The following is a 57,671-nucleotide window of genomic DNA, read 5'->3' on the forward strand; positions in this document are numbered from 1 at the left end:
AGCACCGGGACCTGGTCCGGCACCTGCTCGTCCAGCTCCCCGAGCGCGAGCAGCGCATCCTCCTGCTGCGCTACTACAACAACCTGACGCAGTCCCAGATCAGCGCCGAACTGGGCGTCTCCCAGATGCATGTGTCAAGGCTTCTGGCCAGAAGTTTCGCCCGACTCAGGTCCGCAAACAGGATCGAGGCGTAACCAGAACGGGTAGACCCCTGGAGGACAGGATCCCGGGGCGCAAAAGCCGCACACCCCCAGTTTCCTGCGCAGTTCTCACGCTTACTTGTCGACATGTCACTACAGCGTGTTGCCGACATGTGACATTCTGCTGGAACCGCGTTTGCCGCAGCCCTACCTCCGGTATTCAGGTGGAGGCTGCGTTCCTCCGATGGTCGTGGCCACCGCGACCGTCCGCGACCTCAAGGGGGTGGCATGTCCACAGAACAGGGCAGCTCGAAGGTGCTCACGCTCACGAAGAGCGTGCCGGCACCCGCCGTGCTCACCAGCTCGCCGGAAGCCATCGACACCCGCACCCTGTCCCGCTCCCTGTTCCTGCGGCTCGCCGCCCTGGGTCCCGCATCGGGCCCCGACGGAACGGACAGCCCGGAGCGGGCCTATGTGCGGGACACACTCATCGAGCTCAACCTCCCGCTCGTGCGGTACGCGGCGGCGCGGTTCCGGAGCCGTAACGAACCCATGGAGGACATCGTCCAGGTCGGGACGATCGGCCTGATCAAGGCGATCGACCGCTTCGACTGCGAACGGGGCGTCGAGTTCCCCACGTTCGCGATGCCGACCGTCGTCGGGGAGATCAAGCGCTTCTTCCGCGACACCTCCTGGTCGGTGCGGGTGCCGCGCCGCCTCCAGGAGCTGCGGCTCGCCCTCACCAAGACCAGTGACGAGCTCGCCCAGAAGCTCGACCGCTCGCCGACGGTGCCGGAGCTGGCCAAGGCGCTCGGGGTCTCCGAGGAGGACGTGGTCGACGGCCTGGCCGTGGGCAACGCCTACACGGCGTCCTCCCTGGACTCGCCCTCCCCCGAGGACGACGGCGGCGAGGGCTCGCTGGCGGACCGCCTCGGGTACGAGGACTCCGCGCTGGAAGGCGTCGAGTACCGCGAGTCCCTGAAGCCGCTGCTGGCCAAGCTCGCTCCGCGCGAGCGGCAGATCATCATGCTGCGCTTCTTCGCCAACATGACGCAGTCGCAGATCGGCGAGGAGGTCGGCATCTCGCAGATGCACGTCTCGCGCCTGCTGACGCGCACGCTCACCCAGCTCAGGGAAGGGCTCATCGCCGACTGACCCCTGCGGGTCCGTCCGGAAAGGCTCACGGAGCCGCCGGGGCACGATCGCCGCACCGGCGGCTCCGCCGTGTCCGGACCCCGCACGGCCGGCGTGGACTCCCGGCGGGGGAACGCAGACGCTCCCGCGCCGACGTGCGGAGCGGGAGCGGTACGGAACTGCGGCGCGCACGCTCACGTGGGCGCCCGGAGGACCCTGAGCCCCCGGTGAGGGGCGGTGGGCCGACCGTGGAAGGGGACGGGGGGCCGGTCAGCCGAGCGCGAGCCAGGCGACCGCACCGAGGACGACGATGACCGCGACGACGGCCACGATCACCCCGGTCCTCGGGCCGGACGAGGTCGCGGCGGGCTGCGGCCTGCGCTGCGGCTCGCCCTCGTCGACAAACGCGCGGAACATCTGCGTGCTGCCCGCCGGGTCGTGAGTGCCCTCGGGGCCCGGCTGCGGGGCGTGGGGGTTGTGTGCCATGGCCCAGGACCCTAGCGAACGCGGGCCTTCCGCCCAACCCCCGGGTCCCCGGGGGCCGATGCCCGTCCCTCGCACACACGACCTCTTCACCCGCCCGTCCCGGCGCTCCGCGCCGCCTCCACGGGCCCCACCAGGGGCTCCGCGTGTGGCGAGAGACACATCCGGCGCGGACCGCCCCCCTGTGCGCTGCACGCTTGACCCGGCCCCTACGCAGGCTTTTGCGTTCCTTTACTTCTGCAAGCCCGCTTTCGTTTGCCTGTGGCAACCAACTGCTTCTATCGTTGCCCTAAGCAACAAGATGACCTCGCGAGACGTCTGGAGGGCCGGTGGCAGCACGGAGCCAGTACGAAGAACTGGCCCGGCAGCTCAGCGCCGTCGGAGCCGTCAAGCGGGGCCTCACCCGCATCCTGCCCGCCGAGTGTCCCGGTGGCTCGGCCACCGTGCTGACGCTGCTGGCCAAGTACGGGGAGATGCGGATCTCCCGCCTCGCCGAGCTCCTGTCCGTGAACATGTCCGTGACCAGCAGACATGTGACCCACGCGGTGGAGAACGGCTGGATCGAACGGTCCTCGGACCCGGCGGACAAGCGGTCCCGCATCCTGCGGCTGACCCCCGCCGGCGCCGACATGATCGACGAGCTGAGCCGCCGGACGACGGAGATGTTCGCCGATCACCTCGACGACTGGTCCGACGAAGAAGTCGGACAGCTCAACTCGCTGTTGTCCCGGCTGCGCGACAGCTTCTCCTGCCGCGGCCCCGGAGGGTGCGCCCCCGGACGGCACAGCGGCGACTGCCGCGCCGGGCAATCCGACGATTCGCACACCCGTACACCTGTGTAACAGAAGCAAAGAGAAGGAATTCAATGGCTACGACCACACCATCCGGTGTGCGGGGCGGCCACGCCAAGCACGGGGCTGCAGAAGCCTCCGCCGGCACGCCGATGACACACCGGCAGATCATGGAAGCGCTGACCGGGCTGCTGCTCGGCATGTTCGTCGCGATCCTGTCGTCGACGGTCGTCTCCAACGCCCTGCCCGAGATCATCTCCGACCTCGGTGGCGGCCAGAGCGCCTACACCTGGGTCGTGACGGCCTCACTGCTGGCCATGACCGCCACCACCCCGCTGTGGGGCAAGCTCGCCGACCTGTTCAGCAAGAAGCTGCTGGTCCAGATCGCGCTGGTCATCTACGTGGGCGGCTCCATAGTCGCCGGACTGTCGACCAGCAGCGGCATGCTCATCGCCTGCCGCGTGGTCCAGGGCATCGGCGTCGGCGGCCTCTCCGCCCTCGCCCAGATCGTGATGGCCGCGATGATCGCCCCGCGCGAGCGCGGACGCTACAGCGGCTACCTCGGCGCGGTCTTCGCCGTCGCCACGGTCGGCGGCCCGCTCCTCGGCGGAGTCATCACCGACACCAGCTGGATGGGCTGGCGCTGGTGCTTCTACGTGGGTGTGCCGTTCGCGGTCATCGCCCTCATCGTGCTCCAGAAGACCCTCAAGCTCCCCGTGGTCAAGCGCGAGGGCGTCAAGGTCGACTGGTCCGGCGCCTTCCTCATCAGCGCCGCGGTCTCGCTGCTGCTGCTCTGGGTCACCTTCGCGGGCGACAAGTACGACTGGATCTCCTGGCAGACCTGGACGATGCTCGGCGGAACCGTCGTCCTCGCAGCGCTGTTCCTCTTCGTCGAGACGAAGGCCCGCGAGCCGATCATCCCGCTGCGCCTCTTCCGCAACCGCACCATCACGCTGGCCTCCGCGGCCTCGCTGTTCGTCGGTATCGGCATGTTCGCGGGCACCGTCTTCTTCAGCCAGTACTTCCAGCTGGCGCGGGACAAGTCGCCGACGATGTCCGGCGTCATGACCATCCCGATGATCGCCGGTCTCTTCCTGTCCTCGACCGTGTCGGGCCAGATCATCACCAAGACGGGCCGCTGGAAGGCCTGGCTCGTCACCGGTGGCTTCCTGCTCACCGCGGGCCTCGGCCTGCTGGGCACCATCAGGTACGACACCGAGTACTGGCACATCGCGATCTTCATGTTCGTCATGGGTCTCGGCATCGGCATGATGATGCAGAACCTGGTGCTCGCCACGCAGAACCAGGTGGCTCCCGCCGACCTCGGCGCGGCCAGCTCCGTCGTCACGTTCTTCCGTTCCCTCGGTGGTGCGATCGGCGTCTCGGCGCTGGGTGCCGTCCTGGGCAACCGCGTCACCCACTACGTCAAGGACGGCCTCGCCGACCTCGGCCCGCAGGGTGCGGCGTTCGGCCACGGCGGAACCGGCGGCGGGGGCATCCCCGACCTGGACGCGCTCCCCGCCCCGTTCCGTACGGTCATGGAGGTCGCCTACGGCCACGGTGTCGCCGACGTCTTCCTGTTCGCCGCGCCCGCCGCGCTGGTCGCCTTCCTCCTGACGCTCTTCATCAAGGAGGTCGCGCTGAAGACCAGGTCGGGCAACGAGACCGCACCGGCCGAGGCCGCCGCCACGGAGTCCGTCGAGGCCGCCACCGGCACCGCGCCGATCGCCGAGGGAGCGGCCGGGGTCACCTCGGTCGCCACCCTGGAGGAGACGGCTGCCACCAAGGAGCTGACCATTCAGGGAACGCCCGTACGCGGTGTGGTGCGGGGCGCCGAGGGCGCACCCGTCGCCCGCGCCGCCGTCACGCTGATCTCGCTGGGCGGCCGGCAGCTGGGGCGCTCCGTCGCCCAGGCCGACGGCGGCTACGTGCTGGACGCCCCCAGCTCCGGCAGCTACGTCCTGATCGCGTCCGCCGACGGCTTCCAGCCGCAGGCGTCCACCGTGGTCGTCGGCGACGAGCCGCTGGCCTACGACATCCTGCTCGCCGGTACGAGCGGTCTCTCCGGGACCGTGCGGACCTCCGAGGGCGGCACCCCCGTCCAGGGCGCCATGGTCGTGGTGACCGATGTGCGCGGCGACGTACTGGCCACCGGCGTGTCGAGCGACGCGGGCGAGTTCACCTTCGGTGAACTCATCCCCGGCTCGGTGACCGTCGCCGTCACGGCCGCGGGCTTCCGTCCGCTGGCCCTGCCGGTGGAGGTCGGCGGCCAGGGTGTCACCCGGGTCGACGTGGCCCTGCGCTCCGGCGCGCTGGTACGGGGCGTCGTCAGGGCCGGCTCCGGCCGGGCCCCGCTGCACGACGCCCGCGTCACGCTGATCGACGCGGCCGGCAACGTGGTCGCCACGTCGACCACCGGTGACGACGGTGTCTACGCCTTCACCGACCTGGACGCCGGTGAGTACTCCGTGATCGCGACCGGCTACCCGCCGGTGGCCGGTTCGCTGACGGTGAGCGGCAGCGGAGTCGACGGTCACGACATCGAGCTCGCCCACCCGGGCGAGTAGGAACTCCGGAAGTTCCACAAAGACCCCTGGCGGAACAGCACTTCGAGCGGAGAGGCTGTGGCGCCGGCGGAAATGGGCCCCGTGGCGGGAACGGCAGGCAGGGGACGGCCTGCCGATCCCGCCCGGGGCCCGACTCATTGAGTCGCTGCTTCACGAGTGATTTGAGCAAGGAGAGAACACGGGATGGGACTTCGCGCACAGGTACGGACGCGGGACGGCTGGGCGGTCCAGCACGCGGTCGTGACGGTGACCGACATGACGGGCACCCAGGTGCTCCGCGCCGCCGCCGACGAGAACGGGGCCGTCCGCACCGACGATCTCCTGCAGGCCGGCGCCTACACGGTGATCGTCACCGCGGTGGGTTACGCCCCCGCCGCGTCCACCGCGCTCGTCACGGCCAGCGGCCGGGTCGAGGCCGGGACCGTGGTGCTGGCCCGCCAGGGAGGCGTGGAACTGCCGCCTCCGGGCACCTGGTCGCTGGACCCGGTGCACTCCTCCGTGGCCGCGGTCGCGCAGCACCTGGGGATCTCCAGCGTCCACGGCCGGTTCACCGAGTTCGGCGGCCGGATCGAGATCGCCGAGAACGTCCAGCACTCCCGGGTGGAGGCCTACATCTCCTCCGGCAGCATCGACACGGGCAACGCCATGCGCGACAAGCACCTGCGCTCGGCGGACTTCCTGGACGTGGAGACGTACCCGGAGCTCACCTACCGTTCCCGCGCGCTGACCCCGGCCGGGCCCGACCGCTGGACGGTCCACGGCGTGCTCACGATGCACGGCATCGCGCGCGACGTCGATCTGGACCTCAGCTACCTGGGCACCGGACCCGACCCGTGGGGCGGGGTGCGGGCGGCCTTCAACGCCACCGCCGAGCTGCGCCGCGACGACTTCGCCATGAACTACAACCAGGTGCTGCAGGCGGGCATCTCCGCGATCGGCACGACCCTGCGCGTGGAACTCGACATCCAGGCGGTCCAGGGCGACTCCCTCCCGACGGGCTAGCACCGGCCGCGGCTTCCCGCCCGGCACGCACCTGCTGCGTGCGTACGGCGGGACGTCGCGGACACGGCCTAGGGTGGGCCGCATGGCACCCAACATCGCGACCAACACCACCGTGGAACTCGGGGAACTGCTGGACTTCGTGCGGCCGAGGCACCGGGCGATCCTGCTGACCACCCGGTCCGACGGCCGCCCCCAGGGCTCCCCGCTCACCTGCGGCGTCGACGACGCGGGGCGGATCGTCGTCTCGACCTACCCCGAACGGGCCAAGACCCGTAACGCCAAGCGCGACGAGCGGGTGAGCGTGATCGTCCTGTCGGACGACTGGAACGGCCCGTGGGTCCAGGTCGACGGCTCGGCCGAGGTGATCGACTCGCCGGACTCGGTGGAGCCCCTCGTCGAGTACTTCCGCACCATCTCCGGGGAGCACCCGGACTGGGACGAGTACCGGGCGGCGATGGTCAAGCAGGGGAAGTCCATCATCCGCATCACCCCGGAGCGCTGGAGCCCCATCGCGACCGGTGGCTTCCCCGCCCACCTGGCCGGCGGCAGCTGACCGCACCGATGACACCGCCCCGCCAGGACCCGCTCGCGACGGCCCGGCTGCTGACCTCCCCCTCCCTGGGCCCGGCCGTGGTGCGTGAGCTGGAACGGATCACCGGACGACCGGCCGGACCCGCCCATGTCACCGCCCCCGACGGCCCGTTCGTGTACGTGGGGGACGTGCTGCCCGAAGCGCTGCGGAGCCCGCGGCTGCTGTGGTTCCACAGCGTCAACGCCGGAACGGACGCGCTGCTCTCCGCCGGCCCCTGGCCCGAAGGGGCCCTGCTGACGCGGACCGTGGGGCGGATGGGCGAGCGCATCGCCCAGTACACGCTGGCCTGGGTGCTCGCCGAGTGCCAGTCCGTCCCGGAGCACACCGCCCAGCACGCCAGGGCGGAGTGGCGGCGGCTCCCGTCCGAACTCGTCGCCGGCCGGACCGCCGTCGTCCACGGCACGGGGCGCATCGGCTCCGCCGTCGCCGGTCTGCTGCGCGCCTGTTCCGTGCGCACCGTGGGCGTGGGGCGCACGCACCGCGAGGCGCTCGAGGGCTTCGACCGGGTGGTCGTCGCCGGCTCCGAGGACGAGGCGTCCGCGCTGGCGGACGCCCGGTGGGTGGTCTCCGCCCTGCCGCTGACCGGCGCCACGGAGCACTTCTTCGGCGGTTCCCGGTTCGCTGCGATGCGGGGCGCCACCTTCATCAACGTGGGCCGTGGGGCGACGGTGGACATGGCGGCCCTGGAGGCGGCGCTGCGCGGCGGGTCCGTGCGCCGGGCCGTGCTCGACGTCCTTCCGGACGAGCCCGCCGGGCCCGACGCCCCCGCCTGGCGGCTGCCGCGCACGGTGATCACCTCGCACTCGGCCGGAATCACGGCCGGCGAGGACGTCGTCGCCGACTTCGAGGCCTGCTGGGGGGCGGTGGCCGAGGGGCGTACGCCCGCGCTGGCCGTGGACACCCGGCGCGGTTACTGACGCCCGGCGGCCGGCCGCGCGGAGGGACCCGCCTACGCGCGGTGCGCCGCCCGCGCACGGGTCGCCTCGATGCCGGCGATCAGCAGGTCGAGCGCGAACGTGAAGTCGCGTTCGCGCATCTCCTCCACCGTGCCCCCGCCACGCGCCTCCATCAGCTCCTCCGAGGGCCGCATGACCTGCCTGAGCTGGGGGTCCGCGCGGATCGTGCCCATCGCACGCTCGACGTACTCGTCCTGGGTGAGGCCGGCCTCCTGCGTGCGCTGCACGAAGTGGCCCTCGGTGGTGCCGAATCCGTAGACGAACTGGAAGACGGCCGCCGTCGCGCCTGTCTGCCGCTCCAGGGGCAGCCCGGTGGCCCGTACGACGTCCTGGACGGCGTACGAGAACAGCATCGAGTGCGGGCCGATGTTCAGGAAACTGCCGATCAGGGCCGACACCCAGGGGTGACGCACCAGCATCGTGCGGTAGCTGGTGGCCAGTTCGCGCAGCCGGTCCCGCCAGTCGGCGTCCTCGGACGCCGCCGGGATCTCGCCGAAGACCGTGTCCAGGGCGAGCTCCAGGAGATCGTCCTTGGTGTCGACGTACCAGTAGAGGGACATCGCCGTGACGTCGAGCTCGGCGGCGAGGCGGCGCATGGAGAACTTCGCCAGGCCGTCGGCGTCCAGCAGCCGCAGGCTCGCCGCCGTGATCCTGTCCCGGTCGAGGCCGGTCGGCTGCTCCGCCTTGCGCGTGCGTGAGGGCGTCCGCCGGTCCAGCCAGACGCTGACCCGCGAAGGGCTGTTCCCACGGTCTGCCGCGGATCCCATGGCGCACGCTCCTTGTCTTGCTGTGGCACTCCTGCGTGCCGGCACCCCTGCCACGATGCTATGCCCGCAGCCCGCGGCACTCAGTCCGCTTCCGCGCGCTCCGCCCGCCGCAGCAGGGCCGCGGCCAGCAGTCCGCCGGCCAGGACCGCCGCGGCCCCGACGAGTTGGCTGGTCTCCAGGCCGGAGGCGAAGGCGTCCGTGACGCGCTCCCGCTCCGCCGGTCCGTCCGCCGAGGCCAGCACGGTGGGGAGCGAGGCCGCCCCGACCGCACCCGGTACGAGTGCGGCGAACCGCGAGTTGAGCACGGCGCCGAGCACGGCCACCCCGAGACCGTTGCCGAACTCGGCGAGGGTGCCGTTCACTCCGGCGCCCACTCCCGCCTTCTCGCGCGGGATGGAACTCATGATCGCGTTGGCCATGGCGGGCATGGCGAGCGCGACGCCCGCCCCCATGACGACCAGGCCGAGCAGCATGCCGCCGTACTCCCGGCCGCCCAGCAGCGCGATCGCCGTGAGCCCGCCGGCCAGCAGGGACATCCCGGCGCCGATCACGGCCGGCGTCCCGAGCTTCCCGACGAGCCGGGCGCCGAGCCCGGTGAGGTTGAGCGCGACGACGGTGAGGGCGAGCGGGGCGGTGCGCAGCCCGGCCTCCAGCGGCTCGTAGCCCAGCACGAACTGCAGGTGCTGGGTGAGCAGGAAGAGCGAGCCCGTCATCCCGAAGGCGACGAGGATCGCGCCGGCCACCGCGCCGGTGAACCGCTGGTTGCGGAAGAAGTGCATGTCCAGCATCGGGTACGGGACACGGAGCTCCCACAGGACGAATCCGGTGAGGACGGCGACCCCGGCGAAGGCGGTCAGCAGGACCGGGCCGGATCCCCAGCCGTGCTCGGGGCCGGAGATGATGGCGTACACGACGCCCGCCATGCCCAGGGTCGAGAGCAGCGCCCCGATCAGGTCGGGCCGGTCACCGCTCGGGTTCTTGGACTCCGGTACGAGCCGGACGACCGCGACGAGGCCGACGACCGCCACGGGGATGTTGATCAGGAAGATCGCGCCCCACCAGAAGTGGTCGAGCATGGCCCCGCCGAGCAGCGGGCCCGCCGCGAAGCCCAGGGAGTTGACGGTGGACCAGATCCCGATCGCCTTGACGCGCTCGGTGTCGTCGAAGATCTGGACGACGACGGAGAGGGTGGTCGTGATCAGCAACGCGCCTCCGACGCCCATCCCCGCGCGGGCGGCGATCAGCTGCCCGGAGGACTGCGCGAGCCCGGCCGCCAGCGAACCGATGCCGAAGACCAGAAGTCCCGCCACCAGCATCTTCTTGCGGCCGTAGCGGTCGGAGGCGCTTCCGGCGGTGAGCAGGAGTCCGGACTGGACGAGCGAGTAGGCGTTGATCATCCACTGCACATCGGCCGTGGAGGCGTTCAGCTCGGTGGTGAGGGAGGGGATCGCGACGTTCAGGACGGTGTTGTCGAGCAGCACCGTGAGCTGGGCGAGGCAGATGACCCCGAGGATCAGCCAGCGTCGGGCGTGGCCGTTCCGGGGGGTGAGGTCGTTCTGCTCGGCGGCGGTCGCCGTCATGCGGGCTCCTGGTTCCGGTGCAGTTGTACGGTGTATGGCTGCATGGCTGTACACCGTAAGGCACTTCCTGTACGCCGTACAACTCACTTACGGAAGTCGCCGGACCCACCTGCCGCACGCGGCAGGGCGGTGGCTCCGGAACCTCTGCCCGGGGCCACCGCCCTGCCGTCACCGCGTCGTCGTCACGGCGTCGTCGTCACCGCCTTCGCCTCACTGCCTCCGCCTCACTGCCTCCGTGTCACTGCCTCCGTGTCACCGCCTCCGTGTCACCGCCTTCGTGTCACCGTCCTGGGTTCGGTTGCGCGGCTGGGGGCGTCAGCTCGCCGGCCGGGTGAGGTCGTAGAAGGTCGCACTGCCCACAGTGACCTCCGTGAAGTTCTCCTCCACCCAGGCCGAGATCCGGGACGAGGTGCCTTCGCCACCGGCGCCGCCGCCCGTGCCACCCATGCCGCCCGAGATGAAGTAGTGGATCCTTCCGTCCTCCACGTACTTCTTGAACTGGGCGAGCGTCGGGGACGGGTCGCTGCCGTTGAATCCGCCGATCGCCATCACCGGATCACCGGTGGCGAGCTGGTAACTCGCGGCGTTCTGCGAACCGATGGCAGCGGCGGACCAGGTGTAGGCGTCGGCGTTCTGCTTCAGGAGCGTCTTGGCCTCCGAGTCGACGGAGGCGCCGTTGAGCAGGCCGCCCATGCCGCCGCCGCCCGTACCGCCGCCGGGCATGCCGCCCTGCATGCCGCCCGGAGCCTGGCCCTGCTGACCGCCCTGCCGCCCGCCGGGCGCCTGGCCCGGGGTGCCGCCGCCCGGGAAACCGCCGCCCTGAGCTCTGTTGCCCGGTGCCTGGCCACCGCCCTGCTGGGCCCCCTGCTGCTGGCTGCCCTGCTGGGTGCCCTGGCCGGGAGGCTGCATGCCGCCGCCGCGACCCCCACCGCCACCGGGGCCACCGCCGGGTCCGCCCGTGCTCGCGCCCGAGGGGCCCGCGGTGACGATCGAACCCTGGTGCCCGGTGTTCAGCGTGCTGACCGTGTACGCCGTCGGCCCGGCCAGCGACGCGGCGAGGCCCAGTCCCACCACACCCAGCGCGAGCGGCCGGCCCAGCCGCGCCGCGAGCAGCAGTCCCACCGCGGCCACGAGTCCGCCGATCAGGACGGCCCAGCGCAGCCAGGGGAAGTAGTCCGGGGTGCGCCCCAGCAGGACGTACGACCAGACGGCCGTCACGGTGACGGTCACTCCGAGCGCGGTGCCCGCCCACCACCTGGCCCGCTCCTCCCAGAGGACCGTGGCGCCCATGCCGACCAGCGCCGCGATGTAGGGGGCCAGGGCCACCGTGTAGTACTGGTGGAAGATGCCGGCCATGAAGCTGAAGACGAGGGCCGTCATCAGCAACGAGCCGCCCCAGGCGAGGAACGCCGCCCGGCCCGTGTCCGTACGCTTCGCCCGCCAGGTCAGCCACACCCCCACGACCAGCAGGATCAGCGCGGCAGGCAGCAGCCACGAGATCTGGCTGCCGATCTCGGAGTTGAACATCCGGCCGATGCCGGTCTCGCCCCAGCCGCCACCCTGGCCGCCCCCGCCACCACCGACGCTGCCGGTCTCCTCGCCGTTGATCCGGCCGAGCCCGTTGTAGCCGAAGGTCAGCTCCAGGAAGGAGTTGTTCTGCGAGCCGCCGACGTACGGGCGGGAGGAGGCGGGCCACAGCTCGACGATCGCCACCCACCAGCCACCGGACACGATCATCGCCAGGGCCGCCAGGCCCAGCTGACCGCATCGCTTCCGCACGGGGACCGGCGCGAACACCGCGTACAGCACGGCGAGCGGCGGGAGGATCAGGAAGGCCTGCAGCGTCTTCGACAGGAAGGCGAGGCCCACCGCGACGCCCGCCCAGACCAGCCACTTCGTCCGGCCGCCCTCGAACGCGCGCAGCACGCAGTAGACGGTGACGGTCATCAGGAGCGCGAGCAGCGCGTCCGGGTTGTTGAAGCGGAACATCAGCGCGGCCACCGGCGTCAGCGCGAAGACCGCCATCGTGATCAGCCCGGCGGCGGCCGTGAAGCGCCGGCGTACGGCCGCGTACAGGACTCCCGCCGTCGCGACACCCATCAGCACCTGCGGTGCGAGGATCGCCCAGGAGCTCAGGCCGAAGATCCGGACCGACAGGGCCATCGGCCAGAGCGTGGCCGGGGGCTTGTCGACGGTGATCGCGTTCGCGGAGTCCAGCGAGCCGAAGAAGAAGGCCTTCCAGCTCTGGCTGCCGGCCTGCACGGCCGCGGAGTAGAAGGAGTTCGCGTAGCCGGAGGCGCTGAGGTTCCACAGGTACGCGAGCGCGATGACCAGGAGCATCCCGCAGAAGGCGGGCCTCACCCAGTGCGGGTCCTCGGGCCTGCCCCGGCGGATGCGCCGCGACAGGGGTTCCCGGCCGCCCGCGGCGTGCGCGGGCACCCCCGGGGTGCCGGGCGGCGCCTGGACGTGGTCGGAGTGCGTGGCCGCGGTCATCGGACGTTCCTCAGTTCGTGTGCGGCACCCTTGCGGGCGTCCTGGTGGTCGGTGCGCCGGTCGGGGAAGACCCAGGCACGGAAGAGCAGAAACCGCAGCACCGTCGCCGCGAGGTTGGCCGCGATCAGCACGGCGAGTTCCGTGCCGTGCGACGCCGAGCCGGACGCCGTGCCCAGCGCGGCGAGCGAACCGCTGGTCAGGGCGAGTCCGATCGCGAAGACGACGAGGCCCTGCGCCTGGTGGCGCACGGCGCCTCCCCGGCCGCGTACGCCGAAGGTGAGTCTCCGGTTGGCCGCCGTGTTGGCGACGGCGGAGACCAGGAGGGCCGCCGCGTTGGCGAACTGCGGGCCGGCACCGAGCCGGAAGAGGGAGTACAGGGCGAGGTAGACCAGGGTCGAGAGCGCGCCCACGACGCAGAAGCCGGCCAGCTGCCGGGCGAGTCCGCGCGGCACCCCGGGCACGGTCCGGTCGCGCGGGTCGTCCCCGAAGGGCCGCGCCAGGCGGTCCAGCGGGAGCGCCCCGGTGGCCAGGGCCCGGCCGACCCGCCAGACGCCCTTCAGGTCGTCGGTCGCCGTCCTCACGATGTGCACCGTGGAGTCGGGGTCGTCGACCCAGTCGACCGGCACCTCGTGGATGCGCAGACCGGCCCGCTCGGCGAGTACCAGCATCTCCGTGTCGAAGAACCATCCGGTGTCCTCGACCATCGGCAGCAGCCGCTGCGCGACCTCGCGCCGTATGGCCTTGAAGCCGCACTGGGCGTCGCTGAAGCGTGCGGCCAGCGAGGACCGCAGGATCAGGTTGTAGGCCCGCGAGATGAACTCCCGCTTCGAACCCCGCACCACCCGCGAACTACGGGCCAGACGGGAACCGATGGCCAGGTCGGAGTGACCGGATATCAGCGGGGCCACCAGGGGCAGCAGCGCGTTCAGGTCCGTCGAGAGGTCGACGTCCATGTAGGCGAGGACCGGGGAGTCAGAGTGGGACCAGACCGTCCGCAGCGCACGCCCCCGGCCCTTCTCCTCCAGCCGGTACGACCGCACCTCGGGGATCAGGTCCGCGAGCCGCACCGCCACCTGGGGCGTCCGGTCGGTGCTGGCGTTGTCCGCCACGGTGATCCGGAAACCGTAGGGGAACGTCCGCGCCAGGTGGTCGTGCAGGCGCAGCACACACGTTTCGAGGTCCTTCTCCTCGTTGTATACGGGGATCACCACGTCGAGTACGGGTACGGGAGCGCCGGCAGCGCCGACCGCTGCGGCCAGGAGGTGTTCCCGGGCCGGCAGGGTGCTCCAAGGAGTGTCGGTTCGCATGACACCGACACTCGCCAACCGCGCTGTCACATCCGTGTGCTGCGCCTGTGGTCGGCCTGTGAGTGCGCCGGGGAGGCGTCGGAGGAGCCGTTCCGGGCCTCCACGGGGGCGCACGGGACGGGGTTCTGTCGCTCCGAGGGCGCGTACGGGGAGGGTTCCGGCCGCCCCGAGGGCACGGACAGGAAGGGGTCCCGCGGAGGCGCGTACGAGGTGCCGCCCGGGCCCGCGGGAGGCGCGTACGGGGCACCGCCCGGGCCCGCCGGAGAGACGTCTCCGGGGTGCGCCGGGGCGGCCGGGAAGGGGGCAGGGGGTGCGGCCGGGAAGGGGGCCGGGGAGGGGACCGGGGGTGCGCCCGTGGTGCCGTCCGGTCCGTGGCCCTCGTGGACCGCCTCCGCCGGCAGATGCGCCGCGAAGACCGTGTTCCCCGGCACGGAACGCACCTCGGCCACCCCTCCGTGGGCGGCGACGACGGCCTGCACGATGGCGAGGCCGAGCCCCGTCGATCCGGCATGGCGGGAGCGCGAGGCGTCGCCGCGCGCGAACCGTTCGAAGACGCGTGGCTGCAACTCGGCGGGGATGCCGGGCCCGTCGTCCTGGACCTCGAGGGTCACCCAGGGAAGGTCCCTGCGCGCCGCGCGCACCCGTACGGTCACGGTGGTCCCCGGCGGTGTGTGCGTACGGGCGTTCGCCAGCAGGTTGACCAGCACCTGCTGGATCCTCGTCGGCTCGGCGAGCACGGTCGTGGGCACCTCCGGCAGCTCCAGCCGCCAGTGGTGACCGGCTCCGGCGGCACCGTCCGAGGCCCGGTCCGTGACCCTGGCATCGCTGACCGCGTCGATGACGAGCGGCGAGAGATCGGTGCTCTCGTACGAGAGCGGCCGTCCCGCGTCGAGGCGCGCCAGAAGCAGCAGGTCCTCGACCATGCCCGTCATCCGCTCCGCCTCGGACTCGATCCGCCCCAGAGCGTGCCGGGTGTCGGGGCCTGCGTCCTCCCGTCCCCGCCGGGTCAGTTCGGCGTACCCGCGGATCGAGGCGAGCGGAGTCCGCAGCTCATGGCTGGCGTCCGCGACGAACTGCCGGACCCGTGTCTCGCTCTTCTGCCGGGCGTCCAGGGCCGAACCGACATGGCCCAGCATCCTGTTGAGAGCGGCGCCGACCTGCCCCACCTCGGTGCGCGGATCGGCCTCCGCCTCCGGGACCCGTTCGAGGAGGGCGACCTCACCGCTGTGCAGAGGGAGTTCGGAGACCCGGGTCGCGGTGGCGGCCACCCTGCGCAGCGGGCGCAGGGCGACACCGACCATGGCGGTACCGGCGATCCCCGCGGCGATGAGCCCGGCTCCGGTGACACAGACCTCGACGAGGATCAGGGTGTTGACGGCCGTGTCCACCTCGGCGGTGGGGATGCCGACCAGGACGGAGGTCCCGGCGCCCGACGGGACGACCTGCACGCGGTAGCCGCCGAGGCCGGGAAGCTCGACGTCATGCGCTTCGCCGTCCGGGGACACGTCGGCGGCCTCCAGGGCATCCTTCTGGGCGCCCGTCAGCTCCTCGGCGTCCTCCCGGGCGTCCGGCCCCTTGATCACCTTCGACGAGGTGACGGAACCGTCGGAGACCACGGCGCCGAAGGAGTCGGGCGTGCCCCTGCCGATGAAGGCGAGCGGCTCCTCGCCGTCGCTCTCCGGTCCCCCTCGGGGACTCTTGCCGCTGCCCGGCGGGGGCGCCTTGGCCACCATGGCGATGTCGTGCAGCTGGCCGTCCAGCTTCCCGTACATGTACTCGTGGAAGGCGATGGCGGTGACCGAGCCGATCACCGCCGCGACGACCGCGATGAGGGTGACCGCGTACACGACGAGCCGGGTCCGCAGCGTCCAGGGGCGGCCCGTGTTCCTCCTGCTCACCGGGTTACTCACCGGGCTTGATGAGGTATCCCGCCCCGCGCCGGGTGTGGATCATCGGGGTACGCCCCGCGTCGATCTTCTTGCGCAGGTAGGAGATGTACAGCTCGACGACGTTCGCCTGGCCGCCGAAGTCGTAGTTCCAGACCCGGTCCAGGATCTGCGCCTTGCTCAGCACCCGGCGCGGGTTGCGCATCAGGAAGCGGAGCAGCTCGAACTCGGTCGCCGTGAGGTGGATCGAGTCGTCGCCCCGGCTCACCTCGTGGCTGTCCTCGTCGAGCACGAGGTCACCGACGACGAGCGTCGACTCGCTGCGCACGGATGCGGTGCCGGAGCGGCGGATCAGCCCGCGCAGCCGTGCCACGACCTCCTCCAGGCTGAACGGCTTGGTGACGTAGTCGTCACCGCCCGCCGTGAGCCCGGCGATCCGGTCCTCCACCGCGTCCCGCGCGGTCAGGAACAGCACGGGCACGTCGGAGAGCTCGCGCCGCAGCCGGCCGAGCACGGCGATCCCGTCCATGTCGGGCAGCATCACATCGAGGATCACCGCGTCCGGACGGAAGTCGCGCGCCGTGCGGAGCGCGTTCGCGCCGTCCCCGGCGCTGCGCACCTCCCACCCCTCGTAGCGCAGGGCCATGGAGAGCAGCTCGGCGAGCGGGGCCTCGTCGTCCACGACCAGCACCCGGACGGGACTGCGGTCGGGCCTGAGCAGTTCTGTACGCCCCTGGGGCGAGGTCGTCGTCATGGCTCAAGCCTGTGAGACGGCCGTGAGAGCGAGCTTTCGCCCACCTGTGAATTTGCTGAGAAACGCCCGCCCGGACGGCTTCCCCTCAGCGGAACAGTTCGGCCGCGTTCCCGTGGCAGACCGCGCGCAGCCAGGCGTCGCCCAGCTCCAGCCGCTCCAGGGCATACAGCTGGTGGACGTACGGGTACGGGATGTTCGGGAAGTCCGTGCCCAGCAGGATCCGGTCCCCCAGGTCCGCCAGGCGCCCGCGCTCCGCGACGGGGAACGGCATGAAGTCCTCGGTGAATCCGGTGAACGCCATGGTCGTGTCGAGCCGCACCCCGGGGTACGCCGCCGCCAGCTCCAGGAACTCCGCGTACTCCGGCATTCCCATGTGCGCCACCACCAGCTTCAGCCGGGGGTGGCGGGAGAGCAGCCGGCCGATCGGCCCCGGGCCGGTGAACGCGCCGGGTGCCGGGCCGGAACCGCAGTGGGTCACCACCGGGATCCCCGCCTCCGCCAGCAGCCCCCACACGGGCTCCAGCAGCGGATCGTTCGGGTCGTACCCACCCACCTGGAGGTGCGACTTGAAGACCCGCGCGCCCGCCTCGACCGCCTCGCGCACATAGGTCCGCGCGCTCTCCTCGGGGAAGAAGGTCGCGGTGTGCAGACAGTCCGGCACCCGGGCGGCGAACCCGGCCGCCCAGCCGTTCAGCCAGGCCGCCATGCCCGCCTTGTGCGGGTAGACCATCGAGGTGAACCGGAGGACACCGAACGACCGCAGCAGCGCGAGGCGTTCGTCCTCGTCCTGGCGGTAGGTGATGGGCCACTCCAGACCGGTCAGCGGGCCCACCGAGTCGAAGTACGCCCACACCTTGCTCAGCACCCGCTCCGGCATGAAGTGCGTGTGGACGTCGATGATCCCGGGCAGCCCCAGCCGCTTCCAGAACCGCAGCACGTCCTCGCGGTCGCGTTCGTCGGTGCCCATCTGCCCCACCCGCCCCATCCACCTCGTACGTCTCCCGGAACGATCCCGGCGACGATCTCAGAACAGCCCGTCCTGGACGCCACCGCCCCCCACGGCCACGGTCGGCACGCTCGTCCCCGCCCGCGCGTCGGCGCCCTCCAGGTCCCAGCCGGTGACGAGCCGCGTGTCCAGGACGACGATCCCGTCGGCCGCGGTCTCCAGGTGGAGATCGGGTCCGGCGGCCGACACCAGCCGCCCCGCCACCACCCCGCCGTCCGCGAGCCCGGTCACCACGCGCGCGGCCGGCCCCGCGGCGGCCAGCCCGAACACCCCCGCGTGATCGACCGCCTCGAACGGCAGCCGCTCCAGCGCCGCAGGCCATCCGGCCCCCTCCAGCGCGGCGGCCTTCCGGTACAGCCCTTCGATCTCGGCGGCCCGCTCCGCCGGCCCCGGCAACTCGCCGCGCACCGCCCGCTTGCGCGCGTACGGGATCCGGTCGGGCACCCCGAGCGCCGTGCGCAGCAGCTCCTCCGTCCGCCGGGCGGCCATCAACGGCCCGCGTCCCAGCCAGCTGAACACCACGGCCCCCTGCTCGCGCAGCCGCGCGGCCTCCCGCGCCTCCCCGGTGATGCCGACCTTGACCATGCCCGGCCCGAACCAGGCCAGGTAGACGCGGTACGGACGCGGGTCGTCGGCGATCGTGTCGGCGGCCACGGAATGGGCCCGGTCCAGGCGCGCGCACACCTCGCACCGCGCCCCCGTACTCCGCGCGGGCACCACGGCCCCGACCGGACACGGGTTGTCGCGCGCCCCTACACAGTGCCGCTCCCCGCCGGCCCGGAAGCCGAGCTCCTTGCCGTACGCCAGGACGCTCACCCGCCCCGGCCCGGCCCGGTCGCTCCGCGCCCAGCCGAGCACGGGCCCGCCGTGGCCGGGCCAGCGCAGCCCCGTGCACCTCCAGCCGCTCATGCCCGGCCCGTGCGGAGGGTGCGGAGGTGTGGGCGCATGGGTCGGGTCTCCTCGGGGGCGGTCGGCCTCGGACGGTCCGGCCAGGGTTGGTACCCCACGACCGCGAGCCGCAGAAACCCTAACGAAGGGGCGGCACCGGCCGACGCCCCGTCCGGACGGGAAGACGGGGAACGGCCTCGCCCCGGCGCGCGTATGTCCAGAGCATTCTTTCTGGACAGTCCCTCCAGTCGAGCACCGGACGGTCCACACTCACCCTCGTGTCCTCACCGGAGATTCCGCTCCCGCTCTCGCCCCGGCAGGCCGCCGAAGGCGCGCGCCACGGGCCACGGTTCATGCCTGAAGTACTCAGACGCGATCGAGTACATGCGCTCCGGCACGCCGCGCCGCGAGCCGGGAAGCTCGACCCATGCGAACACCTCTTCGGAACGCCTCCCACCAGCTGTGGACGGCCCTCGTGCCCTTCCTCGCCACGCTCGCGCTGTGGGCCGCCTGGCTGGGCTGGGACCAGCACCGCGACGTGCACCCCGACGGCTCGACCTCAGGGCCCTACGAAGCGTGGCAGGTGATCGGGCTGGTGCTGACCCTGCTGGCGCCCCTGTACTGGGCGGCGTCCCGGCAGAACATCGCGGGCGCGGTGCTCGGCATCACGGGCGGCCTGGGAGTCGCCGCCTTCTACGACTGGTCGGACGACTCCAGCGGCCTCTTCGTCGTCGGCGTGGGCATGATCGTGGTGGGAAGCCTCCTCACGACGAGCGGCCTCGCCCTCGGTATCGCCGCCCTGACACGCAAGGGCAGAGGCCCCGGCGCGGGCGGGGGAGCCGGCTGAGGCGCCCGTCCCCCGGCCTGCCCCTGCCCCCCCCCGGCGGGGGCAGGGGGGACCGGTCGCGATCCGGGCCTCCGGCGCGCGGTGAGGGCTAGGATCCGTGCATGGCTCCGACCATGAACGACACGGACCGGTTCGAGGCCGCCATGCCGCGCCTGGAGGCCATCGCCTACCGCCTCCTCGGCTCGGCGAGCGACGCCGAGGACGCCGTGCAGGACACGTTCCTGCGCTGGCAGGCCGCAGACACCGGACGTATCGAGGTCCCCGAGGCCTGGCTGACGAAGGTCCTCACCAACCTGTGCCTCAACCAGCTCACCTCGGCCCGCGCCCGGCGCGAGACCTACGTGGGCCAGTGGCTGCCGGAACCGCTGCTCGCCGGGGACCCGATGCTCGGCCCCGCCGACACCGCCGAGCAGCGCGAATCCGTCTCGTACGCGGTCCTCACCCTCATGGAGCGCCTCTCCCCCAACGAGCGGGCGGTGTACGTGCTGCGGGAGGCCTTCGACTACCCGCACCGTCAGATCGCCGAGATCCTCGACATCACCGAGGCCGCCAGCCAGCAGATCCTCCACCGCGCGAAGAAGCACGTCGCGGACGGGAAGGCACGCACCGGGATCGACGAGGCCGCCGCCCGGCGGATCGTCGAGGAGTTCCTGGCAGCCGCCACCAGCGGCCGGACCGAGCCGCTCGTCCGGCTGCTCACCGACGACGCCATCGCGATCGGCGACGGCGGAGGAAGGGTCCCGGCCCGCGCCAGGGCGGTCGAGGGGGCCCTCGCGGTCGCGAAGTTCATGCGCGGCCTCTTCAAGCCGAGCAAGGCCAAGCGCGCCTACGTCGGCGATTCCCCCGAGGTCCACGCCGCGACCGCCAACGGCGCCCCCGCCCTGGTGGCCGTCTCCGACGGCGTCGTCGTCGGCATCATCTGCCTGGAGATCACCGCGGACGGCATCCTCGCGTTCCGCAGCCAGGTCAATCCCGACAAGCTGGAGCGCGCGACCAGGCGATGGGCGGCCACGGACCACGGAGAACCCCTGCGCACCATCTTCTGACGGCGGTGTGAGCTGCTTCACATCACGTTCCTGTCAGGAATCGGCGGGCTGCCCGGTTCAAGGGGCAGAAACCGCGCGAGACAGGAGCAGGGAAATGTCGCACCGAATCATCGTCCTCGGAGCCGGATACACCGGAGCCAGCGCTGCCGGCCGCCTCGCCAGGCGACTGCACCGCGACGACGTCTCCATCACCCTCGTCGACGCCGAACCCGACTTCGTCGAGCGGGTCCGCATGCACCAGCTGGCGGCCGGCCAGGACCTCCGGCCCCGGCCCTTCGCCGAGATGTTCGAGGGCACCGGCGTCGCCCTGCGGCTCGCGAAGGTCACCGCTGTCGACGTCGACCGCAGGACGGTCGCCGTCACCGGCGCGGAGGGGGCCGAGGAACTGCCGTACGACAGCCTCTTCTACGCCCTCGGCAGCGGCTGGAACACCCAGGGCGTACCCGGCATCACCGAGCACGCCCACGACATCTCCGGCCGTCCCGGAGCACTCCGGCTGCGTGAGCGCCTGGCAGCCCTGGAGGCAGGCCGGCCCGTTCTGGTCGTCGGCGGCGGCCTCACCGGCCTGGAGGCCGCCACCGAGATCGCCGAGGCCCGCCCCGACCTCGACGTCGCCCTCGCTGCCCGCGGCGAGCTCGGCGACTGGCTCTCCCCCAAGGGCCGTGCGCACGTGCGGAAGGTCTGCGGCAAGCTCGGCATCACCGTGCACGAACACACCACCGTCACCGGCGTGGAGGCCGACCGCGTCACCACCGCGGACGCCACGGAGGTGCCGTCCGCGGCCACCGTCTGGACCACCGGCTTCGCGGTCCACCCGATCGCGGGGGCCACCACCCTGGAGCTCACCGACACGGGCCAGATCGTGGTCGACCGGACCATGCGCTCGGTCTCGCACCCGGACGTGTACGCCGTCGGCGACGCGGCCATGGCCATCGGCCCCGCCGACAAGCCGCTGCGGATGTCGTGCGCCACGGGCACCCCCATGGCGTGGCAGGCCGTCGACGCACTCGCCGCGCGCCTGACGGGCGGAAAGATCCCCACCACACCTCTGCGCTACTTCAACCAGTGCATCTCACTGGGCCGCCGCGAAGGCCTGATCCAGTACGTGACCGCCGACGACCGCTCCGTCCGGGCGGCCCTGACCGGCCGGCTCGCCGCCGTCTACAAGGAACTGGTCTGCAAGGGCGCGGCCTGGGCCGTCGCCAACCCCACGCTCGGAACACCGGCCCGCCACCGCCGCGTCCTCCGCACCCCGGCCCCCGAGAGCCCGGCCGCGGAGGCGACGGCCTGAGCACCCGGGACACCGCCCCGCGCTTCCGGCACCCGGCCTACCGCCCTCGCGCGGAGAACCGCCTGACGGCAATCAGGACGACACCCACGCCGACAGCGAGCGTGACCAGCACTCCGAACACTCCACCCAGACCCGACATCGCGATCATGTCTGTCTCCTCCGCATCCTGATGGCTCCGTGCCACGCGGCACTCGACCGAGTGCCGCGTGGCACACCATGGCACGCCGGTCCCGCACGCGGCACGCGGAAGACCAAAGCCTGAGGATCATCTGAGCTTGCCTCACCTCAGGGCCGCCGGCCGCACAGCCATCGAGGGCCCACAGCCCGGAGGAGAGCAGGCCGCGACGCGGCCGACCTGCCGTTTGCGGCCCCCTGCCGGAGCCGCCACGACGGCGCCACGGCGATCCACGTTCCGTAGCGTCCCAGGATCAGGCGTGGGCGGGCCGCGAACGCACGGACTCGCAGAACAATCGTGTTGAGTCGTCCTGTTGGGTGTGACCGATCTGATGATTCGGCCGCTCGTGATGGTGTGCGTCCTCGGCCGTGGATCGTGGACGATGACCTGTGGGCACTGATCGAACCGCTGCTGCCGCGGTGCCGGAACAGTCGCAGGGACCACGGCCGGTGTCGGACAGGCTCTGCCTCCAAGGCATCTTGTTCGTTCTCCACACCGACATGGCGCGGCAACTCCTGCCCCTGGAGCTGATGTTCGACTCCGCCCAGACCTGCTGGCGTCGCCTGGACCGGTGGCAGAAGGCAGGAGTCTTCGGCCAACTGCCCAAGTCCTGCTCGCGGAGATGAACGCGGCCGGCGAACTCGACTGGCCGCGCGTGCGTGGACGGCTCCCACATCCGCGCGAAAAATGAGGGCCCGACACCGGTCCGTCGCCGGTCGACCGGCCGAAGACGGGCAGCAGGCACCACCTGATCCGTGACGGACGCGGGACCCCGCTCAAGGTCATCACCACTGCCGCGAACATGAACGACGTCACCCAGGCGCTCGCCCTGGTCGACGGGATGCCGCCCGTCGCGGGCCGCCCGGGCCGGGCCCGCCGCCGGCCCGATGCCCTGTTCGGCCACAAGGTCTACGACTCCGCCCCGAACCGCGACGCGCTACGCGAACGCGGATCCTGCCTGTCATCTCACGCAAGGGCTGCCCGAACATCAAAGGGATGGGCAAGCTCCGCCACGTCGTCGAGCAGATCTTCGCGCCGTCTGCCGGGAGCGCCGCACCGGACTCCACGACTTCAGGAAGACCCGCACATGATGGGCATGCGCATTCTCAGGGCATTCTCACGCCACCACCGGGCACCGATCTCACGAAGTAGCTGCCCCGCAGGCCGATGATCCAGCCGTAGGCGTCGGAGGGAGCGGGCACGTACAGGTGCCATCCGTTGGCGAAGCGGACGCGCAGGCTACCTGAATCGGCTGCGTGGACCTCGGCGATCACCTGATCGAGCAGCTGTGTCAGCCGGTCGAGGTTGGTCCGTGAGGCTGCGTGGACGGGCACGGCTTCATGGTCGGTCCTCAGTTCGGCGGGACTGTGAACTTCGAGGCGGTTCGCACCGGCGTGAAGCCGCAGCGCGTTGCCGATGAACACCTCTCCGATACCGATCCCGCGCATCGAGCTGATGTTCCAGCCATCGCCCGCACGGTTGATGCCGATGTCCATGCGCCAAGACTACGAGCCCCGCCGGCCATGCCGCGGCACAAGATCGTGTGAAGAGTTCTACGGGCCCGTCGCCTCCAGGGCAGCCCGATCGGCCTCGATGCGCGCAGCGAGGTCGGCCAGCGCGCACACGAATCGGGCCCCGGCGATCGGGTCGAAGTCCGTCACGGCAGGCGCTGTGGCGAGGTAGTCGGAGGGGCGGATCCCCCAGGCTCCGATCAGGCTCCACCCGGCCTGGACCTCGGCGGTCCGCCCGTCCGTGGACGTCACCCGCAGCCAGGCCGTGCACTGGTCGGAGAAGTCGTACGGCAGGTGGACGGTGCCCTCCCCGCCCCCGAGGCCCGCGACCTGCGAGCCCCACTGCTCCAGGAGGCGCGAAAGCCTGGGACCGAGCCCGGCCGGCGCCGTCGGCGAGTCGTCCAGAGCGAGGTAGTAGGAATCGCAACGGTGGCGACAGGACCCGATGCGCAGACGGAGGTCGCCATGGGCCCCCTTCATGCGCACGCGGTCGAAGTGCAGAGCGACGTCCGCCGACATGGGCGTCCTTTCAGCGGGAGCTCGTTCATGGAGAGGGCTCGCCCTCCTGACCCCTCGTACGAGCGCCGTGCCGTGTCCAGGACTCCCGGAACACCACCCGAAGGACGCTCGACGGATCCTTCGGGTGGCCGCAGACCGCCATGACGGGGGAAGCCGGCACCGAGGCGAGCGAGAACACGTCCACGCCGGGCGGTGCCGGCTGACACGGTTGCTGCACTTCGCTGCTGTACGGCCAACGCGAGAGGCCCCCAGGATTTCTCCTGGGGGCCTCTCGCCTGCTGTGCACTCGGCAGGATTCGAACCTGCAACCTTCTGATCCGTAGTCAGATGCTCTATCCGTTAAGCTACGAGTGCGTGTCCTCGGCCTGAGCCTTGGTCCCGCCCCCCGGGGTTTTTCTCCCCGGTCGGCGTTGCGAGAACAACATTACATGACCTGCGCCGTGACGCGAAATCCATTAGCCACACCACGCCTGAGCTGCGAAAACACCGTTCAGCACGAGGTTCCCGGGGCCGGAAACGACCGAAGCCCCGTGCCTGGGGCACGGGGCTTCGGGTTCCTGCGGAGGCGGAGGGATTTGAACCCTCGATGGGCTTTAAGACCCAAACCGCATTAGCAGTGCGGCGCCATAGACCGGACTAGGCGACGCCTCCAGCACACCCCGCGCGAGCGCGAGTGGTGCGTGCAGATGATGACACATTCGAGCGCGCTGTCACCAATCGCCGCCCACGGTACTAGCCAGGTGGGCGGCGAGGCAAAGCGCTTCCGGAGGTGTCGGGGCCGGCCGGCCGAGGACGCGCGGGCAAGAGGCCGTACGGACGGTTGTTCCGGTCGGCCCCCCATGAGTTGCGCAACGTGCGGACGTAAGGAGCGTTAGAGAGGACGAGGGCTCCGCCCTCCGTCCGTCACCCCCGTGTGTGCCCGTGCGCGCCCCTACCGGCGGCGCGCACGAGGCAGGCCGGCGCGCTCCTGGGCGCGCCAGAACAATCAGGAGCCCCGCATGCTGCGCCGTCTCACCCTCGCCGCTGTCGCGTCCCTCGCCGCGCTGTCCGCCGCGGCCCCCGCCGCCACCGCCGTGTCCCCTCTTGTACCGCTGCCCCCGCTCCCCGTGCTCCAGGGGGACTGGCCGGTGGAGCAGGACATGCGGACCCACCTCACCGTGACGGTCTCCGAGTCCGGCAACCCGTCGGCCGACGGGGTCTTCGAGCTGGAGTGCGACCCGGCGGGCGGCAGCCATCCCGCCGCCCAGCGGGCCTGCGACCTGTTGGACGAGGCGGCGGAGTCGGGGGACAACCCCTTCGTGGCGACCGACCGCAACGCCATGTGCACCCTGCAGGCCGGCGGTCCGGCCGCCGCGCGGGTCCAGGGCACCTGGCAGGGGGAGGACGTCGACGCGCGGTTCAGCCGCGCCAACGGCTGCGAGATCTCGCGCTGGAACAACCTCGTGCCGGTTCTGCCGTCCGCCAGGTAGCCGGTTCGGCGGGGCGCACGCCGGGAGACTCCGGGCGGCGGAGCGGCGCGCACCGGGGCGCGCAGCAGTCGGCCGAAACGCTTCCAGGCCCTGTTCCAGGGGCATTTCGGGCCGGCTCCCGGTGTACCCGGAAACCATCGGCGCACGTCAGAGGGGGCGCTCGCGGTTACGTCATAGGCCACCGGCGTACACCGTGTGCACAGAACCTTGGTGAGAGCTCCCCCTCATCCGCCGCCCGCCATGCGCTCCCTGCCTTTAGACTCCTCCAGTGACAGCCTGAGGCCCGAGGGGCAGGATGGGGCCCGCTGTCGGCAAGGTGCGGTATTCAGGGAGGAAGCGTCTCGTGAGCAGCAGGCCATCCCGAGGCGCTGCTCGCCTCGCAGCCATACTCGACGCCCTCCCGGACGGGCTCCTGCTCGTCAACTGCAACGGCACGGTCGTCAACGCCAACACCATCGCCCTCGAGATGTTCGAGACCCCGGGCACCGCGCTCGTGGGCCGCGGGCTGCTCGATCTGCTTCCGGAGTTCGACTCCAGGCTGATCCCGGGGTCGATGCGCAGGCCGGAGACTGCGGACGAGCAGGGCCGGACGAAGCCGACGCGCATGATCGCGCGCCGGACCGACGGCACCGACTACCCCGTCGAGGTCACCAGTGCCTCGCTGGACAGCGGCCAGGCCGGGTACAACGACATCCACTCCAGCTACACGGGCGACGAACTGCTCATGCTCGTCGTGCGGGACCTCTCGGGCACCGTCGACACCGAGGCCGAGCTGGCCCGTTCGCAGCGCCAGACGGAGATGATCCTGCGCGCCGCATCCGAGGGGGTCGTCGGCACCGACACGGACGGCCGGGTCGTCCTGGTCAACCCCGCCGCCGCCCAGATCCTCGGCTTCCGCGCCAGTGACCTCGGCGGCAAGGAGCTCCACCCGCTGATCCTGCACTCACGGGCGGAGGGCGGGGACTTCCCGTACGAGGAGTCGCCGCTCGCCGACACCCTGCGGTCCGGCCGCAAGCACCGGGTGCGGGGGCAGGTCCTCTGGTCCAAGAGCGGTGCGCAGGTGCCGGTCGACCTGACCACCGCGCCGGTGCGGGACGGCGACCAGCTGGTCGGCGCCGTCATGACGTTCACCGACCGCCGGCCCTACGAGGAGCTGACGGAGCAGCACGCCGAGGAGGTCTCCGGGCTGACCGAACGGCACGCGGCGGAGATCGCCGAGCTCGCCGAGAGCCACCGTGCCGAGGTCGCCGCGCTCACCGAGGCCCACCGTGCCGAGGTCGCGGCACTCACCGAACAGCACACGGCCGATTCGGCGGACCGGACCGAGCGGTACGCCTCCGAGCTGGAGGAGCAGGCCGAGCGCCTCACGGGTCTCGGCGCCCAGCACACGCAGCTGACCGCCGTACTGGGTGAGTCCCTGCGCGGGCCGCTGGAGGAGCTGCGGGGCGAGCTCTCGGGCCTCGCCGCCGACCCGGCCGGCCAGCTCTGGCCCGAGGCCAACCAGATCCTGCACCACCTCGCCGCGGGCTACGCGCGCATGACGACACTCGTCGACAACGTACTGAGCTACCAGCGCCTGGACTCCGGCGCCGAGGAACTCGTCAAGCATCCGGTGCTGCTCGACGCGGTGGTGACCGCGGGCATCGACGGGGCGGTCGAGCTGATCGGTCCGGGACGGGCGCAGTTCGCGGTCCACGCGCCCCCGATCGAGGCCGAGGTCGACGCGGGCCGGCTGATCACGGCGCTCGCCCACCTCGTCGCCGACGTGGCCGGTGTCGATTCGACCGGCAAGGCACGTCCGGTGCCGGGCGGCGGCTACGTGGACTCCACGGTCGTCGTGGCCGCGGCGCAGCGCGGTGACGTCGTACGGATCGAGGTGCGCGGCCCGTTCGCCGGTGGCGACCCGGTGCACGTGCCGATCGTGCGCGGCATCGTGAGGGCGCACGGCGGCGTGCTCCAGACGCACGAGATGCCCGGGATGAGCGGCAGCGCGTACGTCCTGGAGGTGCCGCTCGGGACGGGCGCCGGGGCTGTCGCACCCGAACCGCTCCCCGTCCCCGAGGAAGCCGTCGCACCGGAGCCGGAGCCCCAGGGCGGCCGGCGCCGTGCGCGCAGGGCGTCGACGGACGCCTTCCTGGACAGCCCCGTCGATGGCGGGCCGGCCGGTCCGGAGGCCGGTGACACCGCGGCCGCGGAGCCGACGGGTCGGCGCAGGGCGCGCCGTGAGTCCACCGGCCCGCAGGACCAGCAGCAGGTACAGGAGATGACCCCGCCTCAGCGGAGCGAGGGTTCGGGCCGCAGGCGCGGCCGGCCCAGTCCGGCGGAGGCGGGTGCGGAGGCATCGGCGGACCAGCCCCGGCAGGCTCTGGCGCTCCCCGCGGCGGCTCCCTCGGAGGGCGCCGTCGTGACGGCGGCCGAAGGTGCGCAGGGAGGTGGCGGCCGCCCGCAGCGCGGGCAGACGGTGCCGCCCCAAGGTGTGCCGCAGAACGCAGCCGGGCGCCAGGGCCAGGGAGGCGGCCGTCCGGCTCTGCCCGCCCTCGCATCGGCCGAGTCCGCTCCGCAGCAGGCTCCTTCTCCGCAGGCACCCTCGCCGCAGGAGCAGGCGCAGCCGTCGGGACAGCAGCCCGGAGGGCGGCGCGCGCGGCGGGCTCTCGCCGCGGCCCAGGAGCGCGCAGCCGCGGCCGAGCCCTCGGGCCCCCGTACGGCTTTCGCGCTGCCCCCGGCCGCGGCGGACCGGATCCCGCCGATGGCTCCGGGCTCGCCCGTCGTGGCCCCGCAGTCCGTCGTCCCCCCGGCCTCCCCCGCGCCGCAGCAGGTCCCGGCGGCCCCTCAGCCGGTCCCCACCGAGGACGGCCCGCTGCCCGAGCGCCACGACGCCGTACGCACCGTGCCGGAGGCGGACCACACCCCGCCGCAGCCGCACCCCGTGCCGTCCGGGCGCCGCAGGGCGCGGCCCTCGGAGGCCCCGGAGCCGCCGGCGCGGCCCGGCCATCCGGTTCCCGGACAGCCGCTGCCCGCCGTACCGCCGCAGCCCGACTGGGCACAGAGCGGCAACACCGGCCAGGTTCCCGCCGCGCAGGCGCCCGACGACGACATGGCACCGGCCGGCGACGCGTCCTGGACGGGCCCCGGCGCCACCACGCACACCACGGGCGACGCCGCCCCTGCCGGTCCCGCGTCCGCGCCGGAAGCCGCGTCCGCGCCCGCAGCTGAACAGCACCCTGCCGACGGCGACGCTCCGGCCCCCGTCCCGGACGCGCGGCGCCAGCCGCTGCCCGCGGAGGCGCCGATGGCGGCGTCGTCGGACTCCACCCAGGGCCGTGCGTTCAGCGTGAGGACCCTGGGGCAGGGCGTGCCCTTCGCACAGCACCTCGCGCACCAGCAGAACCAGACGCTCGGCGGCGCCGGGCGGCGCCGTAAGCTCGCCGCCCCGCCGGAGGCCGAGCGCCCTGCTCCGCCTGTCACGGCGCCCGTGCCGCCGCAGCCCGTCCCGGTCCCGTCGCAGCCCGGGGGTACCCAGGGCGGCACCGTGCAGGGCGCCGGATCGGGCCGGCTGATGTCCTCGCCGGCTTCGGGAGGGCGCGCGTACGCGATAGGGGCGCCCGACGAGGGCGCCGAGGGCCCGGAGCCGCTGGACGGCCCCGGTGGCGCCGTCGAGGTGGCCAACCAGCCTCAGCCGCGGCCCGTCGACGACGAGCTGCCCCCGGAGCCGCTGGACAACCCGCGCCGGCTGCTGGTCTGGCCCGCCCCGGACGTGTCCACGCAGCAGGCGCTCAGCGACCGCGGCTACCGGCCGGTGATCGTGCACTCCCGCGAGGAGGTCGACGCCCAGATCGCGGCGTTCCCGGCAGCGCTCTTCGTGGATCCGCTGACCGGGCCGATCACCCGTACGGCGCTTCAGTCGCTCCGTCAGGCGGCCGTGGCGGCGGAGGTCCCGGTGCTGGTGACGGCCGGTCTGGGACAGGCGACCAGGGAAGCGGCGTACGGCGCCGACCCGGCCGTGCTCCTCAAGGCGCTCGCCCCGCGCGACAGCGACCAGCACCCCCCGAGGGTCCTGGTGATCGAGGAGCACGAGGAGATCGCGCTGGCGCTGACGGAGACGCTGGAACGGCGCGGCATGCAGGTTGCCCGTGCCTCCGGCGACAGCGAGGCGGTCGACCTCGCCACCCGGATACGGCCGAACCTGGTGGTGATGGACCTGATGCAGGTACGCCGCCGACGCGCCGGGATCATCGACTGGCTCCGCGCGAACGGCTCGCTCAACCACACACCGCTGGTCGTCTACACCTCGGCCGGCATGGAGGAGGCGGACCTGCCCCGGCTCGCCGCCGGTGAGACGGTGCTCTTCCTCGCCGAGCGCTCGACGAGCGACGAGGTGCAGTCCCGGATCGTGGATCTGCTGGCGAAGATAGGGACGAACTGACGGCCGGAGGCCGGTGGACGTGTACGACGAGGGCGGTACGGAGACCCGTACCGCCCTCGTCGTACGCCGTGGCCCTGCCCGTAGTGCCAGGGCCGTCGCGGCTCAGAGCGTCGTGATGTCCAGCTCCCCGTCGGCGTACTGCCGGCGGATCACCTTCTTGTCGAACTTGCCCACGCTCGTCTTCGGCACGGCCGGGACGATCGTCCACCGCTCGGGCAGCTGCCACTTGGCGACGGACTGGGCGAGGAAGGTCCTGAGCGCCGCGTGGTCGGCGGTCGCGCCGTCCTTGAGGACGACGGTCGCCAGGGGGCGCTCGCCCCACTTCTCGTCGGGGACGGCGACGACCGCGGCCTCGGCCACGTCGGGGTGCGCCATGATCGCGTTCTCCAGGTCCACGCTGGAGATCCACTCGCCGCCGGACTTGATGACGTCCTTGGCCCGGTCGGTCAGCGTGAGGTAGCCCTCGCCACTGATCACACCGACGTCGCCGGTCTTCAGCCAGCCGTCCTCGCTGAACTTGTCGCCGGGGCGCAGGCCCTCCCCGTCGGCACCGCCGTAGTACGCGCCCGCGATCCAGGGGCCGCGGACCTCCAGCTCGCCCGCGGACTCCCCGTCCCACGGCAGGATTTCGCCTCCGGGACCAGCGAGACGCGCCTCGACACCGGCCGGGAACCTGCCCTGGGTGATGCGGTACGGCCACTCCTGCTCGTCGGTGAGTCCGGCGGGCGGGTTGGACATGGTGCCGAGCGGCGAGGTCTCCGTCATGCCCCAGGCGTGGCAGAGGCGGACACCGAGCTTGTCGTAGGCCTCCATCAGGGAGGGCGGACAGGCGGCGCCGCCGATGGTGACGCTGGCCATGGAGGAGAGGTCGCGCGGCTTGGCGGTGACCTCGGCGAGCAGCCCCTGCCAGATGGTGGGGACGGCCGCCGCGTGGGAGGGCCGCTCCCGCTCGATCATCTCGGCGAGCGGCGCGGGCTGCAGGAAGCGGTCGGGCATCAGCATGTTGACGCCGGTCATGAACGTCGCGTGCGGCAGCCCCCAGGCGTTCACATGGAACTGGGGGACGACGACGAGGGTCGTGTCCTTGTCGGTCAGCCCCATCGACTCGGCCATGTTGACCTGCATGGAGTGCAGGTAGATGGAGCGGTGGGAGTAGACGACGCCCTTGGGGTCGCCCGTGGTCCCGGAGGTGTAGCACATGGCGGCGGCCTGGCGTTCGTCCAGCTCGGGCCAGGCGTAGGAGGTGGGACGGCCGGCGATCAGCTCCTCGTACTCGTGCACCCGGGGCGCGACACCGTCGAGCGCCGCGCGGTCACCGGGTCCGGACACCACCACGTGCTCGACGGACGGCAGGTGGGGGAGCAGCGGTGCAAGCAGCGGCAGCAGCGAACCGTTGACGAGGACGACCTTGTCGTCGGCGTGGTTGACGATCCAGACCAGCTGCTCGGCGGGGAGCCGCAGGTTGAGCGTGTGCAGGACGGCGCCCATCGAGGGGATCGCCAGGTACGCCTCGACGTGCTCGGCGTTGTTCCACATGAGGGTGGCGACGCGCTGGTCGCCCTCGATGCCCAGTTCGTCGCGCAGGGCGTGCGCCAGTTGCGAGGCGCGCCTGCCGATCTCGGCGAAACTGCGCCGGTGCGGCTCCGGCTCGCCGGTCCAGGTCGTCACCTGCGACTTCCCGTGGATGGTCATCCCATGGGTCAGGATGCGGGTCACAGTCAGCGGTACGTCCTGCATGGTGCTCAGCACGGCGTCCTCCCGGTGGGCGCTACGCGGCAGTAAGGGTGCGCTGATTCTGCTCACATACCAAGTGGTATGTCACTAGTTCCGGGAGTACGAATCGGTGTCGGCCGGAAGAACGGGTCTGCGGTACGGGCCAGGAGGAGGCCCTGACGAGCCCGGATCACGCCCACGAGCCCGGATCACGCCCACGAGCCCGGATCGCGCCCACGCGGATGGCGGCGTCGCCGTCGGCCGCGGCCCCAGCCGGCAGGGAGGGCCCGCGTCAGCGGACCGGGCCGAGTTCCGGATCCTCACGGAGCTTGCCCAGGGCACGGGACACGGCGCTCTTGACCGTGCCGACGGAGACCCCCATCACCTCGGCCGTCTGCGTCTCGCTGAGGTCCTCGTAGTACCTCAGGACGACCATGGCCCGCTGCCGGTCCGGGAGCTTGAGCACGGCGCGCCACATCGCGTCGTGCAGCGACTGCTGCTCGGCCGGGTCCGGCGCGGGCGCCTCCTCCTTCTCGGGAAGCTCCTCGCAGGCGAACTCGTCCACCTTGCGCTTGCGCCACTGCGAGGTACGGGTGTTCACGAGGGCGCGACGGACGTACCCGTCGAGCGCCCGGTGGTCCTCGATCCGCTCCCAGGCGACGTACGTCTTGGTGAGGGCGGTCTGCAGCAGGTCCTCGGCGTCGCTGGGGTTCGCGGTGAGGGAACGCGCGGTGCGCAGCAGCACGGGGCCCCGGGCCCGCACATACGACGAGAACGACGGATAGCGGCGGTGGCCGGCGGTGGCAGCGGCCGCCCTGGAGGCGCCGGTGCAGACTGGCGTGGTCATCACTCCACGCTAGGAGCGGGCACCGGCCAGGGGATCGGCCCCAGGTCCCGAAGCCACGTCCGCCTCAGGTTGTAGGGGTCGGGCGCCCTCCACCTCCTGAAGGTGGAGGGCGCCAACCCCCGCCCTCAGGGTCCTCACCCCCGGAACAGGACCCCGCCCCCCTGCGGCGCGGGCGGCCCGTACGGCGGCGGCGACACCGCACGGGCCGCCAGGGCTCAGTTCACCCAGAGCGGCGGGAAGATCACATAGAAGTTGTACGTGGACTGGTCGATGTAGGTGAAGGGCGATCCACTCACCTGGACCGTGTTGCTGTGGTTGGAGGCACCGGCGCCCACGGCCTGCTGCTGCGAGGTGGACGAGTTGCCCGAGTTGTCACCGCCGACACCGCCCGACCCGATGGTGGCCACGCCCGCGTTCGATCCGTCGCTCGCGAACGCTCCGTTGTCGGCCGCGGCTACCCCTCCGAACAGGGCGACGGCAAGAGGCAGGGCGGCGACGGCGGCGAGGGCGCGAGCAGTGCGGATACGTGCCATGTCAATTTCCTCCAAAAAACCGAAAAGGCGGCTGTTCGAAGCGGCCGGCCGACCACCCCGACGCTGTTCACGACGTCGCGGAGCAGAACTGCCCACCGCGCCCCCGGCGAACCGCCCCCGGTCCGCGATTCCCCCGCAGGTATGAGGCACGCCCGGTAAACCTGCCGCACTCGCACACATGTTCACTCGGGGCGCGCTCCCCTCTTCCTTTCTTCGAACACATGTACGACCATGGTTCCATGGCCACCACCGACCGGCAGACCGCCACCCTGGCCCTGGCCCACGCGCTCTCCGCCGCCGAGCGTGGGCTCCCCGTCTTCCCGCTGTCCGCCACCAAGCTCCCGGCCCTGCGCTCACCCCACCGTGACGACGACCCGCCCGTGCACTGCCGGGGCGCGTGCGGGCTGCCCGGCCACGGCGTCCACGACGCCACCACCGACCCGGCCGCCGTCCGCGCGCTCTTCGCCGCCGCCCCCAGGGCCACCGGCTACGGCATCGCCTGCGGGCGTCCGCCGCACCGCCTCATAGGCATCGACCTCGACGTCGACACCGCCCACGGCAACGACTCCGTCGCCGCCCTCCAGCACCTGGCCCTCCAGCACCTGTTCACCATCCCGCCCACCGTCACGGTCCTCACGCCCAGCGGCGGCCGTCACCTCTGGCTGACGGGCCCGCCCGGCGTCTCCGTGCCCAACTCCGCCGGCCGCCTCGCACCCGGCATCGACGTACGCGGAGCGGGCGGATACCTGGTCGGCCCCGGCTCGGTCACCACCCACGGCCGGTACCGGCTCGCCCCCGGCACCGCCCACCTCGCACCGGCCCCCTGCCCCCGCGCGCTCCTGCGCCTGCTCACGCCTCCGCCGCGCCCCCACCACTCCACCGGCCGGGTCTCGCCCGCGCGGCAGGGCCAGGGGCTGGTGCACTTCGTCCGCGCGGCACACGAGGGCCAGCGCAACACCCGCCTGTTCTGGGCGGCCTGCCGCGCCTACGAGCACGGCTTCGGCGACGAGCTCGCGGACGCCCTCACCGACGCGGCGATCGGCACGGGCCTCACCGAACAGGAGGCCCGAGCCGCGATCGCCTCGGCCGCCCGCCTGACCACCCCGCGGCACAACTCCTGACGCTGCCAACCCACCTGCAGCGCAGGCGAAGCCGAGCGGCGGTCCGTGGTCGAAGGCGGACGGGATGGGAGCCGGGGTGAGTGGTGTCCTCAGGCGGGGTGGCCGTCGAGTACCAGGAGGATGTGCTCATGCTCGCCGTACCGGACCGTCTCGGTACGCCGGAAGCCGTGCTTCTCCAGCAGCCGCACGGAGCCGGTGTTCCCGACGAAGGGATCGGCGTGCAGGGGACGGGCCCTCTCCTGCTCCAAGAACAAGGCCAGCGCCCGCGTACCGATCCCCCGCCCCCAGTACTGCTTGCCGAGCCAGTACCCGATGAACCGCCGCCCCTCGTCCCACCACGCCACCACGTTGCCCGCCACTTCTCCGTCGACGGTGACGGCCTGCACGAAGTTGGTGGGATCCCCAAGAACCTTCGTCGTCCAGTGAGTCATGAAGGCTTCCCGCTCCCGGGGCGGAAACTTCGACCGTCGCACGGCCTCAGGGTCGTGCTCCTGCGCGAAGAACTCCTCCAGATCGACCGGTTCGACGTCTCTCAAGCGCACCTGATCACTCATGCGGACGGAGTCTGCCACCCGCCACTGACAACCCCGGGGCCGATGGGCGCCCGCCTGCCGCGCAGCAGCCGTGCTCGTGCCCGAGGAAGCAGGGGAGCACCGGGAATCGGCGGTGACTGGCGGACGGTGAGCAGCACCACGGCCCCCGACCGATGTCCTGGTCAGGGGCCGTTCACTGCGGTGGGTGTGGGATTTGAACCCACGGTGACTCGCGCCACGACGGTTTTCAAGACCGTTCCCTTAGGCCGCTCGGGCAACCCACCCCGCTTCGTCGCCGGGCCCGGTGGCCCGGGCCGGCGCGATGCGTGGAACAGCCTAGCCGGTCAGCTGTCGCCCTTGCGCTCGCCCAGGGTGAGTTCGGCCGTCGCCGTCCTGCCGTCGCGCTTGTAGGTGAGCGTGACCTTGTCGCCCGGCTTGTGGGTCCAGATCTCGCCGATCAGCGTCGGGCCGCTCTCGACCGTCGTGTCGTTGAACTTGGTGATCACGTCGCCGGCCTTCAGCCCTGCCTGGGCCGCGGGGCCGTTCGGTGTGACGGCGGGGGTGCCGCCGGCGCCCTCGTCCGAGATGACGGCTCCGCCGGTCTTCTCCTCCATCGTCACCGTCGCGCCGATCACCGGGTAGACCGGCTGCCCCGTCTTGATCAGCTGCTCGGCGACGTTCTTCGCCTGGTTGACGGGGATGGCGAAGCCGAGGCCGATCGAGCCTGCCTGGGACTGGCCGACGCCGCCACCGCTGGTGGACTGGATGGCGGAGTTGATGCCGATGACCGCCCCGCCCGCGTCCAGGAGAGGGCCGCCCGAGTTGCCCGGGTTGATCGAGGCGTCGGTCTGCAGGGCGCTCATGTACGAGTTCTTGTTGCTGGACCCGTCACCGGAGGCCACCGGGCGGTCCTTCGCGCTGATGATGCCCGTGGTGACCGTGTTGGAGAGGCCGAAGGGCGCACCGATCGCGATGGTGGAATCGCCCACCGCGACCTTGTCCGAGTCGCCCAGAGCCAGCGGGGTCAGTCCGTCCGGGGCGTTCTTCAGCTTCAGCACGGCCACGTCGTAGCCCTGGGCCCGGCCGACCACCTCGGCGTCGTACTTCTTGCCGTTCGAGAACGTCGCGGTCAGCTGGCCGCTGTCCGCCGCGGAGGCCACCACGTGGTTGTTCGTGAGGATGTGGCCCTCCTTGTCGTACACGAAGCCGGTGCCCGTGCCGCCCTCTCCGTCGCCGGACTGCGCGTCGATCGTGACCACGCTGGGCAGCGCGCTCGCCGCGACGCCGGCGACGGTGCCCGCCGCGCGCTTGAAGTCCTTGGGGCTGTTGGAGGCGGCGACCGTGGTCGACCCGGAGGAGCCGGAGTCGTTGCTGTCCGCGGCCCAGTAGCCGAGGGCACCACCGACACCGCCGGCGACCAGGGCGGCCACCGCCACGGCGGCGACCAGACCGCTCGCCCGGCGCTTGCGCGGGTGCTCGGGCTCCGAGTGCGCCGGGGCGCCCCAGGCCGGAGGGGCACCTCCGTCGGCGTACGAGGGAACGGTGGGCGGGGGCGGCGGCCAGGCGGCCGGGTCGGCCGGAGGCTGCTGCGGGGACGGCGGCGCGTACGGATACTGCCCGTGCCCGGCGGACGGGTCGGCGGACTGCCCGGCGCCTTCCTGGTACGTCGCCGCCGGAACCTGGGCCGTCGGCGCGTCGGCGGGTACGGCGGGCGGGGCCTGCGGCGCGGGCGGGCCCTCCTGCGGGGTGCCCTCAGGAGCGGCAGCCGGCACGGGAGGTGCGGACGGTACGGACGGAACCGCGGTGCCCTCGTTGCCCTCGTTCTCGGTGCTCACAGCTCTTTACTCCTCGGTTCCACTCGGCATTCGGCAAGAGATCCGCTGTGCACGTGTCTGCAGTCAGCTTTTCCCACAGCACGTCAGGCCACTGTAAGCAGGACCTGTGCATCCGCACACCAATCTTTACATCAGGCAAAAAGGTCCTACACGACAAGGTGTCAGCACCCGACGCGTCTCGGTGACACGATGGCGCGGTGACCCACGCACGCCTACCCTCCGAACAGCCTCCCATCCAGGTCATCGCCCACCGCGGAGCCTCGGACGACGCACCCGAGCACACCCTGGCCGCGTACCGGAAGGCCATCGAGGACGGCGCCGACGCCCTGGAGTGCGATGTCCGTCTCACCGCCGACGGACAGCTCGTCTGTGTGCACGACCGCCGGGTGAACCGCACGTCGAACGGCAGGGGCGCCGTCTCAGCCCTGGAACTGGCCGACCTCGCCGCCCTCGACTTCGGCTCCTGGAAGGACCACACGGACCACGAGGAGTCCCCCGACTGGGACCCGGTGCCGGGTGAGCTCACGTCCGTACTGACCCTGGAACGCCTCCTCGAGCTCGCCCACGACGTCCGGGCGGGCGGCCGGCCGCTCCAGCTGGCCATCGAGACCAAGCACCCCACGCGCTGGGCCGGACAGGTCGAGGAGCGGCTGCTCCATCTGCTCAAGCGGTTCGGTCTGCACGCCCCGCCGGCGGACGGACCGTCGCCGGTGCGCGTCATGAGCTTCTCCGCACGGTCCCTCTACCGCGTCCGCGCCGCGGCGCCCACCCTGCCCACCGTCTTCCTGATGCAGTTCGTCTCACCGAGGCTGCGCGACGGGCGGCTTCCCGCCGGCGCACGCATCGCGGGTCCGGGGATGCGGATCGTACGCAATCACCCCGGGTACATCGAGCGGCTGCACCAGGCGGGGCACCGGGTGCACGTGTGGACCGTGAACGAGCCGGAGGACGTGGAGCTCTGCGTGCGCCTCGGAGTGGAAGCAATCATCACGAACCGGCCGAAACAGGTTCTTTCACAACTTGGCCGTTCTTAACATCAGTTACACGGTGTGCACCGGCGCATTCACTCCGCATTCGATCGTTACGAGTGCATCACTGACAGGGCTTTGGCCGGTTTCCGGCGCAGTCCAGGAGGGCATCCACACCCTGGCGTGGGGCAAAGGAGGTCTCGGGGGTGGCGTTTGTGGTGGCACAAGAAGTGCCGACGTCGTCGAGCATGGCTGTACCCCATGGCCCTGCGGGCGTGGGGCAGGCGAGGCACCGTATGCGCGAGCAACTGCGCAGCAACGGGGTCTCGGACACCGTGGTCGACGACGCAGTTCTGATCCTTTCCGAACTCCTCAGCAACGCCTGCCGGCACGGCAGGCCGCTGGGACAGCAGACAGAGGTGGGTGACGGCGACATCCGCGCCGCATGGCGCGTGGACGGGGAAGGCGATCTGACCGTCGAGGTCACGGACGGCGGCGGGCCGACCAGGCCGGTCCCGGCCACACCGTCGGTCACCGCGCGCGGCGGGCGCGGACTCAACATCATCAGCGCCCTCGCCCGGACGTGGGGCGTACGGGACGACACGGCCGGTGAGGTCACCGTCTGGGCCCTGGTCTCCACGGACCACAAGCGCGGCGGTTTCGCGACGGCGGCTCCGGGCCGCGGGATGCCGGCACACCGCGAGCGGTCCGGGCTGAGCGGACTGGACGGGCTGGACGGATTGAGCGGTTTCGGCTCCCTCGACGGACTGGAGCTCGCCGCCGCGCTCGACGCCTTCGACGACGCAGGCTGAGAGCGGTACGGCGCGCGGCGCCGCGGAAGGGCGGCGAGGGCGCCGTGACAGGTGTGCACCGCCGACGACGGGGACGGCTAGGCTCGCGCCGAGACCGCACTGTCGCAATCGGGAGAACGCCCACCATGGCCAAGAAGCGCCCTCAGTCCAAGGCCGGGAAGCCGCAGCTCAAGGACGGTGAAATCCCGGTCGTAGGGGCCCGCGAGCCCTGCCCGTGCGGTTCGGGCCGCCGCTACAAGGCGTGTCACGGACGCGCCGCCGCCCACGCCGTGACCGAGCTGGTCCAGCGCCCCTTCGAGGGAATCCCGGGCGAGTGCGACTGGATCGCCCTGCGCGAGCTGGTGCCCGCCGCCACCGTCGAGCTGACCCTGAAGGGCGGGCTCCCCGAGGGTGTGCCCTCCGTGTCGCTCGCGACCGTGCTGCCGATGGCCTGGCCGGCGCTGCGCCGTGACGACGGCTCGGTCCTGCTCGCCCTCCAGAACGACACGTCGTCCGGCGACCTCAGCCGGGATCTCGCGGACACCCTCCAGCGTGCACTGGAGGCGGAGCCCGGTTCGCCGGTGACCGCCCGCCGGGTACCCGCGGACGGCCCGCGCCTGCAGGACGTCCTCGACCCGGCCGCCGCCTTCGAGCCGGTCGTGCACTCCGGCTTCGAGTTCTGGGTGCCGGACGCCTCGAGCGCCACGGCGGAGGTGTCCGCCTCCCTGGAGCGCGCCAACGCGGCGGCCATCCCCACCACCCGGCTCTCGGGCGTGGACGCCGCCTACTGGTGCGAGACGCCGGAGAAGAACCACCTCCGCTGGGTCATGCCGCACCCCGAGGAGCAGCTCCTCGACGCCCTCGCACGGCTGCACGCCGCGGGCGCCTCCTCCCTGGGCGAGGGGACGCGCCTGGTGGGCTCGTTCCGTGCCCACGGGCTGATGGTCCCGGTCTGGGACCTGCCGAGCGCGATGGGGGCCGAGGAGTGCGAGAAGCCGGCCGCGCAGTTCGCGGAGCGGCTCGCCGAGGCCTTGGCCTCCGACGCTCCGCTCACGGCCGAGGAGCGCAGGGCGCGCGGCGGGCTCACCAACCGCCAAGTGACGCTCAGCTGACAGTGACGACAGCCGGGGTGTGGCGGTGACGCCCGTCACAACTCGCCGTACCGGTCGGTAAATAGCTGTCCGAATAGACGAGATCGAATTTGCTCACGGCAGATCTCTTGTTACGGTTCTGGAAGTCCGGTCGCTGGTGCATCCCCCGTCGCCAGCGGCCGGACGTTCTCGTTTCCGGGGCCGGAAGGCCGGGGCGCACGCCGGAGCACGCAGCTCCTCGGCGACCTGCGGTGACCGCCAGGCCCCTGACCGCCCTCCGGCTGCCCGGCGTCCGTCCCGCCGAGGACCCCGCTCCATCAGCTCCCGCACACGGGGTCGGCGCCTGTTCCGCGCGGGAGAGGCGCGCGCCGCGGTCCCCGGCCTGCCGGGCGTTGGCTTTCGGACAGAAGTCCACGACGCCTGCCGGTCCCCCGGGATACAGCACGGCACCCGGGAGACATCCACACCGGCGGGACCACGCGCACCACCGCTCCAGCGATCCGCGGGACGGGCCGTCAGAAGACCTGCGGGCACCGGCTTCCACCGCCGCGTAGCGCGCCGGTGGCACACGGCCGGCCCGCCCGCACGGAAACCGGGCGACCCCACCCCCTGAACGAGTGAGCCGCCCGCTGTTCCCGCGTCACCGCACCGCCGGATCCGCTCAGTACGCGAGCCGGCTGCCACCGTCCGGAGCCCCGTTGCTCGCCTCGACGAGCGCGTCCAGGACCGATTCCACATCCGGGAGCCACGGCACGGAGCGCGCGGCCTCCGGTGCGCGCTCCCACCGCACATGTCCCGCCCCCACCTCGGACGGAGGCAGGACGAGGTAGCCGCCCTCCCCGTGGAAGCGCAGGGAGCTGGGCACCCGGTCCTTGGCGTGCAGCAGTTCGCCGAGCCGTTCCAGGGAGTAGGGGGCGACCATCAGCGACCACCTGGTGGGGGTCGCCACCACGGGGCCGAGCCGCAGCCCCATGCTGTCGAGCGCGGTCAGCGCCCGGGCTCCCGCCACGGCCGGCAGGCTCAGCGCGCAGGGCGCCTGACCGCCTGTGGCGAGGAGGACGGGTGCGGTGGGCCGGTTGGTCCACCACCAGCGCACCATGCGTGCGTCGGTGGTCGCCGCGAGGAGACCGGGATCGAAGGGGTGTGCGCCGGGTACGGCGCACTCGGGGTCGGGACAGGCGCAGCCGCGGCCGCGTTCGCCGCGTACGGCTCCCGCCGCCAGCCCTGCTCCGGGGAGCACGGGCCACTTCCGGGCGGTGGCACAGATCAGCGCCGCGTCGAGCTGGGCGGAGCTTTCCTTGCGCCGGGGCCGGTGCCTGCGTCGCCTTCCGAGGATCTCGCGCATGAGCGCTCGTTCCTTTCCGTTGAACGCCGAGGTCCACATCACACCACGTGCTCGTTACACCACGTGTGCGTCTCTTCGCTGTGCGTGCTTGCTCATCGGGTCTGCGGTACGGACGAGTAGTCGGTGCCGAGCGTGAGCCGAGCCGAGCAGAGTGGAACCGAACAGAATGGAGCTGAGCCGAGTCGAACCGGGTTGAGCCGAGCCGAGTCCAGTCGATACATCGCGCGGTCGGCGTGCGCACCGCGCGTGCCGTCCCTTGTGCAACCCCGCCACTCGGGCGGTGGGCGGGCGGCCGTCACCAGTGAGGACGCCCGGGCTCGCTGTCGGGTTCCGGGGCGATCACAACTGCCCCTGGCCATCCACGATTACGTACCCAGCATGCCCGGAATGACGCTCCCTCCGGCATTTCACCCCGAGGGTGCCCCCTGTCGAGCGCACCCAGTCGATCGCAAAATGCGGTCCGGGGGTGCATTTTTCGGCCAAGTTAACCGCCTCACGGCGCCATAAATACCGTAGGGACAATGCTGGACATCACCTTACTTCTGCGTGTACATGTGGGTGCGTGTACATGTGGCTTCGCCGAGAGCGGTGCGGCACGACATGGGGGTTTGCGATGCTATTCGGCACAACGCACCGGTCGGAAAGCCGCCTGCCATGAGCGCCCCCCACCTTCCGAAAGTGGCTGGAATCGATCCCATGGTTCCTGTTTCAACGCACACTGCCGCACCCACGGAAGGTGTTCTCTCCGCGCCGGGGGCCTTCCTCCAGGACCGGCTGGCCGGCTGGGTCTCCGATCTCACCACCCTGCACGAACTGACGGAGCGGTTGGCCGGCACGAGCACCCTGGACCACGCGCTCCAGGAAGTGCTGAGCGCCGGAGCCGCCCTCGTGGGAGCCGGGCGAGGGCTTCTCGTCCTCGAACCCGCCGACGGCGGTGGGCCCTCCCGCACGATCGGGCTCGGACTCGCCCACGCGGAGCTGGGACACATCGAGACGGTGCCGCGCAGCGCGACCGCCCACGGCCGCTTCCTCGACGGTCTGCCGGACACGGACACCCCCCTGGCGAGCCCCGACATCCTCGGCGACACCGGCCTCGACCCGCGCTGCCGCGAAGTCGCCGCACGGCTCGGATACGCCGCCAGCTACACACAGCCCCTCTCGACCGGACCCGCCGGCCGGCTCGGCGCGGCGGTCTGGCTGTACGACGATCCGGCCGAGCCGCTGGAACGCCAGTGCCATCTCGTCGGGGTGTACGCCCGCTACGCCGCCGCACACCTGGCCCGCCTGCTCGAACTGGAACGCGCCCGGGCGGATGCCGCCGTCATCGCCGAGGAGCTCCTCCCCAGCAGACTGCCCCGGATCCCCGGCGTACGTCTGGCCGCCCGCCACCGTGCCGCCCACGGGGGCGGCGGCGACTGGTACGACGCGCTGCCCCTCCCCGACGACGCGCTCGGTCTGGCGGTCGGCTCGGTCGGCGGCTCGGGGCCGACCGCCCTCGCCGCCATGGGCCGCCTCCGCGCCGGCCTGCGCGCCTACGCCGTGATGGAGGGCGAGGACCCCGTCGCCGTACTCTCCGACCTCGAACTGCTGCTGCGCCTGACCGAACCGGCCCGCGTGGCGACCGCCCTCTACGCCTACTGCGAGCCCGACCGGCGCACGATCGTGCTGGCGGGCGCCGGGCACGCGCCTCCCCTGGTGACCGGCGACCGGCGCACCGAGTTCGTGGAGACCACGCTCTCCGCGCCGCTGGGCATGCTCTCCTGCTGGGAGGCGCCGAGCGTGGAGTTCACACCCCACCCCGGCGAGACAGTGCTGTTCTACACCGACGCACTGCTGCGCAGCACCGGCGACACCATGGACCGGGCGCTCACGCGGCTGCACGCGGCGGCGGCCGGTGTGCCGAAGGTCCTGCGCCAGGACCCGGGGGCCGTCGCGGACCACGTCCTGCGTTGCTTCCTGCCCGACGGAAGCGGGGGCACCGAGGACGTCGTCCTGCTGGCCGCGCGCTTCGACTGAGGGCCGCCGGCGGCGTCCTGCCACGGCCAGAGGTCTTCCGGCACTGGGGCCCTCTTCCGCACGCCCGTACGATGGAGCGGTCCAGTGTCGTACAAGGAGGACATAACGTGTCTGAGGAGCTCGCCCCGGAGACCCCGGAAACAGCAGAGACAGAGCCGATCAAGCAGCGGAAGAACGGCCTGTACCCGGGCATTTCCGATGAGCTCGCCGAGAACATGAAGTCCGGCTGGGCCGACACCGAGCTGCACGGCCTGGAGCCGATCGCCCAGGCCTCGTACACCGCCGCCCGCCGCGCCGCGCTGTCCGCGCGCTTCCCCGGCGAGCGGCTCGTCGTTCCCGCGGGCAACCTGAAGACCCGCTCCAACGACACCGAGTACGCCTTCCGCGCCTCCACCGAGTACGCCTATCTCACCGGCGACCTGACCCAGGACGGCGTCCTGGTGCTGGAGCCGGCCGACGGCGGGCACGACGCGACGGTCTACCTGCTGCCCCGCTCCGACCGCGAGAACGGCGAGTTCTGGCTCGACGGCCAGGGCGAGCTCTGGGTCGGCCGCCGCAACTCCCTCACCGAGGCCGAGCAGCTGCTCGGCATCCCGGCGAAGGACGTCCGCGAGCTTCCCGCGGCGCTGGCCGAGGCCACCGGCCCGGTCCGCAACGTGCGCGGACACGACGCGGGCATCGAGGCCGCCCTCACCGACAAGGTCACCGCCGAGCGCGACGAGGAGCTGCGCGTCTTCCTCTCCGAGGCCCGGCTGGTCAAGGACGCCTTCGAGGTCGCCGAGCTGCAGAAGGCCTGCGACGCCACGGCGCGCGGCTTCGAGGACGTCGTGAAGGTCCTCGACAGGGCCGAGGCCACCAGCGAGCGCTACATCGAGGGCACGTTCTTCCTGCGTGCCCGCGTCGACGGCAACGACATCGGCTACGGCTCGATCTGCGCGGCCGGCCCGCACGCCACCACGCTGCACTGGGTCCGCAACGACGGCGCGGTCCGCTCCGGCGAGCTCCTGCTGCTCGACGCGGGGGTGGAGACCACCGAGCTCTACACCGCCGACGTGACGCGGACGCTGCCCATCAACGGCACCTTCTCGCCGCTCCAGCGCAAGATCTACGAAGCGGTCTACGAGGCCCAGGAGGCCGGCATCGCGGCCGTCAAGCCCGGCGCCGCCTTCCGGGACTTCCACGACGCCGCGCAGCGGGTCCTCACCGAGAAGCTGGTCGAGTGGGGCCTGCTCGGCGACCTGACCGTGGAGAAGGTCCTGGAGCTGGGCCTCCAGCGCCGCTGGACGCTGCACGGCACCGGGCACATGCTCGGCATGGACGTCCACGACTGCGCCGCGGCGCGCACCGAGTCGTACGTGAACGGCGTCCTGGAGCCGGGGGTCTGCCTCACGGTCGAGCCCGGACTCTACTTCCAGGCCGACGACCTGACCGTGCCCGAGGAGTACCGGGGCATCGGCGTCCGGATCGAGGACGACATCCTCGTGACCGAGGACGGCAACCGGAACCTGTCGGCCGCGCTGCCGCGCCGGGCCGACGACGTCGAGGCGTGGATGGCCCGGCTCAAGGGCTGACACGGCCGGCGCGGAGATCCGCGCACCGCACGCCGGAGGGCGCGCCGCTCAGGACACCATGAGCAGCGCGCCCTCCCGCCACTTCAGGATCTTGTCGAAGCTCACCACCGCGCCGCTCCCCGGGCGGTTGCCGAAGTGGACGTGATCGGCGAGCTCCTCGATCAGGCAGAGTCCGCGGCCGCTCTCCGACGTGGCCGGAGGGTGCTGCGCGGTGCGCGCGTGCGAAGGGTCGCCCGACGGCCGGCCGACGGGCGACTGCGGATCCGACGGACACCCGGCGGATGGCTGTGCGACGGTGCGAAGCGTGCGCCGGGAGGGGAAACCCGGCCCCGAGTCGGCGACTTCGATACGGCATTTCTCACCGTCCAGATAGGCGGTGACCCGGTACTGCCCGCAGGCGGGTGCGGACTGCTCGTCATCTGCGGGGACAGGACCCGCGCCTCCGGCGCCACGGCGTTCGCCGCCGTGTTCGACGGCGTTCGCGCAGGCCTCGCTGAGCGCGACGGAGAGGTCGTAGGAGATGTCCGGGTCCACCCCCGCGGTCTCCATGGTGCCGAGCAGAAAACGACGGGCGAGCGGAACGCTCGCAGCTTCGCGCCGCAAATGGAGTGACCACCACATGCTCATGCTCCAGCCTCCTGGCTGCGGCTCGACATACCGTTACGTATTGCCGCGATAAGCGCCTCGTAAGCACGGATCCGCTGTGACAGCGCTCATTCGGCGGATCCCGACACTCCGTTCGCCGGTGTATGCGCGGCCCGGGCGAGCGCCCGGGAGCACTCATGAACAGATGCAACACCCCCTGATCACTCCCCGATGGGGACGGATGCCGACCTTCCGGACCTGGCGTACGGAGACCGGGGGGCCAGTGGGATGATGACCCCGCCATGTCTATGCCTGTCGCACGCGCCGGAGCCGGAATGCGGCTCTTGAGGACCGCGGTGTTCACCGCGGTCTGTGTCGTGCTCGCCGCTGCCGGACATGGCCTCGCCGTGGGTGCGGGTGTGTCCGGGTGGACCCTTCCGGCGGGTTTCGCGGGGGTCTTCGCCGTCACGGCGGCGCTCGCCGGGCGGGAGCGGACCCTTCTCTCCATCACCGCCGCCCTCACCGCAGGACAGCTGGCCTTGCACGTCCTCTTCGGGCTCGGCCGGCACACGGCGGGCGCCGCGACCGGGTCCGGGAGCGACTCCCTGACCCGTTTCGCCGCAAGCCTGGTGTGCGGCGAAGGACCGGGGCGGCTGACCGCCGCTGACGCCCATCGCATCGTGACCAGCGCGGGTCTGGACCCCGCGACCGTGGCCCAGGGACACACGCACCTGGCATCCGGAGCGGACGCCGCCGACCCGTCGGTCCTTGCCACGGTCCTGTCCGGACTGCCCAGCCTCCCCATGTTCCTGGGACACCTGCTCGCCGCACTGGCCACCGGCTGGCTGCTGCGCCGCGGGGAGATCGCGCTCTTCCGGCTGGCCAGGCTGTCGGCCCAGGGCGGCCGGCAGCTCGCGGCCGGGGCCAGGCTGCGCGCGCTGCGGGCCGCCATGGCACTCGTACGCGCCCTGCGTGCGGGACTCCCGGGGCGGCCCACCACCGGGCCGCGCGTCCTGCCCGCCGCAGGCCCCGTCGCACGCGGCGCCGGGGACCCTCTGCTGCACATGGTGATCAGGCGCGGGCCCCCGCCCGTATACGTCGTCGCAGCCTGACGCGACCGCTCCGCCCGGTCTCCGGTGACGAGGTGGTCGTGATGCCGTCGCGCCCGCGCGCGCCGGACCCACCTTTTCGTCGTGACCTGTGGAGTGATCCCTGCCATGAACGTTTCCCGTTTCGCCCTCGCCGGCGGCGTCGCCGCGTCCACCGTCCTCCTGCTCGCCGGTACGGCCTCGGCGCACGTCAGCGTGCAGCCGCAGGGCGAGGCCGCCAAGGGCGGCTACGCCACCGTCAACTTCAAGGTCCCCAACGAGCGTGACGACGCCTCCACCGTGAAGCTCGAGGTGAACTTCCCGACGGACCACCCGCTGGCGTCCGTCAGCCCGCAGCCGGTCGCCGGCTGGAAGGTCGAGGTCACCAAGAGCAAGCTCGCCGAACCGCTCGACGTGCACGGCAAGAAGATCAACGAGGCCGTCTCCAAGGTCACCTGGACCGCGGACGGCAAGGGGATCGAGCCCGGCTTCTTCCAGCAGTTCCCGCTCTCGGTCGGACAGCTTCCCGAGGACACCGACCAGCTCGTCTTCAAGGCGCTCCAGACGTACAGCAACAAGGAAGTCGTCCGCTGGATCGAGGAGCCCACCGAGGGCGGCGAGGAGCCCGAGAGCCCGGCTCCCGTCCTCGCCCTGACGGCCCCGTCCGGTGACGCCCACGGAGCGGCCGAGGACGACAAGAGCGGCCACACGGAGAAGGCGGAGGAGACGACCGCGTCCTCGGACGACGCGTCCTCGTCGAACAGTGACAGCACCGCCCGTGTCCTGGGCATCGTCGGCATCGTCGTCGGCATCGCGGGAGTCGGGTTCGGCGTGCTCGCCGGCCGGCGCCGCAGCGTCTGATCCCCCGGCTCCACCACCCGTATCCACAGATCAGGAATCAGCTCTCCATGCACAGCAAGAAGACGGTGCTGGCCGCGGCGTTCGCCGCCGTGGCCGCACTGACCCTGTCGGCATGCGGCAGCGGCGGGGACACGGCGGACGATTCCGTCGCCGAGGTCTCCTCCGGCACCGGGTCCAAGCCCGCCACCGTGCTCGACCAGCCCTTCACCAAGCCGGACCTCGTCCTCACCGACACGCACGGCAAGAAGTACGACCTGCGCGAGAAGACCAAGGGCAAGCCGACGCTCATCTACTTCGGCTACACCAACTGCCCCGACGTGTGTCCGCTGACCATGAGCAACATCGCCGTGGCCAAGCGGGCCCTGCCCAAGGCCGACCAGGAGAAGCTCCAGGTCGTCTTCGTCACGACGGACCCCGAACGGGACACCCCGTCGTCCCTGGGCAGCTGGCTCAACGCCCAGGATCCCGACTTCACCGGCCTGACCGGCGACTTCCCGACCATCCAGGCGGGAGCACGGCAGATCGGCATCGGCATCGACGCCCCGAAGAAGGAGAAGGACGGCACGATCGTCTCGATGCACGGCGCCCAGGTCATCGCGTTCTCCCCGAAGACCGACAAGGGGTACGTGCTCTACAGCGAGGACACCACGGCCGAGGACTACACCGAGGATCTCCCCGAGCTCGTCAAGGGGGAGACCCCGTGAACCGCCGTACGGTCCTCGCCGGCGCCCTGGCCCTCACCACCGGGCTGACGCTGGCGGCGTGTTCCTCGGACAGCGTGCCCCGGCTGGAGGTGACGGGAGCCTTCATGCCCCAGCCCGTCAGCGACATGGCGGCCGGCTTCCTCCTCGTGAAGAACAGCGGTGACGCCACCGACCGGCTCACCTCGGTGACCAGCTCGCTCTCCGACCACGTCTCCATCCACGAGACGAAGGACCGGACGATGCGCATGGTCACGTCGTTCGAGGTGCCCGCCGGTGGCGAGCTCGACCTCGAACGCGGCGGCAACCACATCATGTTCACGGGTCTCAAGCAGCAGCCCAAGCGGGGGGAGACGGTCTCCGTGGAACTGCACTTCGAGAAGGCCGACCCCATCACGGTCGACATCCCCGTGAAGGAGACCACCTACAACCCGAAGAAGCAGTGAGGTACTGACACCCATGACAGCCACCGCCCCGCGCTTCGGGCCCTCCCTGATACGACGGCCGCACGCCGCGGTCGCGCACCTCGCCGCGCTGATCAGCCTGCTGTTCGGCCTGGTGCTGGCCTGCGCGAGCCCCGCGTCCGCGCACGCCGCTCTCACCGGGAGCGACCCGCAGGACGGGGCGGTGGTGGCCACCGCGCCCCGGGAGGTCACGCTCACCTTCTCCGAGCAGATCGCCGTGAGCGACGACTCGATCCGGGTCCTGGACCCGGCCGGGAAGCGGGCCGACGAGGGGGCTCCGCGTGATCTGACGACGGGCGGCGCCGTGCGGTACGGCGTCCAGCTCCACAGCGGTCTCCCCGACGGCACCTACACCGTTGCCTGGCAGGCGGTCTCCGCGGACAGCCACCCGGTCTCGGGTGCCTTCACCTTCTCCGTCGGCGCCCCCTCGGACACCACCGTCGCGCTGCCGTCGAACAGCGCGGGCGGCGGCCTCGTGGGCGCGCTCTACGGCATCGCACGCTACGTCGCGTACGCCGGATTCATCCTGCTCGCGGGCGGTTCGGCGTTCGTGCTCGCCTGTTGGCAGCGCGGGGCCGGTGCCCGCCCGTTGCAGCGCCTCGTCGTACGCGGCTGGGTCACGCTCACCGCGGCGACGCTCGCCATGCTGCTCCTGCGCAGCCCGTACACCGGCTCCGGCAAGCTCGCGGACGCCTTCGACCTCGCCGGTCTGCAGGCCGTCCTCGACACCAAGCCGGGGGCCGCGCTGGTCTCCCGGCTGCTGCTCCTGGGTGCCTCCGCCCTCTTCATCGCCGTCCTCTTCGGGGCGTACGCCAAGCGTGAGGACGAGAAGGAGAAGAAGGACCTCACCTTCGGGCTCGCGACCGGCGGAACGGTCATCGCCGCGGGGATCGCCGGCACCTGGGCCCTGGCCGAGCACGCCTCGACGGGCATCCAGCCGGGCATCGCCATGCCCGTGGACGTGCTCCACCTGCTCGCCGTCGCGGCCTGGCTGGGCGGGCTCGCCGCGCTGCTGGTCGCCCTGTACCGGACGCCGGACATCACGAGCGCCGCGGTACGGCGGTTCTCGCGCATGGCGTTCGGCAGCGTGCTCGTCCTCACCGCAACCGGGCTCTACCAGTCCTGGCGCCAGGTGGGCTCGTGGTCCGCACTGACCGGTACCCGGTACGGACAGTTGCTGCTCCTCAAGGTGGGGCTGGTCGCCGTACTCGTCGGAGTCGCGTGGATCTCGCGACGGTGGACGGGGCGGCTGGCCGAGGACGCCGGATCCGGTACCACCGCTGATCCGGCGGCGCTCTCGGCGACGAATGAAACGGCCGAGACCGAGGAAGAGACGGATGTGGCCGGCTCGGCCGCTTCGGACGTCGCACCCGAGGAGACGGTGGACCCGGAACGCGCCGCCCAGCTCTCCCGGCAGCGCGCCGCTCTGACGGCGACGAAGGAGAGGCGCGCCCGTGACGCCGATCCGGACCGCTCCGGACTGCGCCGGTCCGTGCTGGTGGAGACGGGCATCGCCGCGGTCCTGCTCATCGTGACGACGATCCTGACGTCCACCGAACCCGGTCGCACCGAGGAGGAGGCGGCCCGCGGCAGCACCACCTCGGCTCCCGCACCGGTGACCGGCGGGCAGGTGAACCTGACCCTGCCCTTCGACACCGGCGGCCGGAACGGCAAGGGGACGGTGCGCCTGGACATCTCACCCGGCCGAACCGGCGCCAACAGCGTGCACCTCTGGATCGACGGGGCCGACGAACGCCCCATGGACGTCCCCGAGGTGAAGCTCGCCCTCACCCTGGAGTCCAAGGACATCGGACCGCTGCCGGTCGTCCCGGACCACCTCACCGAGGGGCACTGGACGGCGAGCGGCGTGCAGATCCCGATGGCCGGCGAGTGGACGGTCGCCGTGACCGTGCGGACGTCGGACATCGACCAGACGACCATCGACAAGAACGTGAAGATCGGCTGAGCTCGGTGAGCAAGAAGAAGGACACCCCCCAGGTGAACGGCACCACTCCCGTCCGCGGCGACGGACCGGCGTCCGGTGGCGCAGGCCTCGTCTCCCGGCGGCGGCTGATCGGCGGCGCGGGGGCAGCGGGTGCGGCAGGACTCGTCCTGGGCGCGGCAGGCGGCGCCGGCGGATACGCCGCGAGCCGCGGGGAGACGCCGTCTGCGCTGACCACGGTCGGGGCGACCGAGGCGATGTTTCACGGGAAACATCAAGCGGGGATCACCACTCCGCTTCAGGCCCGGGGCCACCTGGTCGCCTTCGATCTGACGCCGGGGTCGGGGCGCACGGAAGCCGCCGCACTGATGCGCCGCTGGTCGGCCGTCGCGGACCGGCTGATGGCCGGTGAGCCGGCGGAGGGCGGCCGGGGGCACGACACCGGGATCGCCCTGGACGCCGGGCCGTCCTCCCTGACCGTCACCTTCGGATTCGGGCGGACCTTCTTCGAGCGCACCGGACTGACCGGCCACCGGCCACCCGCCCTGGACCCGTTGCCCGCCTTCTCCTCCGACCACCTCGATGCCTCACGGTCCGACGGTGATCTCTGGGTGCAGATCGGTGCCGACGACGCGCTCGTCGCGTTCCACGCGTTGCGCGCCCTCCAGAAGGAGGCCGGTTCGACAGCCCGGGTCCGGTGGCAGATGAACGGCTTCAACCGGACCCCGGGCGCCACCGACCGGCCGAGGACCGCGCGCAACCTGATGGGCCAGGTCGACGGCACCAACAATCCGAAACCGGGCGAGAGCGACTTCCAGGAGCGGATCTTCGTCCCGCCCGGGGACTCGGCGGCCTACGCCTGGATGGAGGGCGGCTCCTACGCCGTCGTCCGGCGGATCAGGATGCTCCTGGACGACTGGGAAGAACTCACGGTCGAGCACCAGGAGCAGGTCATCGGCCGGCGCAAGGCGGACGGCGCTCCGCTGAGCGGCGGCTCGGAGGACACCGCGATGGACCTGGACAAGGCGGGGCCGGACGGCAAGCCGCTGATCCCCGCCAACGCACACGCCAGGATCTCCTCCCCCGAGAAGAACGGAGGCGCCGCGATGCTGCGCCGCCCGTTCTCGTACCACGACGGCATCGCCGACGACGGCACCCCGGACGCGGGACTGCTCTTCATCTGCTGGCAGGCCGATCCCTTCAGGGGCTTCATCCCGGTCCAGCGCAAGCTCGACCGCGGGGACGCCCTCTCGCCGTTCATCCGGCACGAGGCGAGCGGCCTCTTCGCCGTGCCCGGAGGCGCCGCGTCCGGGGAGTACGTGGGGCAGCGGCTACTGGAGGCGTGAGGCGCACGGCCCCACCCGGCGGCCCATTAGGGTGACCGTATGTCAGCCACGCGCTACGCCTATCTCGGTCCCGAAGGCACCTTCACCGAGGTGGCCCTCCGCACCCTCCCCGAAGCCGCCACCCGTGAACTCGTCCCGATGGTCTCGGTGCCGGCCGCTCTGGACGCGGTGCGCAAGGGAGAGGCCGCAGCGGCACTCGTCCCGATCGAGAACTCCGTGGAGGGCGGGATCTCCGCGACGCTCGACGAGCTGACCACCGGCGCTCCCCTGATGATCTACCGCGAGGTGCTGCTCTCCATCACCTTCGCGCTGCTGGTGCGCCCCGGGACGAAGCTGTCGGACATCAAGACCGTCACCGCCCACCCCGCCGCGCAGCCCCAGGTACGCAACTGGATGGCGGACCATCTGCCCAGCGCGGTGTGGGAGTCGGCCGCCTCGAACGCGGACGGTGCACGTCTGGTCCAGGAGGGTCGCTACGACGCGGCCTTCGCCGGCGAATTCGCCGCGGCGACCTACGGCCTGGAGCCCCTGGTGACGGAGATCCACGACGCGGAGAACGCCCAGACGCGCTTCGTGCTGGTGGGACGCCCTGCCCGGCCGTCAGCCCCCACGGGAGCCGACAAGACCTCCGTGGTCATCTGGCTCGGCGACGACCACCCCGGCGCACTCCTCGAACTGCTCCAGGAGTTCGCCGTGCGCGGGGTCAACCTGATGCTCATCCAGTCCCGGCCGACGGGGGAGGGCATCGGGAACTACTGCTTCGCCGTCGACGCGGAGGGTCACATCGCGGACCGCCGGGTCGGCGAGGCACTGATGGGGCTCAAGCGGATCTGCCCGAATGTGCGGTTCCTGGGCTCCTACCCGCGGGCAGGGGTGACGCCCGACGAGACGAGCCCCCTGCGGATCGGGACGTCGGACACGGACTTCACGGAGGCGTCCGACTGGCTGGCCCGGAGCCAGGACGGCCGGGTCTGACGAGTGCGGGAAGCGGACCGGTTTCCGTTCCGGCCGGTTTTTTCTGCCGCGCGGGCGGTCCTGCCCGGTGAGTGCCCTGCCGGTCCCGCCGATCGACAACGCGCCCCGTCCCGTCGATCGACGACCTGCCCCGTCCCGTCGATCGACAGCGCGCCGGGTCCTGTCGGCTGACCAGACGCCCGGTCCTACTGTCGGATCTCCGGCCTACGGGACATGGTCCTGGTCTCCGGGCCGATGGGGGTGGCCAAAGTTATCCACAGGGTGCGCTCTCCACCTGGGGACAAGTCGACACCGCGAACCGACATGGTCGACAAATAGCCCCAGGAGCCCCGGATCACCCACAGGGCCACACCTCGCCCCGTGTCCCCCCATTCCATTGATCACGTCATGAAGTCGAGGAATACCCACCCGAATGAGTGCACGGATGAGGTTTGAGTGGCGAATCCCTGCCCCGTGATGCCGCTTTCGGAACGATCCCTTCCGGCATCCACAGATCTTCTTCACAGCCTGTGGATAACTAATTGGATCTACGGCCACCTGTGGACAACGCCCGCACAGGGCGACTGCCAACTCCCCGCGCACGCACGGTCGATGCACTGGACGACAGGAGCACTTGGCCCCCTTTCAGGGAGATGGCCCCCGTTTATCGACGGGTTCCCCCTCCACTCCGTGCGCGATTCCCACAGGATTATTGATTCCGGCAATTCGGGCAAAGCGCCACGCTCGTCGATATCGGTTCGAGCGGTGGATCCCCGCACCGGTAGCCTTGAGGGGTGATTGACCTTCGCCTGCTCCGTGAGGACCCCGACCGTGTTCGCGCCTCCCAGCGCGCCCGTGGAGAGGACGTCGCGCTCGTCGACGCCCTTCTCTCCGCCGACGAGCTGCGCAGGTCGTCCGGCGTCCGCTTCGACGAACTCCGCTCCGAGCAGAAGTCGCTCGGGAAGCTGATCCCCAAGGCCACCCCGGAGGAGCGCGCCGAGCTCCTCAAGAAGGCGGATCAGCTGAAGGCCGAGGTCAAGGCTGCCGATGTCGCGCAGGACGAGGCCGACGCCGAGGCCAAGCGCCTGCTCCTGCTCCTCGGCAACGTCGTCCACGAGGACGTGCCGGTCGGCGGTGAGGAGGACTTCGTCGTCCTGGAGACGCACGGCACGATCCGTGACTTCGGTGCGGAGGGGTTCGAGCCCAAGGACCACCTGGAGCTCGGTGAGTCGCTGGGCGCCATCGACATGGAGCGCGGCGCCAAGGTGTCCGGATCGCGCTTCTACTACCTGACCGGCATCGGCGCGCTGCTCGAACTGGCGCTGGTCAACGCGGCGATCGCGCAGGCCACCGAGGCCGGTTTCGTCCCCATGCTGACGCCCGCACTGGTCCGTCCGCGGGCCATGGAGGGCACGGGCTTCCTCGGCCAGGCCGCGGAGAACGTCTACCACCTGGAGAAGGACGACTACTACCTCGTCGGCACGTCCGAGGTGCCCCTCGCGGCGTACCACATGGACGAGATCATCGAGGCCGACAAGCTGCCCCTGCGGTACGCCGGGTTCTCCCCCTGCTTCCGCCGCGAGGCGGGCACGTACGGCAAGGACACCCGGGGCATCTTCCGCGTCCACCAGTTCGACAAGGTCGAGATGTTCTCGTACGTCGACCCGGCGGACGCCGAAGCCGAGCACCGCAGGCTCCTGGACTGGGAGAAGCAGTGGCTCACCGGCCTGGAGCTGCCGTTCCAGGTGATCGATGTCGCCACCGGGGACCTGGGCTCCTCGGCCTCGCGGAAGTTCGACTGCGAGGCGTGGATCCCGACCCAGGGCAAGTACCGCGAGCTGACGTCCGCGTCGAACTGTGACGGGTTCCAGGCGCGCCGGCTTTCGGTCCGGATGCGCGACGGGAAGAAGGTCCAGCCGCTGTCCACGCTGAACGGCACGCTCTGCGCCGTCCCGCGCACGATCGTGGCGATCCTGGAGAACCACCAGCTGGCCGACGGCTCGGTGCGCGTGCCGGAGGTCCTCCGTCCGTACCTGGGCGGACGCGAGCTTCTGGAGCCGGTCTCCAAGTGACGTTCCCCTACAAGCTCGTCGCGACCGATCTCGACGGCACCCTGCTGCGCGACGACCACACCGTCTCGGGTCCCACCCGGGAGGCGCTGGCCGCGGTCACCGCGGCCGGCGCGGCACACATCGTCGTCACGGGACGGGCGGTTCCGTGGACCCGGCACATCCTCGACGACCTGGGCTACCAGGGCCTCGCGGTCTGCGGCCAGGGTGCGCAGGTCTACCACGCGGGCGAGCACAAGCTGCTCACCTCCCTGACCCTGGACCGGCAGCTCGCGGGGCTGGCGCTGTCCAAGATCGAGGCGGAGGTCGGCCCGCTCGCCCTGGCGGCGAGCCGTGACGGGCTCGAGGGCGAGGTGCTGGTCGGACCGGGGTACGAGGTGCAGGACGGGCCGTTGCCGGCCGTCTTCATGAACGACCCCGCCGAGATGTGGACCGCTCCGCTGAACAAGGTCTACATACAGCATCCGGAGCTCGACGACGACGCCCTGGCCGAGGCTGCGCGACAGGCCGTCGGCAGCCTGGTGAACGTCGTCATGGCGGGCCCGGGTGTCGTGGAGATCCTCCCCCTGGGGCTGAGCAAGGCGACCGGTCTCTCCCTGGCGGCCCGCCGTCTGGGACTCAAGGCCACGGACACCCTGGCCTTCGGTGACATGCCGAACGACATCCCCATGTTCGGCTGGGCGGAGCACGGTGTCGCCATGGCCAACGCGCACGACGATCTGAAGGCCGTGGCCCACGAGATCACCGCGTCGAACGAGCACGACGGCATCGCGATCGTGCTGGAGGAACTGCTCCGGACGGCCACGCGCGCGTAGGACGGGGCCCCGGAAGGCGGGGCCGGTGTGCCGGAAGGCGCCGTCCGGGACCACGAGGTGTTCGTGGCCCGGGACGGCGCCTCGTGTCGTCAGTCGCCCTCGCGGCGGCCCAGCTCCCGCAGCCGGTGGGCGAGTTCGTCCATACGGGCGTCGAGCCGGACGACGTCCTGGGAGACATCCGTGAGCCGCAGACTGATGGCGCCCACGACCTGGTGGGTGACGTCGAGCTTCCGGTCCAGGGAGCCGAGCCGCTGCGACATCCGGCCGAGCACCGGGCCGAGCTCCTGGAGCGCGCTCCCCACTCCGGCGAGGCACCCCTCGATGCGGGTGACCCGCCGGTCGAGCGAGACGTAGGAGACCCTGAGGTCCTCCTCGGCGTCGAGCAGGTGGGTGCGGACACTGCGCGCGATGTCGCTGTCGCGAAGAAGCATGGCCATGTTGAGCACCGTCCGGCGGGTGTACAGGGTGAGCTGCGTCGCCGCCTGTGGATAACTTTCCGCCGCCTCACCACTCCATAGGGACACCATGTCCCTATGGAAGACGCGCAGCTCAGCGCCACGCAGCAGTTTGAGTCCGTTCCCCTCCACCTCGGCGCGGTGGCGTTGGGTCAGCTTCTTGACGACCTCTGTGGATACTTCGAAGTAGCGAGCCACCTCCTCTGTGCGAAGGTGAATTCCATCAGGGAGCATGACAAGGCTCTTCACCTTGTCGAGAACTTCGACGCGCCCCATCTGCTCGACCCGGAGGGCTTGGGACTCGAGCAGGGCGACTTCCGTGGGCATGGGCGTGCCTCTCGTGCGTGGGAACGGGTGAGGAGAGCCCTGTCCCCGGGCTACGAGGGCGGAGGTCGCTCACGATGGCCACTCACTCGATGACCGGCCGGGTGGGCGCTCGCCTCACCGCGGACGGCATTCCCCGAATTCACGAAAGCTCGACGCCACAGATTCCAGTTGCCTCCACGCACCCTGTACAACGAGCCGACAACCGTACAGTCACGCGCACCGACCGCCCGCACACGGAACAACCCCCGTCCATCGAACGGGGGTTGCACCGGTGCGGACGGTCGTCACTCCTCGCCGGCGAGCTTCAGCGCCCGCAGCTTCTGACCCGCGTACCACGTGGCCACGGCGGTGACACCGACCAGCAGGACCGTCGCGAGCGGCAGGCCGACGTCCGAGGTCACCAGGCCGTCCCCGGCCACCTTCTCGGCGACCGAGAGGGACCACTGCTGCACGCTGAGCGTCCTGGCCCCCGGGACGAGGCTGCCGAACAGCGCCTCCCACACGAGCGCGTACACGAGGCCGAAGACCACGGCGTGCCGGCTGACCGTGCCGAGCAGCAGGAACAGCGCGCTGTACGCGATCGAGGCGACCAGCGCCGCGATCGTGTAGGCGACGGCGATCTGTCCGCCGTTGCCGTTGAGGATCAGCCCCGCGACGAACGTCGGCAGCGCCGAGAAGAGCATCGTCACGGCGATGGCCACGATCAGCTTGGTGAAGATGATCGTGGGCCGCTTCACCGGCTTGGCCAGCAGGTAGACGATCGATCCGTCGTCGATCTCCGGTCCGATGGCACCCGTTCCCGCGATGACGCCGATCAGCGGGACCATCGTGGCGATGGCGAATCCGCCCAGCACTCCGGAGGCGACACCGTCATCGGCCCCCGCGAACGCCCGCACCGCCACGGAGATGGCCACCAGCAGCACCGGCAGGACGAACAGGATGGCGGCCCGGCGCCGGCCGAGCAGGGCCCGGTAGGTGAGCCGGGCGACTGTGGGGTCGTACATGACGCTTCACAGCTCCTTATCGGCCACTACTCAGGCCGTTACGAGATAGGAAAAGACCGATTCGAGGGACTCGTCGGACGGGGAGACGGTGAGCAGCCGGATGCCGTGTTCGCGTGCGACCTCCGGCAGCAGGGCCGTGAACCGCCCGAAGTCGACCGCCTGGATGCGCAGGGCCCCCTCCGCCACATCGACCTCGATCCCCGCCGTCGAGGGGTCCGCGATGAGCGCGGCGGCGAGCGCCCGGTCGTCGCTGGACCGTACGAGATAGCGGTGCGGCCGGTCCGTCATCAGCCGGCGGATCTTCCGGAAGTCACCGGACGCGGCGTGGCGGCCCGCCACGATCACCTCGATGTGCGAGGCGAGCTGCTCGACCTCCTCGAGGATGTGGGAGGAGAAGAGCACCGTCCGGCCCTCGGCGCCCATCCGGCGCAGGAGCTCCATCAGCTGCATGCGCTGGCGCGGGTCCATGCCGTTGAACGGCTCGTCGAGGAGCAGCACCGACGGGTCGTGGACCAGGGCGGACGCCATCTTCACGCGCTGGCGCATGCCCTTGCTGTACGTCGAGATCTTGCGGTCCTGCGCGTACTCCATCTCGACCGTGGCCAGCGCTTCGGCCGCGGCGGCGTCCCCCAGTCCGTGCAGTTCGGCGTTGGCGACGACGAACTCGCGGCCCGTGAGGAAGTCGTACATCCCCTCCCGCTCCGGCACGATCCCGATCGCCTTGTAGACCGACTCGTTGCGCCAGATCTGTGTGCCGTCGAGCGTCACCGTGCCCGTCGACGGCGCCAGGAAGCCGGCCATCATGTTGATCAGCGTGGACTTCCCGGCTCCGTTGGGGCCGAGCAGCCCGGTGACCCCGGGGCCCACGGTCATGCTGACGTCGTTGACGGCGACCACGTTGCCGAACCAGCGGGAGGTGTGGTCGATCTCGATGGTGGTCACAGCCCGACCCTCCGGTAGCGGCGCATCAGTACGGCGTACGAGCCGGCGACGAGCGCGAGGACAACGATCAGATAGACCGCGCCGGCGGCGGCACCCGGTCCTTCACCGCCGGGGAAGGCGGAGGCGG

50 protein-coding genes, 3 tRNA genes and 1 pseudogene (2 of these 54 cut by a window edge) are annotated in these 57,671 nt (G+C 71.6%); 29 read left to right on the forward strand and 25 right to left on the reverse strand.

From position 1 onward, the window contains the following. Both ACFC51_RS24670 and ACFC51_RS24675 read left to right on the forward strand, forming a co-directional pair. Positions 1–194, forward strand: the 3' end of a protein-coding gene (locus tag ACFC51_RS24670) for an RNA polymerase sigma factor SigF (protein ID WP_376368437.1). The gene continues 664 nt to the left of window position 1, outside the view; only the last 194 of its 858 coding nucleotides appear in the window; its start codon lies off the left edge, out of view; it ends in the stop codon at positions 192–194. 234 nt (positions 195–428) lie between these two features. Continuing rightward, positions 429–1,295, forward strand: coding sequence for an RNA polymerase sigma factor SigF (locus tag ACFC51_RS24675; RefSeq protein WP_376368435.1), 867 nt, complete (start codon positions 429–431; stop codon positions 1,293–1,295). Between the two features lie 249 nt (positions 1,296–1,544). Here the strand turns inward: ACFC51_RS24675 and ACFC51_RS24680 are convergent, their stop codons facing one another. Then, the gene (locus ACFC51_RS24680; RefSeq protein ID WP_329230956.1) at positions 1,545–1,760 is read right to left on the reverse strand and encodes a hypothetical protein; all 216 of its coding nucleotides are present in this window, start codon (positions 1,758–1,760) and stop codon (positions 1,545–1,547) included. A 326-nt stretch (positions 1,761–2,086) separates the two neighbouring features. Between ACFC51_RS24680 and ACFC51_RS24685 the strand changes: the two genes are divergently transcribed. The 5 genes from ACFC51_RS24685 to ACFC51_RS24705 all read left to right on the forward strand — a co-directional run bounded on the left by ACFC51_RS24685 (position 2,087) and on the right by ACFC51_RS24705 (position 7,626). Then, entirely contained in the window at positions 2,087–2,599 is a 513-nt protein-coding gene (locus tag ACFC51_RS24685) for a MarR family winged helix-turn-helix transcriptional regulator (RefSeq protein WP_376368433.1), read from the forward strand. Positions 2,600–2,622: 23 nt separating this feature from the next. After that, complete coding sequence (locus ACFC51_RS24690; RefSeq protein WP_376368431.1) at positions 2,623–5,115, forward strand: MFS transporter; 2,493 nt, start codon at positions 2,623–2,625, stop codon at positions 5,113–5,115. 183 nt (positions 5,116–5,298) lie between these two features. Further along, complete coding sequence (locus ACFC51_RS24695) at positions 5,299–6,117, forward strand: YceI family protein (protein ID WP_376368429.1); 819 nt, start codon at positions 5,299–5,301, stop codon at positions 6,115–6,117. 82 nt (positions 6,118–6,199) lie between these two features. Next, the gene (locus tag ACFC51_RS24700; RefSeq protein ID WP_376368427.1) at positions 6,200–6,670 is read left to right on the forward strand and encodes a PPOX class F420-dependent oxidoreductase; all 471 of its coding nucleotides are present in this window, start codon (positions 6,200–6,202) and stop codon (positions 6,668–6,670) included. 8 nt (positions 6,671–6,678) lie between these two features. Next, positions 6,679–7,626, forward strand: coding sequence for an NAD(P)-dependent oxidoreductase (locus tag ACFC51_RS24705; protein ID WP_376530810.1), 948 nt, complete (start codon positions 6,679–6,681; stop codon positions 7,624–7,626). 32 nt (positions 7,627–7,658) lie between these two features. Here ACFC51_RS24705 and ACFC51_RS24710 read toward each other — a convergent pair whose 3' ends face one another. The 8 genes from ACFC51_RS24710 to ACFC51_RS24745 form a co-directional block, all read right to left on the reverse strand. After that, complete coding sequence (locus tag ACFC51_RS24710) at positions 7,659–8,432, reverse strand: TetR/AcrR family transcriptional regulator (protein WP_376368423.1); 774 nt, start codon at positions 8,430–8,432, stop codon at positions 7,659–7,661. An 80-nt stretch (positions 8,433–8,512) separates the two neighbouring features. Continuing rightward, complete coding sequence (locus ACFC51_RS24715) at positions 8,513–10,012, reverse strand: MFS transporter (RefSeq protein WP_376530813.1); 1,500 nt, start codon at positions 10,010–10,012, stop codon at positions 8,513–8,515. Positions 10,013–10,327: 315 nt separating this feature from the next. Beyond that, positions 10,328–12,505 (reverse strand): glycosyltransferase family 39 protein, encoded by a 2,178-nt coding sequence (locus ACFC51_RS24720; protein WP_376530816.1) that lies wholly within the window; start codon positions 12,503–12,505, stop codon positions 10,328–10,330. Next, entirely contained in the window at positions 12,502–13,812 is a 1,311-nt protein-coding gene (locus tag ACFC51_RS24725) for a glycosyltransferase (RefSeq protein WP_376530818.1), read from the reverse strand. The genes ACFC51_RS24720 and ACFC51_RS24725 overlap by 4 nt, the downstream gene beginning before the upstream one ends. Before the next feature lie 26 nt (positions 13,813–13,838). Beyond that, positions 13,839–15,710, reverse strand: a complete 1,872-nt coding sequence (locus ACFC51_RS24730) for a sensor histidine kinase (RefSeq protein ID WP_376530820.1) — start codon at positions 15,708–15,710, stop codon at positions 13,839–13,841. A gap of 4 nt (positions 15,711–15,714) precedes the next feature. Beyond that, on the reverse strand, positions 15,715–16,452 hold the full coding sequence (locus ACFC51_RS24735; RefSeq protein WP_376368413.1) for a response regulator transcription factor: 738 nt from the start codon (positions 16,450–16,452) through the stop codon (positions 15,715–15,717). A gap of 85 nt (positions 16,453–16,537) precedes the next feature. Beyond that, positions 16,538–17,419, reverse strand: a complete 882-nt coding sequence (locus tag ACFC51_RS24740) for an amidohydrolase family protein (protein ID WP_376530822.1) — start codon at positions 17,417–17,419, stop codon at positions 16,538–16,540. 57 nt (positions 17,420–17,476) lie between these two features. Next, entirely contained in the window at positions 17,477–18,367 is an 891-nt protein-coding gene (locus ACFC51_RS24745) for a DUF2797 domain-containing protein (protein WP_376530824.1), read from the reverse strand. A gap of 406 nt (positions 18,368–18,773) precedes the next feature. On the opposite strand from ACFC51_RS24745, the gene ACFC51_RS24750 reads away from it, so the two are divergent. From ACFC51_RS24750 to ACFC51_RS24770, 5 genes and pseudogenes are all read left to right on the forward strand, one after another. Then, positions 18,774–19,193, forward strand: a complete 420-nt coding sequence (locus tag ACFC51_RS24750; protein ID WP_376368407.1) for a hypothetical protein — start codon at positions 18,774–18,776, stop codon at positions 19,191–19,193. 101 nt (positions 19,194–19,294) lie between these two features. Continuing rightward, a complete protein-coding gene (sigJ, locus tag ACFC51_RS24755; protein WP_376530827.1) occupies positions 19,295–20,239 on the forward strand; it encodes an RNA polymerase sigma factor SigJ in 945 nt (314 codons plus the stop codon). Between the two features lie 94 nt (positions 20,240–20,333). After that, on the forward strand, positions 20,334–21,530 hold the full coding sequence (locus ACFC51_RS24760) for an NAD(P)/FAD-dependent oxidoreductase (RefSeq protein ID WP_376530830.1): 1,197 nt from the start codon (positions 20,334–20,336) through the stop codon (positions 21,528–21,530). Between the two features lie 594 nt (positions 21,531–22,124). Further along, positions 22,125–22,331 (forward strand): transposase, encoded by a 207-nt coding sequence (locus ACFC51_RS24765; RefSeq protein ID WP_376530920.1) that lies wholly within the window; start codon positions 22,125–22,127, stop codon positions 22,329–22,331. Positions 22,332–22,447: 116 nt separating this feature from the next. Then, positions 22,448–22,876, forward strand: a pseudogene (locus ACFC51_RS24770) (transposase); the annotation flags it as partial. Here the strand turns inward: ACFC51_RS24770 and ACFC51_RS24775 are convergent. The 4 genes from ACFC51_RS24775 to ACFC51_RS24790 all read right to left on the reverse strand — a co-directional run bounded on the left by ACFC51_RS24775 (position 22,812) and on the right by ACFC51_RS24790 (position 24,386). Further along, a complete protein-coding gene (locus ACFC51_RS24775; RefSeq protein WP_376368399.1) occupies positions 22,812–23,201 on the reverse strand; it encodes a DUF6188 family protein in 390 nt (129 codons plus the stop codon). The pseudogene ACFC51_RS24770 and the gene ACFC51_RS24775 overlap by 65 nt on opposite strands. 57 nt (positions 23,202–23,258) lie before the next feature. Continuing rightward, entirely contained in the window at positions 23,259–23,735 is a 477-nt protein-coding gene (locus ACFC51_RS24780; protein WP_376368398.1) for a hypothetical protein, read from the reverse strand. Between the two features lie 281 nt (positions 23,736–24,016). Further along, positions 24,017–24,089, reverse strand: a tRNA-Arg gene (locus tag ACFC51_RS24785). 206 nt (positions 24,090–24,295) lie between these two features. Next, positions 24,296–24,386 (reverse strand) — tRNA-Ser (locus ACFC51_RS24790). A 347-nt stretch (positions 24,387–24,733) separates the two neighbouring features. Here ACFC51_RS24790 and ACFC51_RS24795 point away from each other — a divergent pair. Further along, a complete protein-coding gene (locus ACFC51_RS24795) occupies positions 24,734–25,204 on the forward strand; it encodes an SSI family serine proteinase inhibitor (RefSeq protein ID WP_376368396.1) in 471 nt (156 codons plus the stop codon). Between the two features lie 343 nt (positions 25,205–25,547). Then, positions 25,548–29,627 carry a PAS domain-containing protein gene (locus ACFC51_RS24800; protein ID WP_376530832.1) on the forward strand — a complete coding sequence of 1,360 codons (4,080 nt, stop codon included), beginning with the start codon at positions 25,548–25,550 and terminating at the stop codon, positions 29,625–29,627. A 102-nt stretch (positions 29,628–29,729) separates the two neighbouring features. Here the strand turns inward: ACFC51_RS24800 and ACFC51_RS24805 are convergent, their stop codons facing one another. The 3 genes from ACFC51_RS24805 to ACFC51_RS24815 form a co-directional block, all read right to left on the reverse strand. Then, a complete protein-coding gene (locus tag ACFC51_RS24805; protein ID WP_376530834.1) occupies positions 29,730–31,376 on the reverse strand; it encodes a long-chain fatty acid--CoA ligase in 1,647 nt (548 codons plus the stop codon). 256 nt (positions 31,377–31,632) lie between these two features. Beyond that, on the reverse strand, positions 31,633–32,187 hold the full coding sequence (locus ACFC51_RS24810) for a SigE family RNA polymerase sigma factor (protein WP_376368390.1): 555 nt from the start codon (positions 32,185–32,187) through the stop codon (positions 31,633–31,635). Positions 32,188–32,402: 215 nt separating this feature from the next. Continuing rightward, entirely contained in the window at positions 32,403–32,720 is a 318-nt protein-coding gene (locus ACFC51_RS24815; RefSeq protein ID WP_376368388.1) for a hypothetical protein, read from the reverse strand. 239 nt (positions 32,721–32,959) lie between these two features. Here ACFC51_RS24815 and ACFC51_RS24820 point away from each other — a divergent pair, with 239 nt between their 5' ends. Continuing rightward, positions 32,960–33,841 carry a bifunctional DNA primase/polymerase gene (locus ACFC51_RS24820; RefSeq protein WP_376530836.1) on the forward strand — a complete coding sequence of 294 codons (882 nt, stop codon included), beginning with the start codon at positions 32,960–32,962 and terminating at the stop codon, positions 33,839–33,841. An 89-nt stretch (positions 33,842–33,930) separates the two neighbouring features. Here the strand turns inward: ACFC51_RS24820 and ACFC51_RS24825 are convergent, their stop codons facing one another. From ACFC51_RS24825 to ACFC51_RS24835, 3 genes are all read right to left on the reverse strand, one after another. Beyond that, entirely contained in the window at positions 33,931–34,395 is a 465-nt protein-coding gene (locus tag ACFC51_RS24825) for a GNAT family N-acetyltransferase (protein WP_376530839.1), read from the reverse strand. A gap of 178 nt (positions 34,396–34,573) precedes the next feature. After that, positions 34,574–34,658: transfer RNA gene (locus ACFC51_RS24830), tRNA-Ser, on the reverse strand. A gap of 60 nt (positions 34,659–34,718) precedes the next feature. Continuing rightward, complete coding sequence (locus ACFC51_RS24835; RefSeq protein ID WP_376368355.1) at positions 34,719–36,209, reverse strand: S1C family serine protease; 1,491 nt, start codon at positions 36,207–36,209, stop codon at positions 34,719–34,721. A 197-nt stretch (positions 36,210–36,406) separates the two neighbouring features. Between ACFC51_RS24835 and ACFC51_RS24840 the strand changes: the two genes are divergently transcribed. The 3 genes from ACFC51_RS24840 (at position 36,407) to ACFC51_RS24850 (ending at position 39,080) form a co-directional block, all read left to right on the forward strand. Beyond that, positions 36,407–37,243 carry a glycerophosphodiester phosphodiesterase gene (locus ACFC51_RS24840; RefSeq protein ID WP_376368353.1) on the forward strand — a complete coding sequence of 279 codons (837 nt, stop codon included), beginning with the start codon at positions 36,407–36,409 and terminating at the stop codon, positions 37,241–37,243. 140 nt (positions 37,244–37,383) lie between these two features. After that, positions 37,384–37,989, forward strand: coding sequence for an ATP-binding protein (locus tag ACFC51_RS24845; RefSeq protein ID WP_376368351.1), 606 nt, complete (start codon positions 37,384–37,386; stop codon positions 37,987–37,989). Positions 37,990–38,114: 125 nt separating this feature from the next. Next, positions 38,115–39,080, forward strand: a complete 966-nt coding sequence (locus ACFC51_RS24850; RefSeq protein ID WP_376368349.1) for a DUF5926 family protein — start codon at positions 38,115–38,117, stop codon at positions 39,078–39,080. 640 nt (positions 39,081–39,720) lie between these two features. Here ACFC51_RS24850 and ACFC51_RS24855 read toward each other — a convergent pair. After that, positions 39,721–40,404 carry a bifunctional DNA primase/polymerase gene (locus tag ACFC51_RS24855; protein WP_376368347.1) on the reverse strand — a complete coding sequence of 228 codons (684 nt, stop codon included), beginning with the start codon at positions 40,402–40,404 and terminating at the stop codon, positions 39,721–39,723. 600 nt (positions 40,405–41,004) lie between these two features. Here ACFC51_RS24855 and ACFC51_RS24860 point away from each other — a divergent pair. Continuing rightward, positions 41,005–42,420 carry a PP2C family protein-serine/threonine phosphatase gene (locus tag ACFC51_RS24860; protein WP_376530922.1) on the forward strand — a complete coding sequence of 472 codons (1,416 nt, stop codon included), beginning with the start codon at positions 41,005–41,007 and terminating at the stop codon, positions 42,418–42,420. 107 nt (positions 42,421–42,527) lie between these two features. Next, positions 42,528–43,991, forward strand: coding sequence for an aminopeptidase P family protein (locus ACFC51_RS24865; protein WP_376368343.1), 1,464 nt, complete (start codon positions 42,528–42,530; stop codon positions 43,989–43,991). 48 nt (positions 43,992–44,039) lie between these two features. Here ACFC51_RS24865 and ACFC51_RS24870 read toward each other — a convergent pair whose 3' ends face one another. Continuing rightward, on the reverse strand, positions 44,040–44,618 hold the full coding sequence (locus ACFC51_RS24870; RefSeq protein WP_376530840.1) for an ATP-binding protein: 579 nt from the start codon (positions 44,616–44,618) through the stop codon (positions 44,040–44,042). Between the two features lie 260 nt (positions 44,619–44,878). Between ACFC51_RS24870 and ACFC51_RS24875 the strand changes: the two genes are divergently transcribed. From ACFC51_RS24875 to ACFC51_RS24915, 9 genes are all read left to right on the forward strand, one after another. Then, positions 44,879–45,688, forward strand: a complete 810-nt coding sequence (locus ACFC51_RS24875; RefSeq protein ID WP_376368339.1) for a hypothetical protein — start codon at positions 44,879–44,881, stop codon at positions 45,686–45,688. A gap of 105 nt (positions 45,689–45,793) precedes the next feature. Next, positions 45,794–46,525, forward strand: coding sequence for a YcnI family protein (locus ACFC51_RS24880; RefSeq protein ID WP_376368337.1), 732 nt, complete (start codon positions 45,794–45,796; stop codon positions 46,523–46,525). Positions 46,526–46,572: 47 nt separating this feature from the next. Beyond that, the gene (locus ACFC51_RS24885) at positions 46,573–47,229 is read left to right on the forward strand and encodes an SCO family protein (protein WP_376368335.1); all 657 of its coding nucleotides are present in this window, start codon (positions 46,573–46,575) and stop codon (positions 47,227–47,229) included. Then, entirely contained in the window at positions 47,226–47,672 is a 447-nt protein-coding gene (locus tag ACFC51_RS24890; RefSeq protein WP_376530842.1) for a copper chaperone PCu(A)C, read from the forward strand. Before ACFC51_RS24885 ends, ACFC51_RS24890 begins: the two co-directional genes overlap by 4 nt. Positions 47,673–47,685: 13 nt before the next feature. After that, positions 47,686–49,656 carry a copper resistance CopC/CopD family protein gene (locus ACFC51_RS24895; RefSeq protein WP_376530844.1) on the forward strand — a complete coding sequence of 657 codons (1,971 nt, stop codon included), beginning with the start codon at positions 47,686–47,688 and terminating at the stop codon, positions 49,654–49,656. A 32-nt stretch (positions 49,657–49,688) separates the two neighbouring features. Further along, positions 49,689–50,978, forward strand: coding sequence for an iron uptake transporter deferrochelatase/peroxidase subunit (gene efeB / locus ACFC51_RS24900; protein ID WP_376530925.1), 1,290 nt, complete (start codon positions 49,689–49,691; stop codon positions 50,976–50,978). A 39-nt stretch (positions 50,979–51,017) separates the two neighbouring features. Then, positions 51,018–51,953 carry a prephenate dehydratase gene (gene pheA, locus ACFC51_RS24905; protein ID WP_376368328.1) on the forward strand — a complete coding sequence of 312 codons (936 nt, stop codon included), beginning with the start codon at positions 51,018–51,020 and terminating at the stop codon, positions 51,951–51,953. Positions 51,954–52,726: 773 nt separating this feature from the next. Further along, positions 52,727–54,004, forward strand: a complete 1,278-nt coding sequence (gene serS / locus ACFC51_RS24910; RefSeq protein WP_376368327.1) for a serine--tRNA ligase — start codon at positions 52,727–52,729, stop codon at positions 54,002–54,004. After that, the gene (locus tag ACFC51_RS24915) at positions 54,001–54,816 is read left to right on the forward strand and encodes an HAD family hydrolase (protein WP_376368326.1); all 816 of its coding nucleotides are present in this window, start codon (positions 54,001–54,003) and stop codon (positions 54,814–54,816) included. The genes serS and ACFC51_RS24915 overlap by 4 nt, the downstream gene beginning before the upstream one ends. An 89-nt stretch (positions 54,817–54,905) precedes the next feature. Here ACFC51_RS24915 and ACFC51_RS24920 read toward each other — a convergent pair whose 3' ends face one another. The 4 genes from ACFC51_RS24920 to ACFC51_RS24935 form a co-directional block, all read right to left on the reverse strand. Then, positions 54,906–55,598 (reverse strand): hypothetical protein, encoded by a 693-nt coding sequence (locus tag ACFC51_RS24920; protein ID WP_376530846.1) that lies wholly within the window; start codon positions 55,596–55,598, stop codon positions 54,906–54,908. Positions 55,599–55,882: 284 nt separating this feature from the next. Further along, a complete protein-coding gene (locus ACFC51_RS24925) occupies positions 55,883–56,602 on the reverse strand; it encodes an ABC transporter permease (RefSeq protein ID WP_376368322.1) in 720 nt (239 codons plus the stop codon). Between the two features lie 30 nt (positions 56,603–56,632). After that, positions 56,633–57,544 (reverse strand): ABC transporter ATP-binding protein, encoded by a 912-nt coding sequence (locus ACFC51_RS24930; protein ID WP_376368320.1) that lies wholly within the window; start codon positions 57,542–57,544, stop codon positions 56,633–56,635. Beyond that, a protein-coding gene (locus ACFC51_RS24935; RefSeq protein ID WP_376530849.1) for an ABC transporter permease crosses the window boundary here: on the reverse strand, positions 57,541–57,671 show its 3' end. It continues 778 nt past the right edge of the window; only the last 131 of its 909 coding nucleotides appear in the window; its start codon lies off the right edge, out of view; it ends in the stop codon at positions 57,541–57,543. Before ACFC51_RS24935 ends, ACFC51_RS24930 begins: the two co-directional genes overlap by 4 nt.

This window comes from Streptomyces sp. NPDC055962 (genome assembly GCF_042270185.1).
Classification (GTDB): Bacteria; Actinomycetota; Actinomycetes; order Streptomycetales; family Streptomycetaceae; genus Streptomyces.

Coding starts and splice junctions, on each gene's coding strand:
- ACFC51_RS24725 (WP_376530818.1), bottom strand. CDS start 13,812: ATGCGAACCGACACTCCTTGGAGCACCCTGCCGGCCCGGGAACACCTC.
- ACFC51_RS24700 (WP_376368427.1), top strand. CDS start 6,200: ATGGCACCCAACATCGCGACCAACACCACCGTGGAACTCGGGGAACTG.
- ACFC51_RS24720 (WP_376530816.1), bottom strand. CDS start 12,505: ATGACCGCGGCCACGCACTCCGACCACGTCCAGGCGCCGCCCGGCACC.
- ACFC51_RS24885 (WP_376368335.1), top strand. CDS start 46,573: ATGCACAGCAAGAAGACGGTGCTGGCCGCGGCGTTCGCCGCCGTGGCC.
- ACFC51_RS24750 (WP_376368407.1), top strand. CDS start 18,774: ATGCGAACACCTCTTCGGAACGCCTCCCACCAGCTGTGGACGGCCCTC.
- sigJ (WP_376530827.1), top strand. CDS start 19,295: ATGGCTCCGACCATGAACGACACGGACCGGTTCGAGGCCGCCATGCCG.
- ACFC51_RS24875 (WP_376368339.1), top strand. CDS start 44,879: ATGTCTATGCCTGTCGCACGCGCCGGAGCCGGAATGCGGCTCTTGAGG.
- ACFC51_RS24740 (WP_376530822.1), bottom strand. CDS start 17,419: ATGGGCACCGACGAACGCGACCGCGAGGACGTGCTGCGGTTCTGGAAG.
- ACFC51_RS24695 (WP_376368429.1), top strand. CDS start 5,299: ATGGGACTTCGCGCACAGGTACGGACGCGGGACGGCTGGGCGGTCCAG.
- ACFC51_RS24775 (WP_376368399.1), bottom strand. CDS start 23,201: ATGGACATCGGCATCAACCGTGCGGGCGATGGCTGGAACATCAGCTCG.
- ACFC51_RS24815 (WP_376368388.1), bottom strand. CDS start 32,720: ATGGCACGTATCCGCACTGCTCGCGCCCTCGCCGCCGTCGCCGCCCTG.
- ACFC51_RS24810 (WP_376368390.1), bottom strand. CDS start 32,187: ATGACCACGCCAGTCTGCACCGGCGCCTCCAGGGCGGCCGCTGCCACC.
- ACFC51_RS24855 (WP_376368347.1), bottom strand. CDS start 40,404: ATGCGCGAGATCCTCGGAAGGCGACGCAGGCACCGGCCCCGGCGCAAG.
- ACFC51_RS24780 (WP_376368398.1), bottom strand. CDS start 23,735: ATGTCGGCGGACGTCGCTCTGCACTTCGACCGCGTGCGCATGAAGGGG.
- ACFC51_RS24745 (WP_376530824.1), bottom strand. CDS start 18,367: ATGAGCGGCTGGAGGTGCACGGGGCTGCGCTGGCCCGGCCACGGCGGG.
- ACFC51_RS24860 (WP_376530922.1), top strand. CDS start 41,005: ATGGGGGTTTGCGATGCTATTCGGCACAACGCACCGGTCGGAAAGCCG.
- ACFC51_RS24825 (WP_376530839.1), bottom strand. CDS start 34,395: ATGAGTGATCAGGTGCGCTTGAGAGACGTCGAACCGGTCGATCTGGAG.
- ACFC51_RS24690 (WP_376368431.1), top strand. CDS start 2,623: ATGGCTACGACCACACCATCCGGTGTGCGGGGCGGCCACGCCAAGCAC.
- ACFC51_RS24870 (WP_376530840.1), bottom strand. CDS start 44,618: ATGAGCATGTGGTGGTCACTCCATTTGCGGCGCGAAGCTGCGAGCGTT.
- ACFC51_RS24710 (WP_376368423.1), bottom strand. CDS start 8,432: ATGGGATCCGCGGCAGACCGTGGGAACAGCCCTTCGCGGGTCAGCGTC.
- ACFC51_RS24880 (WP_376368337.1), top strand. CDS start 45,794: ATGAACGTTTCCCGTTTCGCCCTCGCCGGCGGCGTCGCCGCGTCCACC.
- ACFC51_RS24795 (WP_376368396.1), top strand. CDS start 24,734: ATGCTGCGCCGTCTCACCCTCGCCGCTGTCGCGTCCCTCGCCGCGCTG.
- ACFC51_RS24760 (WP_376530830.1), top strand. CDS start 20,334: ATGTCGCACCGAATCATCGTCCTCGGAGCCGGATACACCGGAGCCAGC.
- ACFC51_RS24925 (WP_376368322.1), bottom strand. CDS start 56,602: ATGTACGACCCCACAGTCGCCCGGCTCACCTACCGGGCCCTGCTCGGC.
- ACFC51_RS24820 (WP_376530836.1), top strand. CDS start 32,960: ATGGCCACCACCGACCGGCAGACCGCCACCCTGGCCCTGGCCCACGCG.
- ACFC51_RS24705 (WP_376530810.1), top strand. CDS start 6,679: ATGACACCGCCCCGCCAGGACCCGCTCGCGACGGCCCGGCTGCTGACC.
- pheA (WP_376368328.1), top strand. CDS start 51,018: ATGTCAGCCACGCGCTACGCCTATCTCGGTCCCGAAGGCACCTTCACC.
- ACFC51_RS24895 (WP_376530844.1), top strand. CDS start 47,686: ATGACAGCCACCGCCCCGCGCTTCGGGCCCTCCCTGATACGACGGCCG.
- ACFC51_RS24850 (WP_376368349.1), top strand. CDS start 38,115: ATGGCCAAGAAGCGCCCTCAGTCCAAGGCCGGGAAGCCGCAGCTCAAG.
- ACFC51_RS24680 (WP_329230956.1), bottom strand. CDS start 1,760: ATGGCACACAACCCCCACGCCCCGCAGCCGGGCCCCGAGGGCACTCAC.
- ACFC51_RS24675 (WP_376368435.1), top strand. CDS start 429: ATGTCCACAGAACAGGGCAGCTCGAAGGTGCTCACGCTCACGAAGAGC.
- ACFC51_RS24715 (WP_376530813.1), bottom strand. CDS start 10,012: ATGACGGCGACCGCCGCCGAGCAGAACGACCTCACCCCCCGGAACGGC.
- ACFC51_RS24920 (WP_376530846.1), bottom strand. CDS start 55,598: ATGCCCACGGAAGTCGCCCTGCTCGAGTCCCAAGCCCTCCGGGTCGAG.
- ACFC51_RS24735 (WP_376368413.1), bottom strand. CDS start 16,452: ATGACGACGACCTCGCCCCAGGGGCGTACAGAACTGCTCAGGCCCGAC.